The 56536-nt window shown below is 70.1% G+C and carries 51 protein-coding genes, 3 tRNA genes and 2 riboswitches (1 of these 56 cut by a window edge); of the genes, 22 read left to right on the plus strand and 32 right to left on the minus strand.

The features are described 5' to 3' along the window. Positions 1–124 precede the first annotated feature (124 nt). Positions 125–229, plus strand: a riboswitch (SAM riboswitch). Positions 230–234: 5 nt separating this feature from the next. Together ABKW26_RS14865 and metE are read left to right on the plus strand one after the other, a co-directional pair. Next, positions 235–1281: a methylenetetrahydrofolate reductase gene (locus ABKW26_RS14865; RefSeq protein WP_348594573.1), complete on the plus strand. Its 1047-nt coding sequence runs from the start codon at positions 235–237 to the stop codon at positions 1279–1281. A 9-nt stretch (positions 1282–1290) separates the two neighbouring features. Then, the gene (gene metE / locus ABKW26_RS14870) at positions 1291–3660 is read left to right on the plus strand and encodes a 5-methyltetrahydropteroyltriglutamate--homocysteine S-methyltransferase (RefSeq protein WP_348594575.1); all 2370 of its coding nucleotides are present in this window, start codon (positions 1291–1293) and stop codon (positions 3658–3660) included. A 121-nt stretch (positions 3661–3781) separates the two neighbouring features. Here the strand turns inward: metE and ABKW26_RS14875 are convergent, their stop codons facing one another. Both ABKW26_RS14875 and ABKW26_RS14880 read right to left on the minus strand, forming a co-directional pair. Beyond that, a complete protein-coding gene (locus tag ABKW26_RS14875; protein ID WP_348594577.1) occupies positions 3782–4300 on the minus strand; it encodes a hypothetical protein in 519 nt (172 codons plus the stop codon). Between the two features lie 125 nt (positions 4301–4425). Beyond that, positions 4426–5007, minus strand: a complete 582-nt coding sequence (locus ABKW26_RS14880) for an AAA family ATPase (RefSeq protein WP_348594578.1) — start codon at positions 5005–5007, stop codon at positions 4426–4428. Positions 5008–5043: 36 nt separating this feature from the next. Between ABKW26_RS14880 and ABKW26_RS14885 the strand changes: the two genes are divergently transcribed. Next, positions 5044–5931, plus strand: coding sequence for a sugar phosphate isomerase/epimerase (locus tag ABKW26_RS14885; protein ID WP_348594580.1), 888 nt, complete (start codon positions 5044–5046; stop codon positions 5929–5931). Between the two features lie 9 nt (positions 5932–5940). Here ABKW26_RS14885 and ABKW26_RS14890 read toward each other — a convergent pair whose 3' ends face one another. Continuing rightward, on the minus strand, positions 5941–7308 hold the full coding sequence (locus ABKW26_RS14890; RefSeq protein WP_348594581.1) for an ATP-binding protein: 1368 nt from the start codon (positions 7306–7308) through the stop codon (positions 5941–5943). Positions 7309–7456: 148 nt separating this feature from the next. Between ABKW26_RS14890 and ABKW26_RS14895 the strand changes: the two genes are divergently transcribed. Further along, complete coding sequence (locus tag ABKW26_RS14895; protein WP_348594582.1) at positions 7457–8905, plus strand: SDR family NAD(P)-dependent oxidoreductase; 1449 nt, start codon at positions 7457–7459, stop codon at positions 8903–8905. Positions 8906–8943: 38 nt separating this feature from the next. On the opposite strand, the gene ABKW26_RS14900 is transcribed toward ABKW26_RS14895, so the two are convergent. Further along, entirely contained in the window at positions 8944–9363 is a 420-nt protein-coding gene (locus ABKW26_RS14900) for a PGPGW domain-containing protein (RefSeq protein WP_348594584.1), read from the minus strand. 412 nt (positions 9364–9775) lie between these two features. On the opposite strand from ABKW26_RS14900, the gene ABKW26_RS14905 reads away from it, so the two are divergent. After that, a complete protein-coding gene (locus tag ABKW26_RS14905; protein WP_348594585.1) occupies positions 9776–10636 on the plus strand; it encodes a PadR family transcriptional regulator in 861 nt (286 codons plus the stop codon). On the opposite strand, the gene ABKW26_RS14910 is transcribed toward ABKW26_RS14905, so the two are convergent. The 5 genes from ABKW26_RS14910 to gcvP form a co-directional block, all read right to left on the minus strand. Continuing rightward, positions 10633–11067: a (deoxy)nucleoside triphosphate pyrophosphohydrolase gene (locus ABKW26_RS14910; protein WP_348594587.1), complete on the minus strand. Its 435-nt coding sequence runs from the start codon at positions 11065–11067 to the stop codon at positions 10633–10635. The genes ABKW26_RS14905 and ABKW26_RS14910 overlap by 4 nt on opposite strands. Positions 11068–11161: 94 nt before the next feature. Continuing rightward, a complete protein-coding gene (locus ABKW26_RS14915; RefSeq protein WP_348594588.1) occupies positions 11162–11407 on the minus strand; it encodes a LuxR C-terminal-related transcriptional regulator in 246 nt (81 codons plus the stop codon). Between the two features lie 359 nt (positions 11408–11766). Beyond that, a complete protein-coding gene (gene gcvH, locus ABKW26_RS14920) occupies positions 11767–12138 on the minus strand; it encodes a glycine cleavage system protein GcvH (protein WP_348594589.1) in 372 nt (123 codons plus the stop codon). Between the two features lie 61 nt (positions 12139–12199). After that, positions 12200–13339, minus strand: a complete 1140-nt coding sequence (gene gcvT / locus ABKW26_RS14925; protein WP_348594590.1) for a glycine cleavage system aminomethyltransferase GcvT — start codon at positions 13337–13339, stop codon at positions 12200–12202. Next, positions 13336–16257, minus strand: a complete 2922-nt coding sequence (gene gcvP, locus ABKW26_RS14930; RefSeq protein ID WP_348594648.1) for an aminomethyl-transferring glycine dehydrogenase — start codon at positions 16255–16257, stop codon at positions 13336–13338. Before gcvP ends, gcvT begins: the two co-directional genes overlap by 4 nt. A 251-nt stretch (positions 16258–16508) precedes the next feature. Beyond that, positions 16509–16623: riboswitch (glycine riboswitch) on the minus strand. Between the two features lie 181 nt (positions 16624–16804). Here gcvP and ABKW26_RS14935 point away from each other — a divergent pair. Further along, the gene (locus ABKW26_RS14935) at positions 16805–17020 is read left to right on the plus strand and encodes a hypothetical protein (RefSeq protein WP_348594592.1); all 216 of its coding nucleotides are present in this window, start codon (positions 16805–16807) and stop codon (positions 17018–17020) included. A 3-nt stretch (positions 17021–17023) separates the two neighbouring features. Here ABKW26_RS14935 and ABKW26_RS14940 read toward each other — a convergent pair whose 3' ends face one another. Together ABKW26_RS14940 and ABKW26_RS14945 are read right to left on the minus strand one after the other, a co-directional pair. Then, positions 17024–18214, minus strand: a complete 1191-nt coding sequence (locus ABKW26_RS14940; RefSeq protein ID WP_348594593.1) for an aminotransferase class I/II-fold pyridoxal phosphate-dependent enzyme — start codon at positions 18212–18214, stop codon at positions 17024–17026. Beyond that, positions 18211–19404 carry a phosphatase domain-containing protein gene (locus ABKW26_RS14945; protein WP_348594594.1) on the minus strand — a complete coding sequence of 398 codons (1194 nt, stop codon included), beginning with the start codon at positions 19402–19404 and terminating at the stop codon, positions 18211–18213. The genes ABKW26_RS14940 and ABKW26_RS14945 overlap by 4 nt, the downstream gene beginning before the upstream one ends. A gap of 67 nt (positions 19405–19471) precedes the next feature. Here ABKW26_RS14945 and ABKW26_RS14950 point away from each other — a divergent pair, with 67 nt between their 5' ends. Beyond that, the gene (locus ABKW26_RS14950) at positions 19472–20917 is read left to right on the plus strand and encodes a PQQ-binding-like beta-propeller repeat protein (protein WP_348594595.1); all 1446 of its coding nucleotides are present in this window, start codon (positions 19472–19474) and stop codon (positions 20915–20917) included. 6 nt (positions 20918–20923) lie between these two features. On the opposite strand, the gene ABKW26_RS14955 is transcribed toward ABKW26_RS14950, so the two are convergent. The 3 genes from ABKW26_RS14955 to ABKW26_RS14965 all read right to left on the minus strand — a co-directional run bounded on the left by ABKW26_RS14955 (position 20924) and on the right by ABKW26_RS14965 (position 24304). Next, entirely contained in the window at positions 20924–21472 is a 549-nt protein-coding gene (locus ABKW26_RS14955) for a low molecular weight protein-tyrosine-phosphatase (protein WP_348594596.1), read from the minus strand. 353 nt (positions 21473–21825) lie between these two features. Next, positions 21826–23352: an alanine/glycine:cation symporter family protein gene (locus tag ABKW26_RS14960; protein ID WP_348594597.1), complete on the minus strand. Its 1527-nt coding sequence runs from the start codon at positions 23350–23352 to the stop codon at positions 21826–21828. Positions 23353–23398: 46 nt separating this feature from the next. Next, positions 23399–24304: a LysR family transcriptional regulator gene (locus ABKW26_RS14965; RefSeq protein ID WP_348594598.1), complete on the minus strand. Its 906-nt coding sequence runs from the start codon at positions 24302–24304 to the stop codon at positions 23399–23401. A gap of 150 nt (positions 24305–24454) precedes the next feature. Between ABKW26_RS14965 and ABKW26_RS14970 the strand changes: the two genes are divergently transcribed. From ABKW26_RS14970 to ABKW26_RS14985, 4 genes are all read left to right on the plus strand, one after another. Beyond that, positions 24455–24721 carry a hypothetical protein gene (locus ABKW26_RS14970; protein WP_348594600.1) on the plus strand — a complete coding sequence of 89 codons (267 nt, stop codon included), beginning with the start codon at positions 24455–24457 and terminating at the stop codon, positions 24719–24721. 36 nt (positions 24722–24757) lie between these two features. Then, positions 24758–25816 carry an LLM class flavin-dependent oxidoreductase gene (locus ABKW26_RS14975; RefSeq protein ID WP_348594601.1) on the plus strand — a complete coding sequence of 353 codons (1059 nt, stop codon included), beginning with the start codon at positions 24758–24760 and terminating at the stop codon, positions 25814–25816. A gap of 242 nt (positions 25817–26058) precedes the next feature. Continuing rightward, the gene (locus ABKW26_RS14980; RefSeq protein ID WP_348594603.1) at positions 26059–27294 is read left to right on the plus strand and encodes a pectate lyase; all 1236 of its coding nucleotides are present in this window, start codon (positions 26059–26061) and stop codon (positions 27292–27294) included. 41 nt (positions 27295–27335) lie between these two features. Continuing rightward, positions 27336–27569, plus strand: coding sequence for a hypothetical protein (locus ABKW26_RS14985; RefSeq protein WP_348594604.1), 234 nt, complete (start codon positions 27336–27338; stop codon positions 27567–27569). 110 nt (positions 27570–27679) lie between these two features. On the opposite strand, the gene ABKW26_RS14990 is transcribed toward ABKW26_RS14985, so the two are convergent. After that, positions 27680–27762 (minus strand) — tRNA-Leu (locus tag ABKW26_RS14990). 192 nt (positions 27763–27954) lie between these two features. Here ABKW26_RS14990 and ABKW26_RS14995 point away from each other — a divergent pair. From ABKW26_RS14995 to pknB, 7 genes are read left to right on the plus strand one after another with little or no spacing between them, the layout of a single operon-like run. Continuing rightward, positions 27955–28671 (plus strand): DUF3662 and FHA domain-containing protein, encoded by a 717-nt coding sequence (locus tag ABKW26_RS14995; protein ID WP_348594605.1) that lies wholly within the window; start codon positions 27955–27957, stop codon positions 28669–28671. Positions 28672–28681: 10 nt separating this feature from the next. Continuing rightward, entirely contained in the window at positions 28682–29179 is a 498-nt protein-coding gene (locus tag ABKW26_RS15000; protein ID WP_348594606.1) for an FHA domain-containing protein, read from the plus strand. Positions 29180–29183: 4 nt separating this feature from the next. Beyond that, entirely contained in the window at positions 29184–30602 is a 1419-nt protein-coding gene (locus tag ABKW26_RS15005) for a Stp1/IreP family PP2C-type Ser/Thr phosphatase (protein WP_348594608.1), read from the plus strand. Next, the gene (locus tag ABKW26_RS15010) at positions 30602–32089 is read left to right on the plus strand and encodes an FtsW/RodA/SpoVE family cell cycle protein (RefSeq protein ID WP_348594610.1); all 1488 of its coding nucleotides are present in this window, start codon (positions 30602–30604) and stop codon (positions 32087–32089) included. Before ABKW26_RS15005 ends, ABKW26_RS15010 begins: the two co-directional genes overlap by 1 nt. Continuing rightward, positions 32086–33555, plus strand: coding sequence for a penicillin-binding transpeptidase domain-containing protein (locus ABKW26_RS15015; RefSeq protein WP_348594611.1), 1470 nt, complete (start codon positions 32086–32088; stop codon positions 33553–33555). The genes ABKW26_RS15010 and ABKW26_RS15015 overlap by 4 nt, the downstream gene beginning before the upstream one ends. A gap of 14 nt (positions 33556–33569) precedes the next feature. Further along, positions 33570–35405 carry a protein kinase gene (locus tag ABKW26_RS15020; protein ID WP_348594613.1) on the plus strand — a complete coding sequence of 612 codons (1836 nt, stop codon included), beginning with the start codon at positions 33570–33572 and terminating at the stop codon, positions 35403–35405. Beyond that, positions 35405–37474, plus strand: coding sequence for a Stk1 family PASTA domain-containing Ser/Thr kinase (pknB, locus tag ABKW26_RS15025; RefSeq protein WP_348594614.1), 2070 nt, complete (start codon positions 35405–35407; stop codon positions 37472–37474). The genes ABKW26_RS15020 and pknB overlap by 1 nt, the downstream gene beginning before the upstream one ends. Positions 37475–37588: 114 nt before the next feature. Here the strand turns inward: pknB and ABKW26_RS15030 are convergent, their stop codons facing one another. From ABKW26_RS15030 to ABKW26_RS15045, 4 genes are read right to left on the minus strand one after another with little or no spacing between them, the layout of a single operon-like run. Continuing rightward, on the minus strand, positions 37589–38224 hold the full coding sequence (locus ABKW26_RS15030; protein ID WP_348594616.1) for an aminodeoxychorismate/anthranilate synthase component II: 636 nt from the start codon (positions 38222–38224) through the stop codon (positions 37589–37591). Further along, entirely contained in the window at positions 38221–38388 is a 168-nt protein-coding gene (locus ABKW26_RS15035; RefSeq protein ID WP_348594654.1) for a hypothetical protein, read from the minus strand. Before ABKW26_RS15035 ends, ABKW26_RS15030 begins: the two co-directional genes overlap by 4 nt. Continuing rightward, on the minus strand, positions 38385–39140 hold the full coding sequence (locus ABKW26_RS15040) for a class E sortase (protein WP_348594618.1): 756 nt from the start codon (positions 39138–39140) through the stop codon (positions 38385–38387). The genes ABKW26_RS15035 and ABKW26_RS15040 overlap by 4 nt, the downstream gene beginning before the upstream one ends. Positions 39141–39162: 22 nt before the next feature. Beyond that, positions 39163–39915: a DUF881 domain-containing protein gene (locus ABKW26_RS15045; protein ID WP_348594620.1), complete on the minus strand. Its 753-nt coding sequence runs from the start codon at positions 39913–39915 to the stop codon at positions 39163–39165. Positions 39916–40008: 93 nt separating this feature from the next. On the opposite strand from ABKW26_RS15045, the gene ABKW26_RS15050 reads away from it, so the two are divergent. Next, on the plus strand, positions 40009–40389 hold the full coding sequence (locus ABKW26_RS15050; protein ID WP_348594621.1) for a cell division protein CrgA: 381 nt from the start codon (positions 40009–40011) through the stop codon (positions 40387–40389). 121 nt (positions 40390–40510) lie between these two features. Here the strand turns inward: ABKW26_RS15050 and ABKW26_RS15055 are convergent, their stop codons facing one another. Both ABKW26_RS15055 and ABKW26_RS15060 read right to left on the minus strand, forming a co-directional pair. Continuing rightward, positions 40511–41248: a rhomboid family intramembrane serine protease gene (locus ABKW26_RS15055; protein WP_348594622.1), complete on the minus strand. Its 738-nt coding sequence runs from the start codon at positions 41246–41248 to the stop codon at positions 40511–40513. Between the two features lie 112 nt (positions 41249–41360). After that, complete coding sequence (locus tag ABKW26_RS15060) at positions 41361–41900, minus strand: peptidylprolyl isomerase (RefSeq protein ID WP_348594624.1); 540 nt, start codon at positions 41898–41900, stop codon at positions 41361–41363. A 125-nt stretch (positions 41901–42025) separates the two neighbouring features. Between ABKW26_RS15060 and ABKW26_RS15065 the strand changes: the two genes are divergently transcribed. The 3 genes from ABKW26_RS15065 (at position 42026) to ABKW26_RS15075 (ending at position 44726) form a co-directional block, all read left to right on the plus strand. Further along, entirely contained in the window at positions 42026–43060 is a 1035-nt protein-coding gene (locus ABKW26_RS15065) for a hypothetical protein (protein ID WP_348594626.1), read from the plus strand. Positions 43061–43147: 87 nt separating this feature from the next. Then, complete coding sequence (locus ABKW26_RS15070) at positions 43148–43690, plus strand: GNAT family N-acetyltransferase (RefSeq protein WP_348594627.1); 543 nt, start codon at positions 43148–43150, stop codon at positions 43688–43690. A 49-nt stretch (positions 43691–43739) separates the two neighbouring features. Further along, positions 43740–44726, plus strand: coding sequence for a hypothetical protein (locus tag ABKW26_RS15075; protein WP_348594629.1), 987 nt, complete (start codon positions 43740–43742; stop codon positions 44724–44726). A 74-nt stretch (positions 44727–44800) separates the two neighbouring features. Here ABKW26_RS15075 and ABKW26_RS15080 read toward each other — a convergent pair. The 11 genes from ABKW26_RS15080 to dnaA form a co-directional block, all read right to left on the minus strand. Further along, positions 44801–44873 (minus strand) — tRNA-Ala (locus tag ABKW26_RS15080). Positions 44874–44925: 52 nt separating this feature from the next. Further along, entirely contained in the window at positions 44926–45045 is a 120-nt protein-coding gene (locus ABKW26_RS15085) for a DLW-39 family protein (protein ID WP_348594631.1), read from the minus strand. Between the two features lie 27 nt (positions 45046–45072). Beyond that, a tRNA-Ile gene (locus ABKW26_RS15090) sits at positions 45073–45146 on the minus strand. 123 nt (positions 45147–45269) lie between these two features. Then, on the minus strand, positions 45270–45920 hold the full coding sequence (locus tag ABKW26_RS15095) for a DUF3566 domain-containing protein (RefSeq protein ID WP_348594632.1): 651 nt from the start codon (positions 45918–45920) through the stop codon (positions 45270–45272). Continuing rightward, positions 45917–48475 carry a DNA gyrase subunit A gene (gene gyrA / locus ABKW26_RS15100; protein ID WP_348594650.1) on the minus strand — a complete coding sequence of 853 codons (2559 nt, stop codon included), beginning with the start codon at positions 48473–48475 and terminating at the stop codon, positions 45917–45919. The genes ABKW26_RS15095 and gyrA overlap by 4 nt, the downstream gene beginning before the upstream one ends. 144 nt (positions 48476–48619) lie before the next feature. After that, a complete protein-coding gene (gyrB, locus tag ABKW26_RS15105) occupies positions 48620–50617 on the minus strand; it encodes a DNA topoisomerase (ATP-hydrolyzing) subunit B (protein ID WP_348594652.1) in 1998 nt (665 codons plus the stop codon). 316 nt (positions 50618–50933) lie between these two features. Beyond that, a complete protein-coding gene (locus tag ABKW26_RS15110; protein ID WP_348594633.1) occupies positions 50934–51626 on the minus strand; it encodes a DciA family protein in 693 nt (230 codons plus the stop codon). Then, the gene (gene recF / locus ABKW26_RS15115; protein ID WP_348594635.1) at positions 51616–52869 is read right to left on the minus strand and encodes a DNA replication/repair protein RecF; all 1254 of its coding nucleotides are present in this window, start codon (positions 52867–52869) and stop codon (positions 51616–51618) included. Before recF ends, ABKW26_RS15110 begins: the two co-directional genes overlap by 11 nt. Positions 52870–52960: 91 nt before the next feature. Beyond that, positions 52961–53857, minus strand: a complete 897-nt coding sequence (gnd, locus tag ABKW26_RS15120) for a phosphogluconate dehydrogenase (NAD(+)-dependent, decarboxylating) (RefSeq protein WP_348594637.1) — start codon at positions 53855–53857, stop codon at positions 52961–52963. A 20-nt stretch (positions 53858–53877) separates the two neighbouring features. Further along, positions 53878–55008, minus strand: a complete 1131-nt coding sequence (dnaN, locus tag ABKW26_RS15125) for a DNA polymerase III subunit beta (RefSeq protein ID WP_348594639.1) — start codon at positions 55006–55008, stop codon at positions 53878–53880. Positions 55009–55562: 554 nt separating this feature from the next. Further along, positions 55563–56536 carry the 3' portion of a chromosomal replication initiator protein DnaA gene (gene dnaA, locus ABKW26_RS15130; RefSeq protein WP_348594640.1) on the minus strand. The gene runs 493 nt beyond the window's last position, so the window shows 974 of its 1467 coding nt (coding positions 494–1467); its start codon lies beyond the right edge, outside the window; it ends in the stop codon at positions 55563–55565.

Genomic DNA, 56536 nt, shown 5'->3' on the forward strand with positions numbered 1-56536 from the left:
CCCCCCCCCCCCCCCCCCCCCCCCCCCCCCCCCCCCCCCCCCCCCCCCCCCCTCTCTGCGTCCGCCCGCGTCTCACCAGGCGGTCACAGTGTTGATCAGCAGGTGGATGCGTCTTACGCTGGGTCAACCATCCAGAGCGGTCGAGAGTCCTGGCTCGTCGACGCCGCAGCAACCCCCCACAATGGAAGCCTCCTGAGGGTGCGGGTGCTAACGCCAGGTCCGATGGAGCGACCCATGAAGGCTTCCCGTACCGCACCGACCACCCCTCAGCGTCCCACCGAGCCGCAACGACCCACCGTGTCGTTCGAGCTCATGCCCCCGCGCAACCCCGACGCGGCCCCGAAGTTCTGGGCGACCGCCGAGCGCCTCGTCGCCGCGCGCCCCGACTTCATCTCGGTGACGTACGGCGCCGCCGGCACCGATCGCAACACCGCCCGAACCGTCGTCAGCCGCCTCATCCAGCACACCCCGGTGCTGCCGATCGCCCACCTGACCTGCGTCGGGGCGTCCCGGAGCAACGTCGCCGAGGTCATCGACGAGTTCCTCGCCGAGGGCGTGCGCAGCTTCCTCGCGCTGCGAGGGGACCCCCCGGCGGACCAGCCCGACTGGGCGCCGCACCCGGACGGCGTGCACTCCTCCGACGAGCTCGTCGCTCTCCTGCGCGAGGTCGAGGCGGGTCGCTGTGCGTCCAGCCCGTCGACCGCGCTGCGCTCGGCGGCCCACCCGCTGACGATCGCTGTCGCCACCTTCCTCGACGGCAACCACGCTGCCGGGACCACGCGGAGCCAGGAGGTGGCTCGCCTGCTCCAGAAGCAGGAGGCGGGCGCCGACTTCGCGATGACCCAGCTCTTCTACCAGCCCGAGTCGTACGTCGACTTCGTCGCGGAAGCACGCGACGCCGGCGTGACTCTCCCCATCCTCGCGGGCATCCTCCCGATGACCGACCCCGCCCGCCTCGCGCGGGTCGAGGCGCTCACCGGTGTCCCCGCGCCGGCGGCCCTCGTCCGAGACCTCGAAGCGGTCTCGGACCCGGCCGCACGCCACAGACTCGGCATCCGGGCGAGCGTCGAGCTCGCCGGTGCCGTCCTCGCAGCCGGAGCCCCGGGCCTGCACATCTACACGTTCAACAAGCACGAAGCCGCACTTGACCTGCTCGAGGGCGTACACCTCGGCGGCGGACAGACGACCGGGGTCCTCCCCGGCGCCGGTCCGGACCTGGCCAGCGGGCCGTGGGTCGGCGCATCCCCGCACACCACTCCGCTCATCGCGGCAACTCTCTAAGGGATGACCATGACGACACCTCACGGGCACAGCTCTGCCCAGAACGACGCGACCTTTCCGACCTTTCCGGCAGGGACGATCCTCGGCTACCCGCGGATCGGCCCGCGACGCGAGCTCAAGAGGGCGGTCGAGTCCTTCTGGGCCGGCCGTATCGACGAGACCGAGCTCGAGACGACGGCCGCGACGCTCCGCAAGGCGACGCGCGACCGCCTCGTCGCCCTGGGCCTGCGCGCCGACGACGCGTCGGTCCCCGGCTCGTTCTCCTTCTACGACCAGGTGCTCGACGCCGCGGTGACGGTCGGCGCCGTGCCGTCCCGCTTCGCGGCCCTCCGGGACGAGGACGGCGGTCTCGACCTCACCGGCTACTTCACGGTGGCCCGTGGCGCGGGCGACGACGCCCCGCTCGAGATGACGAAGTGGTTCGACACGAACTACCACTACCTCGTGCCCGAGATCGGCCCGGAGTCGGCGTTCCGCCTCGCCTCCGACCGCATCGTCCGGGAGTTCGTCGAGGCTCAGGCCGAGGGGGTGACGACGCGACCGGTGATCGTCGGGCCGGTGACGTTCCTCCTGCTGAGCAAGCCGTCGGACGACGCGCCGACCGGCTTCCAGCCGCTCTCACGCCTCGCCGACCTCCTCCCGGTCTACGCCGAGCTGCTCCGCTCGCTCGCCGCCGCCGGAGCACCGTGGGTCCAGCTCGACGAGCCCGGTCTCGTCACCGACACGATCGACGTGCCGCTCGCCGAGGTGCACGCGGCCGTCACCGAGGCCTACCGCGTGCTCGCGACGGACCTCGCCCGCGGGGACCGCCCGGCGATCCTCGTCGGCGCGCCCTTCGGCGACCTCCAGGACGCTCTCCCGGTCGTCGCGGCCACCGACGTCGAGGCCGTCGCGATCGACCTGGTCAAGGGCGCTGCCCCGGCCGGGCCCGTGGCGGGGCTCGAGACCAAGACGCTCGTGGGCGGCGTCGTCGACGGCCACAACATCTGGCGCGCCGACCTCTCCGCGAAGCTCGCGATCCTCGAGCAGCTCGAGGGTCTCGGCGCGGGGGCCGTCTCCGTCGGCACCTCGACGTCGCTCCAGCACGTGCCGCACGACGCGGACGACGAGCCCGACCTCGACCCGCTCCTGCGCTCGTGGCTCGCCTTCGCCGACCAGAAGGTCGCCGAGGTCGTCACCCTCGCCGAGGGTCTGGCCGAGGGTCGGGAGGCGATCCACGAGGCGCTGCTCGCCGCGAGCGCCGCCGTCGCGAGCCGCGCCGAGGCCGAGGGTGTCGTCGACCGGGGGGTCCGCGAGCGCACAGCCGCGCTGCAGGACGCGGACTTCCACCGCGGGTCCGTCGAGGAGCGCCGCGCGGCGCAGACCGTGCGGCTCGGCCTCCCGCTCCTGCCGACCACGACGATCGGCTCGTTCCCCCAGACGGTCGAGATCCGCAAGGCGCGCGCGGCCCACGCGAAGGGCGACCTGTCGCTCGAGGCGTACGAGGAAGAGATGCGCGCGGAGATCGGCCGGGTCGTCGACCTCCAGGAGGAGATCGGGATCGACGTCCTCGTGCACGGCGAGGCCGAGCGCAACGACATGGTCCAGTACTTCGCCGAGCTGCTCGACGGCTTCGCGGTGACGCGCAACGGCTGGGTCCAGTCCTACGGCTCCCGGTGCACCCGCCCGTCCATCCTCTGGGGCGACGTCTCGCGCCCGGCGCCCATGACGGTGCGCTGGACGCAGTACACCCAGTCCCTCACGGCGAAGCCGGTCAAGGGCATGCTCACCGGGCCGGTGACGATCATGGCCTGGTCGTTCGTCCGGGACGACATCCCTCTCGGCGAGACGGCGAACCAGATCGGCCTCGCCCTGCGTGACGAGATCGCGGACCTCGAGGCGGCGGGCATCGCGATCATCCAGGTCGACGAGCCGGCGCTGCGCGAGCTCCTCCCGCTGCGCCGCGCGGACCAGCCGGCGTACCTCGACTGGTCGGTCGGGTCGTTCACGCTCGCGACCGCGGGCGTGCGCGCGGACACGCAGATCCACACGCACCTGTGCTACTCGGAGTTCGGTGAGGTCATCGGCGCGATCGACGCCCTCGACGCCGACGTCACGTCGATCGAGGCGGCCCGCTCGCGCATGGAGATCCTGCCGGAGCTCGCGGCGTCGGGCTTCGCGCGCGGGGTCGGTCCGGGTGTCTACGACATCCACTCGCCGCGCGTCCCGTCGCAGGAGGAGGTCACGGACCTTCTCGAGCTCGCGGTGAAGTCCGTGGACCCGGCGCTCGTGTGGGTCAACCCGGACTGCGGGCTCAAGACGCGCGGCTATGCCGAGACGACCCCGTCTCTCCGGCACCTCGTCGCCGCTGCGCGCACGGTGCGCGGGCAGCTGGGCTGAGCAGCCGGTTCGACGCAGCCTGTCCGACGCAGCCGCTCCGTGACCGACCGGCGAGACCGACCGGTTCCTGAGCCGAGCACCGCTCCCCCGTGAGCGGTGCTCGGCCCGGCGCCGCGGACGGTCAGCGGCCGCGCTCGGCCCGGTACTGCGCGACGAGCTTGCGCTGGTGCTCGTCGAGCTCGGACCGCGAGTCGAGGTGCGCGGTGTCGGCACGGGCAGCCTCGACGCGGGAGACGGCGGCGGTCGGTGTGCGGACGGTGGGGACGGCGCTCGTCGCGGGGCGCGCGTGGCGCTGCCTCGCGCCGCTCGTCTCTGCCCCGCGCTTCGCGGTCTGGCGGGCGTTCTTCAGCGCCGACGCGGGGAACTCCGACCCGGCGAGGCGCGTCCACCGGCCGAACACCTGGGTCTCGTCGGCGATCCGGTCGATCGCTGCGGCCGCCCGGACGATCCCCACGCAGATGCTCGCCACGGCCACGACGAGCAGCACCACGACGCCGAAGCCGATCATGACGAGCATCCGACGGTCGACCACCTCGGGGAACGCGTCCGTGAGGTGCACGTAGGCGAGCGCCCCGCCGACCATGAGCGAGAAGAAGAGCAGGGCGAGACCGAGGCCGAGGATCCGCGCAGACCGTTTCACTGACGGCTCCCGTCGTGCCGCCATGGTCGCGGCGGCCTAGCTGTGGTTCCGTGCGGGTGAAGTTCCCGCTCAGGTGTTGTGTAACGGAAGGCTAACGCCAAGACTGAAAGATTGGAAGAGTCCGGTCAAGGTCTGTCTCGGCCGAGGTCCTCCGACACACGCCGCACCCAGCTCTCCACCTCGGCTCGCGACCGCAGCCGGACGAGCACGAGATGCGGTGCCTCGACCTCCAGCCGCCGGTCGAGCCCCGCAAGCTTGTGCCGGGTGGTCCAGGCCCAGTCGAGGATGTTCTGGTCCCCTCGGCGCACGAGCGTCCACAGCGGCGGCTCGACGTTCCCGTTCCACAGCGTCTCGCGCCGCACACCTCGACGGACGGTCCGCCCGAGCACCTGACGCATGACGGTCGCGACCGGGAGGTCGAGCCACACGAGAACGTCTGCGCGCTCGAGCAGCAGCGGCCGCGCGACCGTGTACTGCCACTCGGTCACCCATGCGTCCTGCGCGACGAGAGCCCTCACGTCCTCGGCGAACGACTCCCGCGGCTCCCAGCCCGGCCCGTGGTACAGCCCGTCGATCTCGGTGTGCGGGAGGTCGAGCACCCTGGCGATCCGCCGGGCGAGCGTCGTCTTGCCTGACCCCGGCGTACCCGCGACCGTGACACGACGGGGGCGGAGCGGCAGGGGATCGACAGGTCCGAGTGTGAGCACGGGCGATCGTACCGATCTGGGCGATAGTGTGGAAACATGCGCGATGCCATGAAGGACGCAGGACCCGCCGCCGCGAGCGCCCCCGACTCCCCCATCAAGGTGACCCTCTCGAGCGCGTCCGTGTACCCGCGCAAGGTCGCGTACGCGTTCCAGCTCGCCGCCGAGCTCGGCTACGACGGCATCGAGGTCATGGTGTGGTCGGACTCGACGACGCAGGACGACAACGCCCTCACCCACCTGTCCGCCGAGTACGGCGTCGAGATCCGCAGCATCCACGCACCGACCCTCCTCGTGAGCCAGAACGTCTGGGGTGGCAAGCCCGGACCGAAGCTCGCGAAGGCGGTCGACATGGCGCACTCGCTCGGCGCCGGCACGGTCGTCGTGCACCCGCCGTTCGCGTGGCAGCGCAAGTACTCGCGGCAGTTCGTCGACCAGGTCCAGCAGCTCACCGACGAGTCCGGGCTGACCGTCGCGGTCGAGAACATGTACCCGTGGCGGTCCAAGCGCCGCGACTACGGCGCCTACCTCCCGGGGTGGGACCCCACCGAGCACGCCTATGACGCAGTGACCCTGGACCTCTCCCACGCGGCGACCGCGCGCCAGGACAGCCTCGAGATGGTCAAGGCCTTCGGCGACCGCCTCCGGCACGTGCACCTCGCGGACGGCTCCGGGTCGAACAAGGACGAGCACCTCGTCCCTGGGCGGGGCTCACAGCCGTGCAAGGACGTGCTGCGTCACCTCCTGCGGACCGGGTGGTCGGGCGACGTGGTCGTCGAGATCGGGACGCGCAAGGCACGCACGGCGGCCGAGCGTCGCGAGGACGTCGCGACGTCGCTCGCCTTCGCGCGGACGTACCTGACCCCGGGCGAGCACGGCGAGGTCACCGTCCCGCCGGCCCACCACCGCCCCGCGGACGCCTGGTAGCCGAACGCGTCAGAGGTAGTGCCCCGTCGCCGGGGCGGGCTTCCAGCGACCCGTCTGGGTGATCTCGAGGATGTGCGCGGTCGTGAGGTCGGCGGTGCCGTGCTCGAGCACCGCGCGACGCGCCACCTCACGGAGCTCGGCACCGCTCGCGCCGTCGAGCGTCTTCGCGATCGCCCGCACGTCGAGCGACTCGCCCCGCCCGGGCAGGTAGATCCTCAGGATCTCCTCACGGGCGGTCTGCGTGGGCAGCGGGACCTCGACGATCACGTCGAAGCGCCCCGGACGCTTGACCGCCGGGTCGAGGGAACCGGGGTCGTTGGTGGTCGCGAGGGTGAGGATGTCGTTGCGGACCCGCGCGCCGTCGAGCGCGTTGATGAACTCGGAGAACCCGGGGGACTTCCGCATGCCCTTGTCGGCGACGGCGTCGATGTCCTCGAGGATGACGAGGGTGGGGCCGAGCTTCTCCACCTCCTGGTAGAGGTTCTCGGACGCCGAGCTCATGACGTCGAGGTCCGCGACGAGCACCGTGAGGGTCCCGGCCATCTCGGCGGCGACGATCCGGCCGAGCTTCGTCTTGCCGACCCCGGGCTGGCCGGCGAGGAGCAGGCCACGGCTCGTCGAGAGCCCGAGCGCGAGGAGGTCGTCGCGACGGTTCGTGCCCGCGGACAGGAACAGCTCGACCTCGTGCCAGACCTTCTCGCTGAGGACGAGGTCGGCGCGCGTCTCGGTGGTCGGTGTGATCGGTGCGAGGCGGATCTGCGACCCGTGGTCGCTCGACACCTGCAGCACGCGCCCGCGGTACGGGTTTCCCTCGCCCCGGAGCTCGGTCTGGAACTCGTCGAGCACGGACTCGGCGACGTCGCGCCGCCCGGGCTCGGTGTAGACGGTGATGTCGGCCGGGTAGCCGCCGCAGATGTGGACGACGATGCCGCTCTCGCGCAGCGTGCCCGCCGGGAAGTAGGTCGAGAGGTGGAAGGGCACGGAGCGGGTGTGCTCCTCGCCGAGGTCGAGGGGTCGCCACTGGGGCGCGGTGCTGTTGGACCCGAAGATCTGGATCGAGTCCTCGTGCGTCTGCATCCACGTGGCCAGGACGTAGCCGTGCAGGAGGAGCTGGGTGTTGGAGAGATCGCGCTCGACCTTCGACAGCGCCGACTCCTCGACGTGGAGGAGCTGTGCGGCCCACTGCGACGAACCGCTCGGCTCGGACTCGACCCGTGGGGCCCCGAGGATCTCGGCGAGGACCCGGATGGTCTCCTTGGTCTCCTCGTAGAGCCCGTGCTCGACGCGCGGCCACAGGAGCTTCTCGACGAGCTTGTCCGGCGTCGCGACCGCGGGGCGGTCCTGACCGGAGGCGTCGTCTGCTGCGTTGCTGTTCACCCGAGGGAGACTACCTGCGCGCTGACCAGCCGGTCCGCCCGGTCCGAGAGGCTCCGTGCGCCGGGACCGTGCTGCTGCACGGCGCGCACCATCGTCGTGTGACGGAGCCAGTCCCAGAACGCCGCGGATCCGGGGGATAATCGTCCACATGCCTATCGATCCTGCCGAGCTCGCTGCTGCCATCCAGGTGCTCGAGGCAGCCAACGACCTCGACCCGGAGCACCCGGACAAGATCGCGCTGCAGCGCGCCACGGCGAAGCTCTACAAGACGGTGAAGAAGCAGCGCCGCGACGCTGCGAAGGACGCTGTCCGCACAGCCGACACCGCGGTGATCCACGCGACCGCGACGGGCGCACCCACACGGATCGACGACGAGACCCAGGGCCTCGAGCTGCTCCCTGCCGCGCAGGGTGCCACCGCCGGGCGTCTCATCAAGTCCCGCCCCTGCTACGTGTGCAAGCAGCACTACAACGACGTCGACGTCTTCTACCACCAGCTGTGCCCGGAGTGCTCGGCGCTCAACCGGGCCCGCCGGGACGCCCGGACGGACCTGACCGGCAAGCGCGCCCTCCTCACAGGCGGGCGGGCGAAGATCGGCATGTACATCGCCCTGCGTCTGCTGCGCGACGGTGCGCACACGACGATCACGACGCGGTTCCCCAACGACGCCATCCGGCGTTTCACGGCGATGGACGACAGCGCCGACTGGATCCACCGCCTCCGGATCATCGGTATCGACCTGCGCGACCCGGCCCAGGTCGTCGCGCTGGCGGACGACGTCGCCGCGCAGGGTCCGCTCGACATCCTCATCAACAACGCCGCGCAGACGGTGCGGCGCTCGCCCGGGGCGTACGCGCCGCTCGCCGCCGCCGAGGACGCCCCGCTCCCGACGGGCTACCTCCCGGACGTCGTGACGTTCGGCCGGAGCCACGACACGCACCCCGCGTCCCTCGAGGGGTCGGTGCCGACCGCGCAGACCGCGACGGCCCACGCCTCCGTGACGACGGCGGACCTCCTGACCAAGCTCGCGCTCACCGCCGGATCGGCCTCGCTCGACCGCGTCGCGAGCTCGACCGCCATCGACGCAGCCGGCCTCGTGCCGGACCTCGTCGACTCGAACTCCTGGGTGCAGAACGTCGAGGACGTCGATGCCCTCGAGCTCCTCGAGGTGCAGCTGTGCAACAGCACGGCACCGTTCATCCTCATCAGCAGGCTGCGCGAGTCCATGCGCCAGACCGAGGGCTCACGCCGGTACGTCGTCAACGTCTCCGCGATGGAGGGTCAGTTCTCCCGCGGGTACAAGGGGCCCGGGCACCCGCACACGAACATGGCCAAGGCCGCGGTCAACATGCTCACGCGCACCAGCGCGCGCGAGATGTTCGAGACGGACTCGATCCTCATGACGAGCGTCGACACCGGCTGGATCACGGACGAGCGCCCGCACACGACGAAGGTGCGGCTGGCCGAGGAGGGCTTCCACGCGCCGCTCGACCTCGTCGACGGTGCGGCCCGGGTCTACGACCCGATCGTCCGCGGTGAGCTGGGCGAAGACGTCTTCGGGTGCTTCCTCAAGGACTACAAGCCCTCGGCCTGGTAGGCGCACGCCCCAGCCGCTCAGGCGGTCGGCCCGTCCGATCAGCCCGTGCGGCCCCGACGCCGGAAGCTGAGACGACGACGCAGGTCGTCTACCCTCACCAAGACCTTCTGGCCGGCGCGAGTCGCCTTGAAGGCCTCCCACGCACGGGTCGCGAGGACCTTCACGCGGTGCAGGAGGCGGCTGGCCCACGGGAACTCGGTCGAGAGGACCGCGACCCCGGCGAACATCGTGACGAGTCCCGGACCTGGCAGGACGAGCATCGCGAGGCCCGCCAGGATGAGAACGGCTCCGACGACGGTGATCGTGGCGACACGCACGGGGTGCGGCAGCCGGCTCAGACGCTCGTGGACGCGCTCGAGGAGGCGGGCCGCCGGGTGGGTCTCCGGCGGGTCCTGCTCGTGGGCCGCCGACGGCGCGGGCACGAGGGTGACCGCAGGAGCGAGAGGCGGCGCGGTCATCGCGCGTCCACCGGGCAGTTCATGGATCCGAGCACGGAGATCCTTTCGGCTGTCGGTGCCGAGCGCGCACCGCAGGACCGCCGCGCGCGCTGGGACGGTTGGTCCACGATACGCCGAGACCGCCCGTGTTCACGAGGATGAGTGTGGGGGATCCTGGGCGGTCCCTCGATCTCGTCGACACGAGATCTCCACACCGAGGAGTTGTCAAAGATATATCGTCGATATATCTTTGAGCCATCGGTCGAGCCCGACCTCCCAGAACGTGGCCCGGCTCCCGCATCCGGACTGCGATCCCCCACCCGTCGGCGTCACGTCGACGAGGCGCCAGGCGAGCAGCCCCACGGCAGCGGCCCCACAGAGGTCGCTCGACCTCCCTCTCCCGTTCCCAGCACCATCCCAAGGAGACCTCTCCATGCGACACGACTTCTCACACACCTGGCGCCCTGGGCGCCCCCTGCCCGCCGACGACGAGACCGACCCCCGAGACCACGACCGCGGTCGGCGCGGGGGACCCCGTGACGGCGGACGTCGTCGACACGACGAGCACCACGAGCACTACCAGCACCACCAGCACGGTGCCCGGACCGCTCCTCAGACCGCGACGGTCGTCCTGAGCGTCGACCCGGGAGGTCACGGTCCGGCAGACCACGGCCGCGGTCGTGGCGACGGTCTCGGTGACGGCTTCGGCCCAGGCGGGCCCGGCCGCACCGGAGGCGGCCGCGGACACGGCGGGCACGGCCGCGGGCCGGGCGGGCCGCACCGCGGGCCGGGTCGCGGGTCCCGCGCCGGCCGCGGCGACATCCGCGGCGCAGTCCTCCTCCTCCTGAGCGAGCAGCCCATGCACGGCTACCAGCTCATCCAGGAGATCGCCCAGCGCTCCGGCGGACGCTGGACACCGAGCCCCGGAGCGATCTATCCGGCGCTCAACCTCCTCGAGGACGAGGGGCTCATCTCCATCACGGCGGACTCCGGGCGCAAGCTCGCCAGCCTCACGCCAGAGGGCGCGGCCCACGTCGAGGAGCACCGCGACGAGCTCGCGATGCCCTGGGACCAGGCGACGGGACGGTCGGCGCACCCGGCGCGCGCACTGCGCGACGCCATGGAGGAGCTCGGCGGCGCGGCGCACCAGATCGCGCGGAACGGGTCCGAGGAGCAGGCCGCGCAGGCGCTGCGCACCCTCGAGCGGGCACGACGGGAGCTCTACCTCGTGCTGGCTGGAGAGACGGTGCACCCAGCAGCGACACCGGGCACCGAGGACGGAACCGGCAGCTAGGCGCTCTCGGCGCTCGGGAGGAGGCCCGGCTCGATGGTCTCGACGATGCGGACGTCGCCGTCGAGCCAGGGCACGTCCCACAGGTCGTCGCTCGACAACCAGCGGAGCTCGTCGTGCTCGATGAGGGGGACCGGATCACCGTCGACGACCTGGGCGTACCACAGGCGCATGACGTGACGGTCGGTGATGATCCACGCTCCGGCGTCGGGGCCGACGATCTCGCAGCCGAGCTGGACGCGGACGCCGAGCTCTTCGCGGATCTCGCGGTGGAGTGCTTCTTCGGGCGTCTCGCCGGCGTCGACCTTGCCGCCGGGGAACTCCCACCGCCCCACGAGGTGGGCGGGTCTTGACCTGCGAGCCGCGAGCAGCGCACCTGGGGTTGCCAGGTCGTCGACGATCGCGGCTGCGACCACTAGCACTGCGTTCTCCATACCTGAGATCCTCTCAGGCGGATGTTTCACAGGGGTATCGGTCGACCGAGCAGCCACGGTGCTCCTCGGTCCGGACGGAGGACGGGTCTCAGCGTCAGCTGTCACCCTTGTACAGACCTGCTTCGCGGGCCCACTCGACAGCCTCGGCACGGGTCGAGACACCGAGCTTGCGGTAGACGCTACGAACCTGCGACTTGACCGTGTTGCGCGTGACGAACAGCTTCGAGGCGATCTGCTCGAGCGTCACCTCTTCGGTGAGGTTCGAGAGAACGACGCGCTCCCGTCGAGTCAGCGAGCTGTTTGAGGGCTTCGCCGATCCCGACAACTCCATCGTGGTCATGTTTCCTCCAACGTTGTCCCGGCGGCCCAGCTGCTCTGGATCAGGTGACCGGTTCGTCTACTACTAGGAGAGAGGGGGTTGGTCCGCGTCTATGACGCGGATTTCACCCCGACATCTGCCGTCGTGCAGCGTCCCGGTTCCATAGACTGCTGGTCTGGACATCGTCGCAGTTCAGCGTGCTATTTCGGTTCAGCAGGAGCGGCGGGCCGGTGAGAACCGGCTCCGTTGCGGCACCTACCCGACGATCCTGACTTCAGAATAATCGGACATATGCCACTGCGCCTCCCGAACGGGACACCTGGCCTATCGTCAGACAGAGCGCCACGTATGAGGCCTCACTGTCGTCCGTTATCAAAACGTTAACTACCGACCTGCGCTTCGTACTCAGCCGCCGTCAGGACCGGTCCGGTCTCGGTCACGTCGACCTTGATGAGCCAGCCCGCACCGTACGGATCGGTGTTCACGAGGTCCGGGCTGTCCACGGCGCCGTCGTTGATCTCGACGACCGTGCCGCTCACCGGGGAGAAGAGCTCCGACACCGACTTGGTCGACTCGATCTCGCCGACGACGGACCCTGCGACGAGCGTCGTCCCGACCGCGGGCAGCTCGAGGTACACGATGTCGCCGAGCGCGTCCTGCGCGGTCCACGTGATCCCGATGGTGGCGGGGCTGTCATCGGTGAACCACTCGTGCTCGGCGGTGTACTTGAGTCCGGCTGGGAAGTTCGACATACAGGTCCTTCTCTCATGGAGTTCTCATGAAGCGTACAGAGGCAGGGTGAAAAAAGCCCGTTCAGTCTCGCCTGTAGAACGGGAGGGCGACGACCTCGACGTCTTCGGCCCGCCCACGGACGTCCACGGCGAGGCGCGTGCCCACGGCGGAGACCTCGGGCGTGACGTACGCGAGGGCGATGGGACGGCCGAGCGTCGGCGAGGGAGCACCCGAGGTCACGTGGCCGATGACGACGTCAGGCTTCGTCGCGTCCATGAGGACCGGGTAGCCCGCGCGGGCGGGCCGACGGCCCAGCACGCTCAGCCCCACGAGGACGCGCGCGGGCTGCGATCCCTTGCGCGAGGCGAGCGCCGCGCGCCCGACGAAGTCGACCGGCGCGCCGTCCGCGTCGACCTTGTCGAGGCGCACGACCCGGCCCAGGCCGGCCTCGTAGGGCGTCGTCGTGAGGTCGAGCTCGTGGCCGTACAGCGGCATCCCCGCCTCGAGGCGGAGGCTGTCGCGGGCCGAGAGGCCCGCTGGGACGAGGCCGGCCGGCGTGCCGGCCACGAGCAGCGCGGTCCACAGCTCCCGGGCGCGGTCGGCCGGGACGAACACCTCGAAGCCGTCCTCGCCCGTGTACCCGGTCCGTGCGACGAGCACCTCGATGCCCGCCACGACCGCGGGGACGATCGCGTAGTACCGCAGCCCCGCGACAGCGTCGGCGTCGGCCGGCGCGAGCGAGACGAGGATGCCCTCGGCGAGCGGCCCCTGGACGGCGACGAGCGCGGTCTCGACGGACGTGAGCCGCACCGTCGCGTCGAAGGCTGCACTGCGCTCGACGAGCGCGGCGTGCACCACGTCGGTGTTGCCCGCGTTCGCGACGACGAGGAACTCCTCGTCGGCGAGCCGGTAGACGACGAGGTCGTCGATGACGGCACCGTCCTCCTGCGCGATCATCGTGTAGCGGGCGCGCCCCACGTCGACCTTCGAGAGCCAGCCGACGAGCGCGTGGTCGAGCGCAGCAGCCGCCCCGGGGCCGGTGACCGTGATCTCGCCCATGTGGGAGAGGTCGAAGAGGCCGGCGGCGGTGCGCACGGCCGTGTGCTCGGCGATGTCGCTGCCGTAGCGCAGCGGCATCTCCCAGCCGCCGAACTCGGTCAGGCTCGCGCCCAGGGCGACGTGCTCGTCGTGCAAGGGGCTCAGGCGGGTGGCGGCGGTCATCGGTTCTCCTCCGTGGTGGTGAGGGACTCGCCGGGCTCGGCGTAGGCCTCGATGGGCGGGCACGAGCAGACGAGGTTGCGGTCGCCGCGCGCGCCGTCGATGCGGCGGACCGGCGGCCAGTACTTCGCGGTGCGCAGCTCGGCCACCGGGTAGGCGGCCGTCTCGCGCGAGTACGGCTTGTCCCACGCGTCCGACACGACGCTCGTCGCCGTGTGCGGGGCGTTGCGCAGAGGTGACTCGGCGAGCGACCAGGTGCCGGCGGCGACCTCGTCGATCTCGGCTCGGATGGCCAGCATCGCGTGGATGAAGCGGTCGATCTCGTGGAGGTCTTCCGACTCCGTGGGCTCGACCATGAGCGTCCCCGGGACAGGGAAGGACAGGGTCGGGGCGTGGAAGCCGTAGTCCATGAGCCGCTTCGCGACGTCCTCGGCCGTGACGCCTGTCTGCGCGGTGAGCGGCCGCAGGTCGAGGATGCACTCGTGGGCCACGAGACCGCCCGGTCCGGTGTAGAGCACCGGGAAGGCGTCACGCAGGCGGGACGCGAGGTAGTTCGCGGAGACGACCGCGATCTCCGTCGCCCGGCGCAGACCCTCCGGGCCCATGAGGGAGACGTACGCGTACGGGATCGGCAGGATCCCCGCCGAGCCGAAGGGTGCCGCCGCCACCGGGGTGGCCCCGTCGGCGTCGAGCGGGTCGCCCGGGAGGAAGGGGACGAGGTGCTCGGCGACACCGATCGGGCCGACGCCCGGACCGCCACCGCCGTGCGGGATGCAGAACGTCTTGTGCAGGTTGAGGTGCGAGACGTCGCCGCCGAACTGTCCGGGCTTCGCGAGGCCGACGAGCGCGTTGAGGTTCGCCCCGTCGATGTACACCTGCGCGCCCACCGCGTGGACGAGGTCGCAGACCTCGCGCACGTGCTCCTCGTAGACCCCGTGGGTCGACGGGTACGTGATCATGATCGCCGCGACCTCGTCGCCGTGCTGGTCGAGCTTGGCGCGGAGGTCGTCGAGGAGGATCTCGCCGTCCCCGGCCGTCGCCACGACCACGACGCGCATGCCCGCCATCGCCGCGGACGCCGCGTTCGTGCCGTGCGCCGACGCCGGGATGAGGCAGATGGTGCGCGCACCCTCGCCGCGGGAGCGGTGGTAGTTGCGGATCGCGAGGAGGCCGGCGAACTCGCCCTGCGACCCGGCGTTCGGCTGGACGGAGACCGCCGCGTAGCCGGTGATCTCTGCGAGCTGCGCCTGGAGGGAATCGATCATCTCCGCGTAGCCGGCCGCCTGCTCGCGCGGGGCGAACGGGTGGAGGCCCGCGAACTCGGGCCACGAGATCGGCTCCATCTGGACCGCCGCGTTGAGCTTCATCGTGCACGAGCCGAGCGGGATCATCGTCCGGTCGAGAGCGAGGTCCTTGTCCGAGAGCGCACGCAGGTAGCGCATCATCTGGGTCTCGGAGCGGTGCGCGTGGAAGACGGGGTGGGTGAGGTACTGGGTCGTCCGGGCGAGACGCGCGGGGACCGGCTCGCGGGAGCCGACGAACGCGAAGTCCTTGCCCTCCCCGTCGAGCCGGGCGAGCACGGCGAGCACCTGTTCCACGTGGAACATCGTGGTCGTCTCGTCGCAGGCGACCTGGACGTGGTCGGCGTCGGGGCCGTAGAGGTTGATGCCGGCGGCGTCGGCTGCCGCCACGAGCTGAGCCGCGCGGCCGGGAACCACGAGCCGGACCGTGTCGAAGAAGTCGTCGTGCTCCACCTCGACGCCGAGCCGGCGCGCGCCCTTCGCGACGACCGTCGCCCGCTCGTGGACGCGTTCCGCGATCGCTCGCAGGCCGTCCGGGCCGTGGTAGACCGCGTACATCGAGGCGACGATCGCGAGGAGCGCCTGTGCGGTGCAGATGTTGCTCGTCGCCTTCTCGCGGCGGATGTGCTGCTCGCGCGTCTGGAGCGCCAGGCGGTACGCGGGGTCGCCGTCCGCGTCGACGCTCACGCCCACGAGCCGGCCGGGGAGCATCCGCTCGATGCCCTTGCGCACCGCCATGAACGCGGCGTGCGGTCCGCCGTAGAAGAGCGGGACGCCGAAACGCTGGGCGGAGCCGACGGCGATGTCCGCGCCGACCTCGCCGGGCGCGGTGAAGATCGTCAGCGCGAGGAGGTCCGTGGCGACGGTGACGAGCGCTCCGGCGTCCTTCGCCGCGGCGACGATCGGCGCGAGCTCGCGCGCCTGACCGCTCGCGCCGAGCTGCTGGACGACGAGGCCCACGACGTCGGCGCCCTCGAGGTCCGCGTCGGCGAGGGCTGCGGCGACACCGTCGGCGAACCCTTCAGAGAGGTCGGCGACGACGACCGGGAGGCCGATCGCCTCGGCACGCCCCTGCGTGACCGTGAGGGACTGGGGGAAGAGGTCGGCGTCGAGGACGACGACCCCGGGTCCGGAGGCCGGCCCGCGCTTCGCCGCGCGCCACATGAGCGCGACCGCCTCGGCGACGGCGGTCGCCTCGTCGAGGAGGGACGCGTTGGCCACGTCGAGGCCGGTGAGGTCGCTGACGACGGTCTGGAAGTTGAGGAGCGCCTCGAGGCGACCCTGCGAGATCTCCGGCTGGTACGGCGTGTAGGCCGTGTACCAGGCAGGACTCTCGAGGACACCGCGGCGGATGACGGCCGGGGTGATCGTGTCGTAGTAGCCGAGCCCGATCATCTGCGTGCGCGTCTGGTTCTTCGCCGCGAGGGAGCGGAGGTCGACGAGCACCTCGGCCTCGGTGAGCGCGGCCGGGAGGTCGAGCGGGCCGTCGAGGCGGATCGACGCGGGCACGGCCGTGTCGATGAGCGCGTCCACCGACGCGAACCCGAGGTGGTCGAGCATGACCTGGACGTCGTCGCTGCCGTCCTGGCGGTCGGCGCGCGGGCCGACGTGACGGTCCACGAAGCGGTCTCCTGCGGGTCCTGCGCTGGCGAAGGTCGGGGTCACAACAGGCTCCTGGGGGGTCGGGCAGGCGCAGCACGCCGTGGGCTCGGGACCCTCCCCGCTCTGTCGTCAGACCGGGTCACCTCCCGCTCGGCGGGCATGACGGTCAACCTGAGAGTTTGGCCCGCCTCGGTGGCGCGGGCTTGCCCCTTCGGTGAGGCGGCCGGCCACGGTGCCCGCGGTCGGTCTCGCCTGCTGTTCAGAGTTGCCTCGCCGCGGCGGTACGTGGGCCTGAGAGTTTCCCGGGGAGGGTTTGCTCCTTCGGCGCCTGACACGTTGTCCGGGATGACGGGGGGCCGGTCAGGGCTCTCCCGCCGCAGCTCGAGCGGCGCAGTATGTGGTTGTGCGGCAATCCTACCGGTCGCGTGCGGGCGCCCTGCGGCGGCCGGGAGCCCAGCCGCAACCCACAGGGTCTGCACAGGCGCGGGACGTGCAGCGCGCCGTCACCGACGCCGATGAGTCCTGTGGAGCGTCACCGTGGCGCTGCGGACGGAAGGGCACGACCATGCAGGTCTCGGGCATCACCAGCACCTCCACCTCGACCACCTCGACGGATCTCACCGCGCTGCGCCGCCAGCTCGTCGTGGACCAGCGCGTCCAGGCGCAGCACGTGCGGGAGAAGGCCGACCAGGCCACGCTCGCGGCGGACGCCGCGAAGGTCGCGGCGGACCAGCTCGCGATCACGCGCGCCCAGGCAGGCGGGGTCGACGTCGTCGTGTGACGCTCAGCGGCCCTCGAGCGTCTGCTGCCAGGCGACGATCCGGTCGACGGCCTCGGCCACCACCTCGGGCGCGGCGGCGAAGGACAGCCGGACCCAGTCGTGGCCTCGGACGCCGTCGAAGTCGGTACCGGGGGTGAGGGCGACGCCGGTCTCGGCGAGGAGTCGCTCGCACCACGTCACGGAGTCGAGGCCGAAGCGCGAGACGTCGGCGTAGACGTAGAAGGCGCCGTCCGCCGGGGCGACGGGTCCCCACCCGAGGTCGTCCAGCCGGTCGAGGACGAGCCGCCGCGACTCGCGGTACTGCTCGACGTTCGCGCGGGCGGCCGCGTACCCGGCCTCGCTGAACGCCGCCGTGCCGGCGTGCTGCGCGAGCGCGGGCGGGCAGAGCGCGACGTTGCTCGCGAGGGCGTCGACCGCGCCGACGAGGTCGTCCGGGAGGACGAGCCACCCGAGGCGCCAGCCCGTCATGGCCCAGTACTTCGAGAACGAGTTGACGACGACGGCGCCGCTGCCGAGGTAGGACGCCGCCGTCGCGGCGCGGACCGCGTCGACCCCCGGCTCCTCGTACGTGATGCCGTGGTAGATCTCGTCGCTCACGAGCCGGACGTCGAACTCCTCGCACCAGCGCGCGAGTGCGGCCAGGTCGTCGGCGGGGATCATCGTGCCGGTCGGGTTGGCCGGGCTCGCGACGACGAGGCCGTCGAGCCCGCCGGCGTAGTACGCCTCCTGGAGCTGGGAGATCGTCGGCTGGTAGCGGGTCTCGGGCCCGCAGTCGAGCTCGACGACCTCGCAGCCGAGCGACGTGAGGATGTTGCGGTACGCGGGGTATCCGGGCCGCGCGAGCGCGACACGGTCGCCGACGTCGAACGCGGCGAGGAACGCGAGCATGAAGCCGCCGGAGGAGCCCGTCGTGACGGCCACCTGCTCGGGCGTGACCTCGACGTCGTACCAGCGGCCGTAGTGCTCGGCGATCGCGGCGCGCAGCGGCGGCGCGCCCATCGACTCCGTGTACCCGAGGTCACCGGCCGTGAGCAGCTCGATCGCCCGCTGGCGGACGGCCTCGGACGCCCCGGTCGACGGCTCGCCCGCGCAGAGGTTGAGCACGGACTCGCCCGCGGCGCGCCGGGCGTTGGCAGCGGCGAGCACCTCCATGACGGCGAACGGAGGGACCTGGGCGCGGCGGGAGACCTTCATGGTGCCATCGTGTCAGGCGAAGCCCCCGCCGGTCCGGTCGCGGGCAGCACTCCGGCCTTGCGCAGCTCGCGGCTGAGCCCCGCGCCGTCCGGTGCGCCGACGACCGGCACCGCGCCCGCTGCGGCGCGCGCCTGCGTCCGGGAGCCCGTGTTCGGGGTCGGGGCTCCGTGCGCGAGCACCTGCTCGGTCGCGGTGAGCTGGCGGATCGCGATCGCGCGGACCTGGTCCGGGTGGGAGTCGACGAAGTCGCCGTAGATCATCGGGTCGTGCTGACCGTCGTCCCCGAAGAGGAACCACTTCACCTGCGGGAACTCCTCGGCCAGGCGCAGCAGCGCGCGGCGCTTGTGCTCGCGACCGCTGCGGAACCAGCCGGTGTTCGTGGGGCCCCAGTCGGTGAGGAAGAGGGGACCGGCCGGGTAGCGGTGATACGCGAAGAACCGGCGGAGGGCGGGGGCGACGTTCCACGCGTTCGTCGAGAGGTAGAACACGGGGATGTCGGGGTTCGCCGCCTCGATCTCGGCGTAGAGGTCCGCCATGCCCTTGACGGGTTTCCGTGCGTCCTCGTTGAGCACGAGGATGTTCCAGATCGCGGTGAGCGGTCGCGGGAGCGCGGTGACCATGACGGTGTCGTCGACGTCGCTGACGAGTCCGGTCGTCTCGTGGGCGTCGAGGACGCGCACGGGCGTGCGGGCCGCCGGGCCGCCACCGACCGCACGCACGCGCACGTCGTGCCAGCCCGTGGTCAGCCGCGCCGGGACGACCGCGTCGATGTAGCCGCCGCGGTCGGTCGTCGCGGCGTGCGTCACCCCGTCGACGACGATCTCGACCGGTGCGTCCGGGAGCTGCGCGGTGAAGAAGCTGCGCCAGCCCCGCACGGCACGCAGCGGCTCGGGACCACGGCGGGCCGTCGTGCGGGCCTTCTTGCTCCGGGGCTCGGGGGCCGCGTCCTCCTCGAGCGCCGTCGGGTCCGTCTCCGTGCCGGGCTGCTGGTGGCTCCGTGGCGACAGCATCACGCGGCCGAGCACCCGGACCCAGCCGTCCTCGTCGCCGTCGGGCGCGATCCCGTAACCCGTGTACGGCTCGACGCGGGCCTGCCAGCCACGGCTGCGCAACGCCTTGGCGACCGCGCGGACGAAGCGGTCCTCCCATCGGCTCGCTCGGTGCGGTCTGCTCGACGTCTCGGTACTCATGCGAGGAGTCTTCCAGCGGGCGGCGGTCCGCGCCCACGGAGGAGGCGGTGCCGGGTGATACTGGATCATGCCCACCGAACCTCAGGCAGCACCGAGCTCGCCGGGCCGTGCCCGGCGGATCGCACTCGCCCTCGTCCTCGTGGTCGCTGTGGTCGCCGCTGGCACGTGGGCGGCGCTGAGCATGCGCGACGAGGGCCCCGATCCCGCTGACGTGGGCACCTCCTCGCCTGCGACGGAGCCTCCGAGCCCGGTGCCGACCACACCTGCTGCGGAGCCTGTCGACCCGGCGATCTTCGAGAGCACGCCCGTCCCCACCTGGGAGACGAGCGCAGCCGACCTCATGGGAACGTCCGAGTCCGGGGTCACCGTCGCGGCACCCGACCCTGCAGGTCGGCCGAACCAGGCTGACGTCGTCGTCCTGGCCGCCTGGGGAGGGGACTCGGCCGCCGTCATCGGACTGGACCGTGCGACCGGGGCGCAGGTCTGGCGGCAGGACCTCCCCGGGGTGCGGCCGGTGGCGTGCCACGTCCTCGGCGACGGGCGCCGGACGGCGTGCACCGTGCCGGTGTCCGAGGGCTCGGCCGACCATCGCGTGCTGACCCTCGACACGGCCGCCGGGGACATCCTCGGTGACGACACGGTGCCCCAGACGCCTCGTCACGTCGTGGCGGTGAGCGACGACATCGTCGTCGCCGGGAGCAACGTCGCCGACGGTCGCCTCATGATGTCCCGCGGCACGCCCGACGACGTCGACCGGTTCTGGGTCGAGGAGTCGCAGCCCGGGTTCGTCCCCGCGACGGAGTACTGGGGCGAGTACACGACCGACGAGGGCAAGGCCGCGTTCGAGGTCTCCGGGTCCACGATGCTCGTCGAGCTCGCGACCGGGGACGCCCGCCTGGGGCGCTCCGACGATGACGGGCGCCTCGGCCTCTGGCCCGGAGGCGCAACGACGCGGACGACCTTCACCGACGGAGACGGCACCACAGAGGGGACCTCGACGACCACCCTCACGCGGCCGGACGGGACGGAGCTGACCTTCCCCGATTCCCCGTGGGGCCGGTTCGGGACGAGCGAGAGCATGGCCGGCGTCGTCGGCGCGGGCAGCACCGCGTACGACTCCCTGACCGGTGATCCACTCTGGACCGCTCCCGAGCGCACCGACGTCCTGGACACGACCTACCTCGTGGTCGACGACACGGTCGTCCAGGCGTCCTGGTACGAGGAGTCCGCGCAGCTGCTCGCGCTCGACCTGCGCACCGGGGAGGAAGCGTGGACGGCGTCGGCGCGGTCCTACGCCACGAGCGCGCTCCACGGGCGCGTACTCGTCCTCGGCTCGTACTGGGAGCTCACGGCCGTCGACCTCGAGACCGGCGAGAGCCCCTGGCAGCTCGCGTACGAGTCGGACATGGCCGGGGACGACTTCTACTGGGACAACACCGTCGAGCACCTCGTGGTCGGGGACGCCCTCGTGACCGTCTCGTACGACACGGTGCGCGGGTACGGGTTCTCCTGACCTCTGCTACCCGCGGTCGTCGCGTCGAGCGAGCTGGGTGCGCACGTGCTCGACGATCCCGTCGACCGCAGCCTCCACCTGGTCCAGGCACTCCTCGAAGTCCTGCATGCCGCCGTACCAGGGGTCGGCCACGTCGAGCCGGTGCTCGTCGCGCTGCTCGGCCACGCGCGGTGCCTGCGGGTCGAAGGACCGGAACATCCGGATGCTGTCCGGGCCGTCTGCCTCCTGGGGCGCGTCGGCGAGCCGACGCAGCACCCGGGCGTGGTCGGCGGTCATCGCGACGACGAGCTCACGGTCTGCGAGATCGGCGGAGGCGGTGCGTCGCGCCCGGTGCGTGTCGAGCGCCGCGTCGGAGTAGCCGGCCGCGACGAGGACCGTCCGGGCCCGGCGGTCGATCGGGTTGCCGACCTCCTCAGAGCTGACGCCCGTCGAGTCGACGACCACGTGCTCGCCCAGGCCGGCGGCGTCCAGGCGTTCGCGCAGGACGATCTCGGCCATGGGGGACCGGCAGATGTTCCCGGTGCACACGGTCATGATGCGGAAGGGGGTCGTCATGACGCCCATCCTGCCCCACCGCGACCGGGCACACCTGCTCAGAGAAAAGCCCTTGAACCCGGTCGGATCTCGGGCGTAGCCTCTGTGCCACATGGGAAAGGAGGTGGTCCAAGACATGATTTCTTCTCGGACGCGTGAGGTGACTGTCCGCTAGTCGCCAGGTGCTCAGGTCAGGAGACTGACCGGCGAGCAACGGACGGCCGGACGGCATGTGCGATACCCGGGCCACCGCACCTTCAGAGGTGGGCGGCAGCGAGTACCAGACTGTCACCGGAGCCCGTGGGAGCCGCGATCTCGTCCTTCGCGGCAGGTGGGACAGCTCCCATCAGCCCACGGGCTTTCGCATGCCCGCGTCAGGCGTCGGCGTCGGAGCGCACGAGGCGGTTCGCACGGCGGTCGTCGAGGTACTCGCGCAGCTCCTTGCGGACGACCGGGAACAGCAGGTAGAGACCGAGGATGTTGATGAAGGCGCAGAGGAAGAGCATCGCGTCGGCGAGGTTGACGACGTCGCCGAGCGACAGGACGGACCCGAACGCGGTGAAGAGCACGAAGATCACCTGGAAGACACGCTCGGTCACGGGCGTGCGTCCGAAGAGCGACGTCCACGCCTTCTGGCTGTAGTACGCCCACGTGATGAGGGTCGAGAACGCGAAGAGCGCCACGGCGACGGCGAGCACCACGGGGAACCACGGCAGCACCGTCTCGAAGGCGTCGGACGTGAGCGTGACCCCGTTGCCGGGGCCCGAGCCTCCGGCGGCCACGTCGGCACGACCGTCGATCCAGGACTGCGGGCGGGCGATGACGATCGTCAGCGCGGTGAGGGTGCAGATGACGACCGTGTCGATGAACGGCTCGAGGAGGGCGACGAAGCCCTCGGTGACCGGACGGCGCGTCTTGACGGCCGAGTGTGCGATCGGTGCGGAGCCGATGCCGGCCTCGTTCGAGAACGCTGCCCGCTGGAAACCGACGATGAGGACACCGATGATCCCGCCGGCGACGCCCTCGGGGTCGAACGCGCCGCTGATGATCTCCCCGAAGCCGGGGATGATCTGGTCGACGTTGACGATGAGGACCGTGAGGCACGCGAGGACGTAGATGATGCCCATCGCCGGGACGAGCCTGCTCGTGATCCGCGCGATGGACTTGATGCCGCCGATGATGACGATGCCGACGAGCACCGCGAGGACGATGCCGAAGATCAGCGCGGCTCCGTCGCTCGCGAGCGGTCCGTCGTCGCCGCCGGTCACGTTGCGGGCCTGCGCGTAGGTCTGGTTGGCCTGGAACATGTTCCCGCCGACGATCCCGAAGAAGAAGATCGAGATCGCGAAGATGCTCGTGAGCACCCTCGCAGGGAGTCGGCCGAACCTCGCGAAGGCGATGGGCAGGTAGCGGAACGGGCCACCGGAGATGGTGCCGTCCTCGTGCTCCTCGCGGTACTTCACGCCGAGGGTGCACTCGACGAACTTCGTGCACATGCCGAGGAGGCCCGCGACGATCATCCAGAAGGTCGCGCCCGCGCCACCGATCGTCACGGCGATCGCGACACCAGCGATGTTCCCGAGGCCGACCGTCCCCGACACCGCCGAGGAGAGCGCCTGGAAGTGGCTGACCTCGCCCGGGTCCTTGGGGCTCCCGTAGCGTCCGCGGACGAGGGCGATCGCGTGGCCGAAGCCTCGCACCTGGATCCCGCGGAGGGCGATCGTGAAGAAGAGCGCGGCGCCGATGAGCCACGCGATGAGGATCGGGACGTTCGCGTCGCCGACCGGCACGCTGTAGAAGATGACGTCGGAGAACGCCTTCGCGATCGGGGCGAACGCGGAGTTGATGGACTCCTCGATGTCGCTGACGGATGCTGTCAGGATCTGCGCGGCGGGCTGCATCGGGCAATTGGACCGTACCGGGACCATGTCCGCAAGTGGTCGTGGCTCATGCCAGGTCGAGCGTGGCGGCCTGGGCGACGAGCCCGTCCACGACAGCCGTCACGGCCGACGTCGGCTCGTGGCGGTTCGCACGGTGGCGTGCGGCGATGCGCCGCGTGCCGAGGCCCGCGATCTGCACCACGTCCACGCCGTGCAGGTCGGCACCCTGGAGCGCGAGCGCCGGCAGCAGCGCGACACCCTGACCTGCGGCGACGAGCGCGATCGCGACCTCGTAGTTGTAGTAGGCGTGCCGGGAGGCCTGGGAAGACCCGGTGAGGGCGACGACGCGGGAGAGCGCGCGGGCGGCTGCGGTGTTCTTCTCTGCACCGATCCACAGGACGTCCTTGAGGTCTTGGACGTTCGCCGGAACGGCCATGTTCGTGGGCACGGCGAGGCGCCACGGCTCGTCGAGCAACGGCGTCTCCCGGAACCCTTGAGGCACCGGGCGCACCGAGGCGGAGTCGTGCTCGAGGATGACGAGGTCGTAGTCGCCGCTGCGCAGGCCGCGGGCGGCGTCGGCGCTCTCCACCTCGTGGACGGTGATCTCGATGCCCGGGGCCGCGACGGCGAGCTCGGGGAGCATCGGCGCGACGACGCTCCGGATGACGGTCTGGAACGCGCCGACGGCGACGCGGCCGCTGACCTCGGGGCCGAGGAGGGCGATCTGCTTGCGCGCCTCGACGAGCTCGGACTCGATCCGCTCGGCCGCCTCGGCGAGCATGAGCCCGACGGCCGTGAGCGTCACGCCGCGGGGGCCGCGGTCGAGGACCTGGACGCTCTCCTCGGCCTCGAGCTTCGCGATCTGCTGGGACACGGCGGAGGGTGTGAGATGGAGCAGGTCGGCGGCCGCAACCACTCCCCCAGCCCTGTGGACGGCAAGGAGAACACCAAGTCTTCGGGCATCGATAGCCATGTAGTGATGCTACATGGGTTAAACAGAAGCATTCAATTGTGCTACATGGTTTTGACGGCCACACTTGAGCCGTCACCGCAGGTGACGCACCACTCGGGACGCAGTGCGGCTGGCACCGCCACGTCCCTCATCATCCTCGAGGAGCACGTCATGTCCGCTGCCGTCCAGCTCGCACTCACCGCCGTCGGGTGGACCGGAGCGATCAGTGCCGTCGTCGCCTACGGCCTGGTCACCACGAAGCGGATCAGCCCGGACTCCCTGCAGTTCCAGGCGATGAACATCGTCGGCGCGGGCCTGCTCTCCGTGAGCGCGACGGTCTACGGCGCCTGGCCCTCGGCGGTCGTCAACGTCATCTGGGTGGCGATCGGGCTCTTCGCCCTCCGCGCGATCGTGCGCAGCCGCATCCCCACGCGCTGACGGAATACCGCACCGGGTACCCCCGTTGCAGCGAGGGTGACCTCACTCCCCCGCACCGCCCTGTCCGTCCTCGATCTCGTCCCGGTCCGCACCGACCAGACCACGGCCGACGCCCTCGCGGCGAGCACGCGGCTCGCGCAGACGGCTGACGAGCTCGGCTTCACGCGCTACTGGGTCGCCGAGCACCACAACATGCCCGCCGTGGCGTCGACGAACCCGGCCGTGATCATCTCCCTCCTCGCGGCGGCGACGCAGCGGATCCGCGTCGGCTCGGGCGGCGTCATGCTGCCGAACCACGCACCGCTCGTCATCGCCGAGCAGTTCGCGCTGCTCGAGGCCGCGTTCCCGGGCCGCATCGACCTCGGCATCGGCCGGGCACCGGGCTCCGACCCGGTGACGAGCCACATGCTCCGTTCGAGCGCCGCACAGGGCCGGGACGCCGTCGACACGTTCCCCGACGACGTCCGCGACGTCGCCGAGCTCATGTCCGGGGCTGGCATGACGCTCGACCTGCGGGGGCGCTCCTACGGCCTCAAGGCCACCCCGCGGGCGACGTCGGCCGCTGACGTCTGGCTGCTCGGCTCGTCCATGTACTCGGCGCAGCTCGCCGCGGCCCTCGGCCTCCCGTACGTCTTCGCCCACCACTTCGCCGGCCAGGGCACGGCCGAGGCGATGGCGGCGTACCGCTCGCAGTTCCGGCCGTCCGAGCACCTCGACGCACCCAGGACGTTCGCGATCATCAACGCGGTCGTCGCAGAGACCGCCGAGGAGGCCGACCGTCGAGCGCTCCCCTACGCGCTGTCGATGATCCGCCTCCGGACCGGCCAGGGGCTCGAGCCGCTCGAGCTCATCGAGGACGCCGAGGCTGGGGGCATCGCCCCCGAGCACGCACCGATGCTCGCCCAGATGCGCTCGACGTGGGCCGTCGGCACGCCCGAGACCGCGGCCGTCGCGGTCCGCGCTCTCGCCCAGGAGGTCGGCGCCGACGAGGTGATGGTCGCCCCTGTCTCCTCCGTCCACACCGGATCCGACGCCCGCCGTTCCGAGACCCGCGAGGAGACCCTGCGCCTGCTCGGGGCGGAGCTGCTGCCCTAGCTGCCTCCGGTCGGCCGCCCCTCGCCTAATCGTTTCAGAAGGAGCCCGCGGAGAATCCGGGGTTGCCACGATGGAGAGCGCTCTCCTACACTCCTGGAAACCGGTCGAAAGGTGCACATGGGTCATCCCGTGGGCACGTCAGCGACCGCAACGACGCGGTCGGGGCCGGTGCCGCGGGTGCCTCAGGTCTCGAAGGACGGGACCGGCGGGCGCCCGGAAATCGACGACGAGACGAGGCGACGATGAGACGACCACCTGCACGGAGACTCTGGGCGACGGGGGCCACCATGGCCCTGGCGGCAACGATCGGCCTGGGGGCCCTGGCCATCCCGAGCGCCCAGGCCGCGACCGGCCCGGCCACCGGGTACGCAGCCAGCAACGGCGGGACCACCGGCGGGGCCGGCGGGCAGACGGTGAGAGCCACGACGGGCACCGCCATCCACGCAGCCCTCTGCAACCGCGCGAGCAGCAGCACCCCGATCATCATCGAGGTGCAGGGCACCATCAACCACGGCAACACCACCAAGGTCTCCGGTCCCAGCTGCAACACCGCCGCGGGCGTCATCGAGCTCAAGCAGATCAGCAACGTCACGCTGGTGGGCGTCGGGAGCGGCGCCGTGTTCGACCAGCTCGGCATCCACATCCGTGAGTCGAGCAACATCATCATCCAGAACGTCACCGTGAAGAACGTCAAGAAGTCCGGCTCGCCGATCTCCAACGGCGGCGACGCCATCAGCATGGAGAGCGACGTCCGCAACGTCTGGGTCGACCACGCGACGCTCGAGGCCTCGGGCGGCGAGTCGGAGGGCTACGACGGCCTCTTCGACATGAAGGCCAACACGCAGTACGTCACGTTGTCCTACAGCATCCTGCGCAACTCCGGTCGCGGCGGGCTCATCGGGTCGAGCGAGAGCGACCGGTCGAACGGTTTCGTCACGTTCCACCACAACCTCTACGAGAACCTCGACTCCCGCACGCCGCTCCTGCGCGGCGGCATCGCGCACATGTACAACAACCACTATGTCGACCTCAACGAGTCAGGGATCAACTCGCGTGCCGGCGCCAAGGCGAAGGTGGAGAACAACTACTTCGAGGACTCGAAGGACGTCCTGGGCACCTTCTACACGTCCGAGGCCGGCACCTGGCAGGTCGCCGGGAACGTCTTCGACAACGTCACCTGGTCGAGCCGCAGCGGCGACTACAACCCGGCGGGACCCAACCCGACGTCCACCACGACGGTGAGCATCCCCTACTCCTACACGCTCGACGGGGCGAGCTGCGTGCCGTCCATCGTCCGTGCGACGGCCGGCGCCGGCACGGGCCTCAAGGTGTCGGACGGCTCGTGCTCGCCGACGACACCGAACCCGACCCCGGACCCCACGGACGAGCCCACCGGGGAGCCCTCCACGCCCCCGGCGCCGACGGCTCGGGCAAGGGCGGCGGGACGAGCTACGGAGACGCCATCGACGGCGACCTGAGCACCTACTGGTCGCCGAGCAGCTCGACCGGCCGCATCTCCGTGAAGTGGTCCTCGGCGACGACGGTCTCGACCCTCGTCGTCCGTGAGGCGACGGGAGCGACCGGGCGCATCGGTGCGTGGCGCGTCGTGAACAACGACACCGGAGCGGTTCTCAAGACAGGGACGGGCGCCGGGACCATCTCGTTCCCGTCGACGTCGCTCAAGAAGATCAACTTCGAGATCACCAGCTCCTCGGCAACCCCGAGGATCGCGGAGCTCGAGACCTACAAGTGACGAGCTCTCGTCTCGACACCTGAGGTGAAAGCACCGAAGGCCCCGACCGGGTTTCCCTGGTCGGGGCCTTCGGTCAACCCGTCTGCGGTTCGCACCGCATCCGGACCTTGTGCGTGAGGGGGGACTTGAACCCCCACGCCCTTGCGGGCACCGGCACCTGAAGCCGGCGCGTCTGCCATTCCGCCACTCACGCGTGCCGCAGAACATTACCACGGCGGGGATCAAGTCTTCACATCGCCCTCATCACATCGTTTGGTCTATACGATGAACTTGGGTCGGGAGCGCGTCGCGACCGACAATGCGACGAGTACTCGGCCATCATAGATCCGACAGAGCGGCCCCTGACGAGGGCGCCGCCCAGCGCGAGTGGACGGAAGGAGGCGGCATGGGAGTCCTCGACAGGTTCGAGAAGAGCATCGAGCGCGCCGTCAACAACACGTTCGCCCGGGTGTTCCGCAGCGAGCTCAAGCCCGTCGAGCTCGCCAGCGCCCTGCGTCGTGAGCTCGACGACCGCGCCGCCGTCGTCGACCGCGACCGGACCGTCGTGCCGAACGTCTTCACCATCAACCTCGCCACCGAGGACTACGCGCAGGTCGACGGCTGGGGCGCCGAGACCATGGCCGACGAGCTCGCCGCCAACCTCACGCACTACGCCGCGTCGCAGCACTACGCCTTCGTCGGTGCCGTGACCGTCTCCTTCCAGGAGATCGAGGAGCTCGAGGTCGGCCGCTTCGAGGTCCAGTCCTCGACCGTCCGCGGCGCGGTCGCCCCGGCGACGTCCGCGGCCCCGAGCTCGCGTCACCCGCTCGTCGACATCGACGGTCAGCGCTACCTCCTCACCGGACCGGTGACGGTCATCGGCCGCGGAGCAGAAGCCGACATCGTCGTCGACGACCCGGGCGTCTCGCGTCGTCACCTCGAGATCCGCATGACGCCCGACGGCGTCATCGCGACAGACCTCGGCTCGACGAACGGGCTGTACGTCGAGGGCCACCAGGTCCCGGCGGCGACGCTCCTCGACGGGAACTCGCTGACGATCGGCCGGACACGCATCATGTTCTGGACCGGCGTCTCCGACGACTCTGCGCGCGGGGATTGGTGAACAGGTCCGGATGAGCGAACTGACGATGACCCTGCTGCGGCTGGGCTACCTGGTCCTGCTGTGGCTCTTCGTCTACTCGATCGTCCGCGTGCTGCGCCGGGACCTCTACGGCACCCGCATCACGTCGCGCAAGGGCGGCCCCCGGGAGAACCTCGTGGCGTCGACCGGGATGCCGACCCCGTCCCCCTCCCGGCAGTCCGCCGCCGCCGCCCGGGCGCGTCCGACGAAGCTCGTCGTCACCGAAGGGCCGCTGCGCGGGACGACCCTCCCGCTCTCCACATCGGCTATCCTCATCGGCCGAGCCCCGAGCTGCACCCTCGTGCTCGACGACGACTACTCGTCGTCCCGCCATGCCCGGATCTTCCCGTCAGGCGACCAGTGGATCCTCGAGGACCTCGGCTCCACGAACGGCACCTTCATCGGCTCGAACCGCGTGAGCGAGCCGACCCCGCTCTCCCCCGGGACGCAGGTCCGCGTCGGGCAGAGCGTCGTCGAGCTGCAGAGGTAGTGCGATGACGATCGCCTTGCGGTACGCCGCACGCTCCGACGTGGGCCTCGTGCGCTCGAACAACCAGGACTCCGCGTACGCGGGCCCGCACCTCCTCCTCGTCGCCGACGGGATGGGCGGGCACGCCGGCGGCGACATCGCGTCGTCGCTCACGGTCGCGTCGCTCGCACCGCTCGACGGCGAGGCCTTCGGGTCCCACGAGATCCTCCAGCGCCTCGAGCGATCGATCGAGGCGGCGCGGCTCGAGCTCGTCCGCAGGGCGCGCGAGGACGCCGAGCTCGGCGGCATGGGCACCACGGTCACCGCGCTCCTGCGCTCAGGGAACAAGCTCGCGATGGCGCACATCGGCGACTCCCGGGCGTACGTGCTGCGTGACGGGGTGCTCAGCCAGGTCACCAAGGACCACACGTTCGTCCAGCACCTCGTCGACACCGGGAAGATCACACCCGAAGAGGCCGAGCACCACCCCCAACGGTCGGTCGTCATGCGCGTCCTCGGAGACTTCGACCTCGAGCTCAGCCCGGACCTGTCCGTCCGCGAGGCCCACCCGGGCGACCGGTGGCTGCTCTGCTCGGACGGGCTGAGCGGCTTCGTCAGCGCCGAGACCCTCGAACGGACGCTCAACGACATCGAGGACGTCGACAGCTGTGCCGAGCGGCTCATCCAGCTCGCGCTGCGCGCAGGCGGCTCCGACAACATCACGTGCATCGTCGCCGACATCCTCGACCTCGACGACGTCCCGGACGGCGACGGCCCCTACACGGGCGTGCAGGTGGTCGGCTCGGTCGCGATCAGCCGCGACGCACCCACCGTCGCAGCCGACGGACCTGCCGCGCGCGCCGCCGCACTCCTCGCCGAGGCGCGCGCCACGGTCGACGCGCTGACGGACCCGGACGCCCAACCGGTCGTCGGACAGGTCGAGGCCGCCCCCTCCTTCGAGGACGTCCTCTCCGTCGACGAGACCCTCCCTCCACCCAAGACGAGCCGCCGACGCCGCAAGAAGGCCGAGAAGGCCGCGCGCACCGCTGCCCGCGCCGAGGCACGCGAGGAGGCCCGTGCCTCGTCGTCGACCGACGACGACGGACCGCGGTACCGGTGGGTCTGGACCATCCTCTCCGTCCTCGTCATCGGCGGGATCCTCGGAGGCGGGGCCTGGTGGGGCTACCGCTGGACCCAGACGCAGTACTACGTGGGTGTCGAGAGCGGTCGCGTCGCGATCTTCCAGGGGATCGCCCAGAGCGCCGGCCCGATCAGCCTCTCGTCGGTCGTCGAGACGACAGACCTCGAGACGGCGACCCTCGACAGCTTCGTCGCGAACCAGCTCGACCGGACCATCCGCGCGACGTCCCTCGAGGACGCCCGGGCGCGTGTCGCCGACCTCATCGAAGACGCTCAGCCCGAGACCACGGACGGCACCGGCTGATGGCAACCGTTGAACCTTCGCGGGTTCGCAGCGGTCGCGCCAGCGAGCTCACGCTCCTCCTCCTCGCACTGGGGCTCGGGATCGGGGCCTACGCCCTGGTCGGCCTGTCGATGGAAGGGCGGCTCCCGGGCAACTTCTACGTCCTCACCGGCGGCATGCTCGCGCTCGGTCTCGGCCTGCACTTCGTCGTGCGGTGGAAGGCCCCGTTCGCCGACCCGGCCCTCCTCCCGATCGCCGTCGCGCTCAACGGCATCGGCCTCGCCATGATCTACCGGCTCGACCTGGCGAACCACCTCAAGGGCGGCGACTCCGCCCTCGCGAACCGACAGCTCGGCTGGACCGCGCTCGGCATGATCGCAGCGTTCGCCGTCCTGTGGTTCCTCCACGACCACCGGACGCTGCGGCGCTACACCTACACCGCGATGATCGTCGGTCTCGTCCTCGTCGTGCTGCCGCTCGTTCCCGGTCTGGGGACGCAGATCAACGGCGCCCGGATCTGGATCCGGCTCGGGCCGGCGTCCCTGCAGCCCGCCGAGTTCGCGAAGATCGCGTTCGCCGTCTTCTTCGCCGGGTACCTCGTGACCAACCGGGACACCCTCACCCTCGCCGGACGCAAGGTGCTCGGCCTCCAGCTGCCGCGGGCGCGCGACCTCGGCCCCATCATCATCGTGTGGATCGCGTCGATCGCCGTCCTCGTCCTCGAGCGCGACCTCGGCACGTCGCTGCTGTTCTTCGGCCTCTTCGTCGCGATGCTCTACGTCGCCACCGAGCGCATCAGCTGGGTGATCATCGGCCTCAGCCTGTTCGCCGGCGGCGCCATCGCGGCCGCGACGTCCTTCTCGCACGTCCAGGGCCGGTTCGACGCGTGGCTCAACGCCATGGACACGTCCGTCTTCGAGCAGGAGTTCGGCGGCTCGGGCCAGCTGGTCCGCGGCCTCTTCGGTCTCGCGAACGGTGGGCTCTTCGGTACCGGCTGGGGTGACGGGCGGCCTGACCTCGTCCCGTACGCGTCCTCCGACTTCATCGTCGCGTCGCTCGGCGAAGAGCTCGGCCTGACCGGCCTCCTCGCGATCCTCGTCATGTACCTGCTCTTCGTCGAGCGAGGCATGCGGATCGCGATCGGAACCCGTGACGGCTTCGGCAAGCTGCTCGCCGGGGGTCTGGCGTTCGTCCTGGCGTGGCAGGTCTTCGTCGTCGTCGGTGGTGTGACGCGCGTCATCCCCGTGACGGGTCTGACGATGCCGTTCCTCGCGTACGGTGGCTCGTCCCTCCTCGCGAACTGGATCATCGTCGCCCTCCTCATCCGCATCTCCGACAACGCACGCCGGCCCACGCCGCTCCCGCTGCGTGGCGGCGGCGCACCCTCCGACGACGTCCCGGGTCGCAGCCGGGACGACGACGTCGACGAGCACGACGACGACACCGAGCTCGTGCACCAGACCCCGAGCGACGACGCGACCGAGATCGTGAGGAGGGTGGACTCGTGAACATCCCCCTGCGCCGCGTCGCGGTCGTCATGCTCGCCATGTTCCTCGTGCTCATGGGCGCCGCCTCGTGGATCCAGTACTTCCGCGCACCCGATCTCAACACCGACCCGCGCAACGTCCGCACGCTCTACCGCGAGCACGGCAACAACCGCGGCCCCATCGTCGTCGGCGGGGAGGCCGTCGCGGTCTCCACCCCGGTGGACGACGCGTTCGGCTACCAGCGCTCCTACACGAACGGTCCCCTCTACGCCCCCGTGACCGGGTTCTACTCGGTGGTCAACGGTCGGACGAAGATCGAGCTCCGGGCTAACGAGTACCTCAACGGCACGTCCGACTCGCTGTGGTGGAGCCGGCTGCAGAATCTCATCTCCGGCGAGGACCCGCAGGGCTCCTCGGTCGAGCTGACGATCGACCCCGTGGTCCAGCAGGCCGCGTGGGACGCGCTGGGCGACCAGCGCGGTGCGGTCGTCGCGCTCGACCCCGCCACCGGCGCGATCCTCGCGATGGTCTCGAAGCCGAGCTTCGACCCCAACGTCCTCGCGAGCCACGTGAGCGCGGACGCCAGCGCCGCGTACCAGGCGCTCGTCGCCGACGAGGGCGACCCCCTCTTCAACCGGGCGATCGAGGGCGACACCTATCCGCCCGGGTCGACGTTCAAGCTCGTCACGACAGCGGCGGCCCTCGAGTCCGGCAGCCTCACGCCGGACAGCGAGATCCCCGCACCCGACGAGCTCGCCCTGCCGCAGTCGAGCTCCGTGCTCCGCAACTTCGGCGGCGCGAGCTGCTCCGGCACCGGGACGACCACGCTCGCCGACGCGCTGCGCATCTCCTGCAACACCGCCTACGGCCAGCTCGGCATCGACCTCGGCGCCCAGGCGATCAGCGACCAGGCCGTCGAGTTCGGCTTCGACACCGACCTGACGATCCCGCTGCGCGTCGAGCCCAGCCGCTTCCCCACCGAGTCGGAGGGAAACCCGCTCGACGGCGCGACGACAGCCCTGTCGGCGATCGGCCAGTCCAGCGTCACGGTCACCCCGCTCCAGGTCGCGATGGTCTCCGCCGCGATCGCCAACGGCGGCGAGCTCATGACCCCCTACCTCATCGAGCAGGTCCGCACACCTGACCTCTCCGTGGCGTACGAGGCCGACCCGTCCGTCTTCAGCACGCCCATCTCGGCCACGACCGCCGAGCAGATGCGGGACATGATGCTCGGCGTCGTCCAGTCCGGGACGGGGACCGCCGCCCAGATCAGCGGCGTCCAGGTCGCCGGGAAGACGGGGACCGCCGAGACGACGAGCGACGTCGCGCCGCACGCGTGGTTCACCGGCTTCGCACCGGCGGACGACCCCCAGGTCGTCGTCGCCGTGGTCATCGAGAACGGCGGGAACCTCGGGAGCGAAGCCACCGGAGGCCGGGCCGCGGCCCCCGTCGCCCGCGCAGTCATGGAAGCGGTGATCAACCAGTGAGGCCGGCAGCAGGCATGGCACTCGGCGGCCGGTACCGGCTCGTCCGACAGATCGCCGTGGGCGGGATGGGGGAGGTCTGGGTCGCGCACGACGAGTCCTTGGCCCGCGACGTCGCCGTCAAGGTCCTCCGCGAGGAGTTCGCGGGCAACTCGGACTTCCTCGACCGCCTGCGGACCGAGGCGCGCAACAGCGCTGCCCTGTCGCACTCGAACATCGCCCAGCTCTACGACTACGGCGAGCAGGAGCAGTCCGGCTACCTCGTCATGGAGCTCGTCGTCGGCGAGCCCATGTCCGACCTCCTCGAGCGCGAGCCCGTGCTCCCCGTGCTGCGCCTGCTCTCGATCCTGTCGCAGACCGCGCGCGCCCTGCACGCGGCGCACGTGGCCGGCGTGGTGCACCGCGACGTCAAGCCCGGCAACATCCTCCTCGAGCGCACCGGCGAGGTGAAGATCACCGACTTCGGGGTGTCCCTCGCCGCGAACCAGGTGCCGATGACGGCTGCCGGGATGGTCATGGGCACCGCCCAGTACCTGTCGCCCGAGCAGGCCATCGGCAAGGCGGCGACCGGGGCGTCGGACATCTACGCCCTGGGGATCGTCGCGTACGAGTCGATCGTCGGGAACCGTCCCTTCACCGGTGCGACCCCTGTGGACATCGCCGTCGCGCACGTCAACGAGGCCGTCCCGCCGCTGACGAAGAACATCCACCCGGGCTTCGCCGACCTCATCATGCGGATGCTCAGCAAGGACCCTCTCGACCGTCCGCGCAGCGGCGCGATCCTCGCCCGGAACTTCGACCTCCTCGCGGAGGAGATCGCCGCCGACCCGTGGGGCAGCGGCCTGCGCCGTCGCGGCAACTCCTCGCCGCCCGGGCGCCGGGAGACGTTCGCCCCGGCACCCGAGCAGCCTGTCGACGCCGAGGTCTCGCCCCGACGCTCCCGGACGGGTCAGCCGTCGCACCTGGCGGGCGGCGCGCGTGGACCGATCCAGGAGCCGCCCGCGACGACCCGCGCCAGCCAGCGCATCGCCGCCGGTCACGCCGCTGAGCGCCGGGACGGCGGACCTGGCGCGTCCGCAGCCGCGGCCTCCGCCACGTCGCCGCCCGCAGCCCCCCGCCGGTCGGGTACGACGTCAGCCTCCGCTGCGCCCGCAACTCTCCCGCCGGTCCCTCAGCCGCCGACACCACCGTCGACCCAGCTGCCGACGCCGCCGCAGGTCCCTGCCGTCTCGCGCGAGAAGTCCGTCCCGCCGCCCCAGCGTCCCGCGTCGACCCGTCCGGCCGACGGGGCCTCGCCCACGCGGGCGTCGCTCGCCGCGTCGAGCCGTCCGTCAGGCCGGCGCACGCCCCTCCCTCGTGGTGCCGCCGCCCGCGGGACCGCGTCCGGCCGGGACCACTCGCGCTTCGAGCACCCCGACCTCCGGGGTGCCGGTGGCTCGACGCCCGGCCGTCCCGCCTCCCGCCGCTTCACGGAGAGCGAGTCGGCGCCCCGGTCGTCGTCCTCGCACCGCTCGGGGTCGTCCGGCCAGCGCACGGGCTCGTCCGGCCAGCGGCCGGGGTCGTCGAGCCTGCGCCGCACGTCCACGACCACCGGTCAGCGCATCGGAAATCTCGGTTGGCCAACGATCGCACTGGGACTCTTGGTGCTGGTCATCCTTCTTGCGACCATCATCAAGGCGATCGTCAGCGGTGGTGACTCGACGACGGACGGACTCCCTGGACAGGGCGCGTCGTCCGTTTCGGTACAATCCACCAGCGGGATCCTGATGGATGGGATGATGGACGACGACGCAGCGCGCGGAACCTCTGCGCCTGACGGAACAACGACACCTAGAACACCTAAGGACGCGTAGTGGTTGACGACGCACCCCGTATTCTCGCGGGCCGTTACGAGGTCGGTGAGCTCATCGGCCGCGGCGGCATGGCCGAGGTCCACATCGGCCACGACAACCGTCTCGGCCGCACCGTCGCGATCAAGATCCTGCGGTCCGACCTCGCACGCGACCCCTCCTTCCAGGCGCGGTTCCGCCGCGAGGCGCAGTCCGCGGCCGCGCTCAACCACCCCGCGATCGTCGCTGTCTACGACACGGGCGAAGACATGATGCAGGAGCACGGCGGCGCCATGGCGCACGTGCCCTTCATCGTCATGGAGTACGTCGAGGGGCACACGGTCCGGGAGATCCTCCGGGACGGCAACGCCGTACCGATCGAGGAGGCCGTCGAGATCACCTCCGGCGTCCTCTCGGCACTCGAGTACTCGCACCACGCCGGCATCGTCCACCGCGACATCAAGCCGGCGAACGTCATGCTCACGCCCACCGGTGCGATCAAGGTCATGGACTTCGGCATCGCCCGCGCGCTGGCCGACTCCGCTGCGACGATGACGCAGACCCACTCGGTCATCGGCACGGCCCAGTACCTCTCCCCGGAGCAGGCGCGGGGCGAGAGCGTCGACGCCCGCAGCGACCTCTACTCCACCGGGTGCCTGCTCTTCGAGCTCCTCACCGGTCGCCCGCCCTTCATGGGCGACTCCCCGGTCTCCGTCGCCTACCAGCACGTCCGCGAGATGCCGGTCAGCCCGAGCAGCATCGCTCCCGACGTCCCTGAGACCCTCGACCGCATCACGCTCAAGGCCCTTGCGAAGGAGCGGACCTCGCGCTACGGCAGCGCAGCAGAGTTCCGCTCCGACCTCGAGGCTGCCGTCCGCGGGGGAGCCGTCCAGGCTCCGGCGCTCGGCATGGTGGCTGCGGCTGCCGCCGGGGCCGGTGCAGCAGGTCTCTCCGGCGCGACGGAGGTCTTCGCGGCCACCGCGGCAGACCCCTCCCAGACGCAGGTCGCCCCGTCGTGGTCCCCGGTCCCCGGTGACCGCTCTCCCGTGCCTCTGCACGAGGAGGACGGGGACGAGGACGAGAAGCCGCGCAACCGTGGTCTCCTGTGGACTCTCATCGCCATCGCGGTCGTCGCGGTCGCGGCGATCGCGGCGATGCTGCTCCTCGACGGGAACGACGACGGCGACGACGTCCCGATGCTCGCCGTCCCGAGCTTCGTGGGGCTGACCCAGGAGGAGGCGGTCACGAAGATCGAGGCCGCCGGCTTCACCGAGGAACCGGTCATCGGTTTCGAGAAGAGCGACACGGTCGAAGAGGGCCTGTTCGTCCGCAGCGACCCAGCCGAGGGGACGGACCTCGCGGCAGACCAGCCAATCTCGTTGTGGTTCTCCCAGGGTGCCGACTCACGGGCTGTCCCGGACGTCACGGGCCAGACGCAGGAGAACGCGATCGCCACGCTCGAAGGTGCCGGTTTCACCGTCGCCAACGGTGTGGAGACGGAGAACCACCCGAGCATCGCGAACAACTCGGTCACACGGACGGTGCCCGCGGCGGGAGAGATCGTGCCCGCGTCCACCCCCGTCGCTCTGTTCATCTCCGACGGCAAGGTCAGCCTGCCTGACCTCACGGGCATGACCGAGGACCAGGCGAAGGCTGCACTCGCAGAGCTCGAGCTCGTGACAGTCATCCAGTCCGAGCAGAGCGACGCTGCGCCCGGGACGGTCGTCCGGCACCTGCCTGGGGTAGGAGTCGTCAACCAGGGCTCCTCCGTCACGGTCTTCATCGCGATCCCGATCCCGATCGAGCAGGTCCAGGTCCCGAACAACATCGTCGGCATGACGCAGGCGGACGCCGAGGCGGCGCTCCGGAACATCGGTCTCGTGCCGGCGATCGAGGCATCACCGGACAACACCCGGCCCGCCGGCACGGTCGCGGCGACCGCCCCGACGGCCGGCCAGCCGGTGGACGTCGGCACCATCGTGATCCTCTATCTCTCGGACGGCAGCTCGTTCAACGCCGGCGAGGACGACGAGGACAACCCGGACGACGAGGATCCTGCCAACGGTCTGGGCATCACGTTCCCCAGAGGCTGACGGAGCCCGCCTCGCACCAGCGAGCCCGGTACGACGAGAGCCCCACCGGGTGTCCGGTGGGGCTCTCGTCGTCTCACGCCAGGTCAGGTGGTCCCGCAACCGACCGGGGACGCGTCAGCGTCGGATGAGCGGGGCCAGTCCCTCGGACCGCACGACGGCGTCGGCGGCGCCGCACACCTCGAGCCAGTTGGCGAGGAGCCGGTGCCCGCCCTGGGTGAGGACCGACTCGGGGTGGAACTGCACCCCGTAGAGCGGCAGCTCACGGTGCTGGAGGCCCATGACGATGCGCCCGTGCGTCGTCGCGACCTCGGCCGTGACCTCGAGCTCGGTCGGGACCGTACCGGTCACCACGGCGAGCGAGTGGTAGCGGGTCGCAGTGAACGGGTGGGGGAGCCCGGCGAGGACGCCGCGGTCCTCGTGCTCCACCTCGCTCGTCTTGCCGTGCATGAGCTCGGGCGCGTGCGTGACAGTGGCACCGAACGCCTCCCCGAGCGCCTGGTGTCCCAGGCACACGCCGAGCATCGGCACCGCGTCCGCACCGCAGTCGCGGATGACCTGGAGGCTCGCACCGGCCTCGGCCGGGGTGCCTGGACCGGGGGAGACGAGCACACCGTCGTATCCTGCCCGCTCGGCGGCGCTCGGGACGGCGTCGTTGCGGACCACCTCGGTCTCGGCCCCGAGCTGGTTGAGATATCCGACGATCGTGTAGACGAAGGAGTCGTAGTTGTCGACGACGAGGATCCGGGTCATCGGGCTTCACCCACAGTCTGTTCGTTGAAAGGCATGTAGTCGGCGATGGCGGGGAACACCCACTCGAAGCACACGAGCACCACGGCCACGGCGAGCACCAGCAGGATCATGACCCGCAGCCAGGCGGGCCCGGGGAGCAGGCGCCAGAGGAGTCCGTACATCATTGTCCACCTTCGGCTGCGGGAGCGAGAGCGCTCGGTGTGCCCTGGGACACCGGCATCCAGGAGGTCAGCGTGCCGTGGACGATGTACCTCTCGCGGGCGGAGAACATGGGGTGGCAGCTGGTCAGGGTGATGAACCGCTCGGTCAGCTCGGGTAGGGCCGCTCCGTCCTCGAGCCCGGGAACGGGGGCGATGACCTCGATCTGACTCGGCATGACGATGAGCGACTCGGTGACCTCGTAGACGTACCAGGTGTCCTGGGTGCGGACGACGATCGGGTCGCCGACCTGCAGGTCGGCGATCTGGTTGAGCGGCTTGCCGTAGGTGGTCCGGTGACCGGCGAGCGAGAAGTTCCCGAGCGCGCCCGGCATGGCGGTCTCGGGGTAGTGCCCGATCGCCCCGGTGTCCAGGACGTCCTTTTTCCCGACCCCCTCGGCGACCGTCACCTCGTAGTCGCTGCCGAAGCGCGGGACGAGGATGCTCGCGAAGGTCTCGCCGGGCGCAGGGGCGACCACGGCCGGCGGGGGCTCGTCCGGGGTGTCCTCGACGCTCACGAGCGTGGGGGCGGGCTCAGCCCAGTCGAGTCCTTCGAGCGCCTGCTCCTGGACGCGACCGGCCTGGACGTCGGTCCACCACAGCTGCCACGTGACGAACAGCCCGACGAGGATCCCGAGCGTGATCATGAGCTCGCCCACGACACCGGTGAGCCGCAGGGCGATGTGGGGCTTGGCCTTCGTCCTGCGAGCGCGACTCATCGAGGACCCTCCGTGCGAAGGTTCACCGGTAGATCTCCGTGCCTTCGGGGACCGACGCGAACTGGAGGTTGAGCGCTCCGTCGTAGGCGGGCAGGTCCGCTGCGTCGAACGTCTGGACCTCCCACCCGAGGCCGACGTACTCGACGTACTGGCGGTACAGACCGACCTTGTCGGAGGCGTCGAGAGCGTCCATGAGCGCGTCAGGGTCCCCGATGGCCTTGACCTCGTAGGGCGGCGAGTACACGCGGCCGTGGAGAGACAGGACGTTCCCGACGCACCGGAAGGCGGAGAGGGTCGTCACGCGTTGGCCCACGAGGGTCATCGCTTCGGCTCCGCCTGCCCAGAGGGCGTTGATGACGCCCTCGAGGTCCTCCTGGTGCACGACGAGGTCGTCCGGGGTGATGCCCTCGGGCTGGATCCGGCTCGAGGGGGCGTCCTGGAGCGTGACGCTCAGTCCCGGCCCAGAGACGGGCGCCAGGCCGGTGACGACGCCTGAGCGTGCGGCGATCTCCGGCGCCACGCGGGGGACCTGCTCGTCGGCAAGGGTGGTGAGGTCCTCGACCTGCGCCCTGAGCTGCTCGACCTCGGCGAAGAGCTCGTCGCCACGATCGCTCTCCTGCTCGACGAGCTCGCCGAAGTTCTCCGGGTGCCGGGCTTCCTCACCGCTCGTGAGACGTGCGTTCGCGACGAACATGAGGCCGGCGAGGAAGAGCACGAGCGCAGCAGAGAGACTTGCCCGGACCGGGCCTCTCCTGCCGTGCGTCTGTCGCGCCATGGTCCCAACCGTCTGAGGTGTCTGACGTCCGTCGACGCTGCCACTAGGCTAGTCGAGAATACGTCGCCGTCCCATCGACAGGAGCCCGTTGCCGTGCCCGAATCGAAGCCGTCCAAGAAGGCTGAAGAGTCTCAGACGTCGAGCGCGTCCGGCAAGCCGCTGACGCCCGAGCCCGTGGCTCCTAAGAAGTCGAGCACGCCGACCACCCCGCCGAAGCCCGGGAAGACCGCCAAGGGCTCTCAGCCGGCGAAACCGGTCAAGGTGAAGGTGAAGAAGCCGCAGACCGTCGGGAACCCGCGCTGGCTCGTCCCGACGATGCTCGCGCTCTTCATCGTCGGCATCCTCTGGGTCGTGACGTTCTACCTCACGTCCGGTGGCGCGCGCCTGCCGATCCCGCCGCTCGGCCAGTGGAACATCGCCGTGGGCTTCGCCCTCATCCTCGTCGGGTTCGGCCTCTCCACCCGGTGGAAGTAGCGTCGCCGAGCTCGGCACACGCCTGGATGAGGGCCGGTATCCGCAGGATTCCGCCGTTGCATCGGTACGACGCGTGCACAAGGTTATCCCCATCTGTGGATAACTACACGGATGTCATTCCCTAGATCGATGCGTACCGCAGCATCGCCGCTGCCACGAGGATCACGGCGACGACGCTCGTCCCGACGATGCTCACAGCTCGTCGGTGCGCCCGTGGCGCGAAGGCGTAGAGCGCTCCGAGCAGCGTCCCGGTCACGAGACCACCGAGGTGGCCCTGCCACGAGATGTTCGGCACGAAGAAGCCGATCGCGAAGTTGAGCCCGATGATCACGAGGATCGCCCGGGCATCGCGGCCGAGGCGCCGCAGCACGATGAGGATGGCACCGAACAGGCCGAACACCGCGCCCGACGCCCCCACGGTCCCCGTGAACCAGGACACCGTCGTCGGGTCGGAGAAGAGCAGCACCGCGACGCTGCCACCGATGGCCGAGAGCACGTAGAGCCCGACGAACCGGGCCCGCCCGAGCATCCGCTCGAGCTCTGGGCCCACGATCCACAGGGCGTACATGTTCAGGAGGATGTGGAGCGGCTGCTGGGAGTGCATGAAGGCCGAGGTGAGGAACCGCCACGGCTCCACGTCGCCGAGCACGGGCGCGAACGCCCACCTGCTCGTCCAGTCCTCCCACTCGAGCGTCAGCTGGAGCAGGTAGCTCACGGCACACAGGGTGATGATGCTCAGGGTGACGACGGGCTGTCCGGCACGGACCGGAGCGCCGAGCACGGTGCGAGCGGGCCGCACCGTGCTCTGTGCCTCGCGCACGCAGTCGACGCACTGGACCCCGACCGGGGCCTGGACCACGCACTCGGTGCACGCTGGTCGCCCGCACCGCTGGCACCGGACATAGCTGATCCGGTCAGGGTGGCGCGGGCAGACCGGCGGCTGGCTCGCGGCGTCGGTCATCGGTGGGAGTTCAGTCCTCGATCGTGACGGACGTGATCTTGGTGTCCTCGACAGGGCGGTCGCCGGGGCGGGTCGCTGCGGCAGCGACGGCGTCGACCACGGCACGGCCGGCGTCGTCCGCGACCTCACCGAAGATGGTGTGCTTGCCGTTGAGCCACGGCGTCGCCGCGACGGAGATGAAGAACTGCGAGCCGTTGGTGCCCTCGGCCTCGCCGGTGATCGCGTTCCGGCGCGTTCCCGCGTTGGCCATCGCGAGCAGGTACGGCTTGGAGAACGTCAGCTCGGGGTGGATCTCGTCGTTGAACTTGTAGCCCGGGTCACCGGTGCCGGTGCCGAGCGGGCAGCCGCCCTGGATCATGAAGCCCGGGATCACACGGTGGAAGATGAGGTCGTCGTAGAACGGGTCGGTGCGCTCGGCGCCGGTCTTCGGGTCCGTCCAGGGCTTCGTGCCCGACGCGAGACCGGTGAAGTTCTCGACCGTCTTCGGAGCCTGGAAGGGGAAGAGCTCGATACGGATGTCACCAGCAGTGGTGTGGAGGGTTGCGAACATGGGTCCATTGTTTCACGGGATGCACCCGAGACCACTGCTGTCCCCACGTGGTGTTCTGCTGCGTTCGGTGCTCACAAGTGGCAGAGTGGGTGCAGGTGCATCCCCTCTACCCCACGGGAGAACGTATGTCTGACGGAATCAAGAAGCTCGCCCGCAACGCGAGCGGGAAGATCGACAAGATCGACTCCGAGAAGATCAAGGGACAGGCGTCCGACGTGGTCGCAGCGCTCTCGGACGGTGCACACCAGGCGGGCGACGTCGCGACGGTCTTCGCAGGCCAGGCGCGTGAGGCTGCGGTCCAGGCGAAGGACTGGAGCACCCCGAAGGTCGAGGCTTTCGTCGAGTGGGTCACCCCCCGGTTCGAGCAGGCGTGGAACGAGACGCTCAAGGCCACCGCGCCTCGCGTCGAGAAGGCCGCAGAGAAGGCCGCACCCGTCATCGACTCCGCGCACGACAAGATCGTCGACGACCTCCTGCCCAAGTTCGTCGCAGCGCTCAACGCCGCGGCAGAGTCGGCTGCCGACGCAGCCGTGCACGGCGTGGCCGTCGCGGGGAGCAAGACCTCCGCCGGTGCGACGCACCTGGCCGACTCCATCGCGGCCGCCTCGGAGCGTGGCCCCCTCAAGCTCGCCGAGGCGGCGAAGGCCGCGGAGAAGCACAGCAAGAAGTCCGGCAAGGGCTGGTGGATCGTCGGCGGGGTGGCCGCAGCCGGTGGGGCGTACGTGCTCTGGAAGCGGTCGCAGCCGACCACCGACCCGTGGGCCGAGCCCTGGGAGAAGGTCGACGCGCACTCGTTCGACGAGGTCGTGGATGACGCGAAGGTCGCCGTCGGCGATGCCGCCGAGGCCGTAGGCGAGGCAGCTGGTGCGGCCGTCGCGAAGAGCCGTGAGGTGTCCGGCAAGGTCGCCGGCTCCGTCGAGGAGCTCTCGGAGAAGGTGACCGACAAGCTCTCGGAGGCCAAGGCCACCGCGAAGAAGGCGACGACCCGGACCCGCGCGGCGGCGAAGGACAAGGTCGACGAGACCGCACCCGTGGTCGAGGACGCCCTCGCTTCGGCCGCCGACGCGGTGCCCGGCGCTGCCGAGACCGCGAAGCACAAGGTCGACGACGCCGGTGACGCCACCGACTCCGCGATCGGTGACACCGACACCACGAAGTAGCGCTCAGCGACGCACGCACCCGAAGGCCCGGTCCGTCTGGACCGGGCCTTCGTGCGTCCACGGACGTCCGGGTGGGAGGATCGGCCGGTGACGCACCCGCACGACGGCACCGTGGAGTCCCGGCAGCCGCCGACCATCACTCTCGTTCGTCTCGGGATCGACACGATCACGGCTCTCGCGGCGGGGGACCGGGCAGGTGCTGGACGGTCCTCGCGCCTCCCGATCTCGAGCTACCTCGCCGACGATCGCGCGCTGTGGGCGTGGCAGCTCGCCGTCGCAGCCGACCTCGACCCGGTCGAGCAGTCGCGCTGGCTCGCGTGCGCGGTGCTCGACGAGACCGACTGGCGTGTGGTCGGCCACGCGGGCTTCCACGGTCCGCCTCGAGAAGGCATGGTCGAGATCGGCTACTCCATCGACCTCGTCCACCGGCGGCGCGGCTACGGGCGCGCCGTCGTGTCCGCACTCCTCGACGAAGCACGGGCCTGCCCGGACGTGACCCGGGTCCGTGCGTCGATCAACCGGTCCAACACCGCATCCTTCGCGACGATCTCCGGCTTCCGCTTCGTCGCCGTCGGATCGCGCGCGGTGGACGGAGGGGAGGAGGTCATCCTCGAGCGCCGGTCGGTCTAGGCCGACCCGAGACCTGGTGCGGCCGCAGGCTCTTCTCTAGGCTGCTCGTATGGGCGCCCCAGGAGACCCTCTCGTCGATGACGTGGTCGCGTGGCTCCTCGACGGTGACGTGGCCGTCCAGTACCAGACCCGTCGCGACCTGCTGGACGACGACCGACCGGACCTCCGATCGCGCGTCGCGGACCAGGGTGACGCGGCCACGATCCTGGCCGCACACACGAGCGGAGGATGGGGAGACGGCTTCTACGCACCGAAGTGGACGTGCACGCACTATGCGCTGCTCGAGCTCCGCGACCTGGGCGTACCGGCGGATCATCCTGCCTGCACCCGGGCTGTCGCCTCAGCCCTCGAGGAGCACCTCTGCACCGACGGCGGCATCAACCCTGCCGACTCCGTCAAGGTGTCCGACGTCTGCATGAACGGGATGTTCCTCGCGTACGCCTGCTTCTTCGGTGCGGACGCACCGTCGGTGGACAGCGTGGTGGACTTCGTCCTCCAGGAGGAGATGCCTGGAGGAGGCTTCAACTGCCGGTCGAACCGGTCCGGCGCGCGCGTCGCCTCCGTCCACTCGACGACGAGCGTCATCGACGGGCTCGCCGAGTACCTGCGCAGCGGCCGTCGGTACCGGGCGGAGGAAGCACGCCGCGCGATCGACTCAGCGACCGAGGTACTCCTCGACCGGCGGCTCTACCAGCGCCGGTCCGACGGCGCCCCGATCCGTGCCGAGCTCACGAGACTGCACCACCCTCCCCGGTGGCACTTCGACGTGCTCCGCGGGCTCGACGTGCTCCGGAGCGCCGGCACTGCCTACGATCCGCGGCTCGAGGACGCGCTGGACATCGTCCGTAGCAGGCGTCGAGCTGACGGACGCTGGACAGGCTCTGCCCAGTATCCCGGCCGGACGCACGTCGCCTACCCTCGTGCAGGACAGCCCGACCGATGGGTCACGCTGCGTGCGCTGCGTACGCTCCGGTCCTTCGGCACCGTGTCCGCGACAGCGGGTCAGGACACCGCGGGCGACCCTGACGCGGGCTGAGGACGGTCGCCACACGCAGACGGCGAGCGGCCCGTCGTCGGACGGGACACTCGCCGTGTCATGCTTCAGATCTGTGGAGCCAAGGGGACTCGAACCCCTAACCCCCTGCTTGCAAAGCAGGTGCGCTACCAATTGCGCCATGGCCCCCCGTTGGCCGCGTGCACTGCACGCCGCCGACGTCTGTTCCGGACCGGACCGATCACTCGAAAGAGTCGGTCACTTCTGCCCAGAGGTCACGCTCGATGTCATCTTCCGTGAACCTGCGCCAGACGGCATAGCCGACGAGCGAAGCGAACAGCACGAACAACAACTTCTTCATACGTTCCCCCTCGATGGGTTCCGGCAGTGGGCCTTGGAGGACTTGAACCTCCGACCTCTTCGTTATCAGCGAAGCGCTCTAACCGCCTGAGCTAAAGGCCCCTGCACATCAACGGGTCCGAGGACCTGTGCTGATGCAGCGCTTGACCTTACCTCACGGACTGTCCACCGCCCAAACCGAGCGGTGGAGCCTGTGCAAGACCAGATCGTGCGCAGTGGCCGATGTTACTCGTCCGTGAGCGTGAGGTGAACTCCGCCCACGAGCGCTGCGACCACGTTGTACAGGAATGCACCGATCGTCGACAAGGCTGTGAGGAGCACCACGTCCACCACAGCGATGATCGTCGACAACGACACGAATCGTTGGAGCTCGACGTACTGGAGGATGTCCGTCTGCGTCGTGTCCTCGCCGAGGATGGTGACGACCATGTCGTTGACGTCCGTGAAGACGTGGAGACCGTCGAGGACGAGCCAGAAGACCACCGACGCGACGACGATCATGATGCCGATCGCGATCGACAGCAGGAACGACAGCTTCATGACCGACCACGGATCGACACGGGAGACCGCGAGCCGGACCCGCCGTGGACCGACGGGAGGCTTCTTCTCCGCGGGACGGGCACCGGACGTGGCCTTGCGCGCCGGCGTGGGGCTGACCGTCGGGGGCGCACCCGCACCCTTGCTCGTCCCTGTACCGGCGCCGGCTGCCGGCGCGACGGCCGGTGTGCCGTCAGGGGGCGTCGACACGTCGTGCGCGCCCCCCGACGTCGGACGCGGGACGGGGGAGACGCTCGGCGGCCCAGCAGGCTTCTTCGCCGGGCTCTTCGCGCCGGATCCCGGCCGGACGGCGGGCTGCTCCGTGGTGTCGCGGGTCATGCGTTCTCCTCGGACTGTGCGGTGTCAGTGTCGATCTCGGTCTCGGTCTGTACGCCGGGGTCGGCCTCCGTCCCGAGCTCGGACATCTCAAGATCGTCACCGAGATTACGCTCAACGTTACGCGCCACGGCGATGATCCGGTCATTCTTGTCCGGCTTGGCGAAGGTCACGCCCTGGGTGTTGCGTCCGGTCTGGTTGACGCCGCTCACCGCAGAGCGCACGATCTTCCCGCGCTCCATGATGACGAGCACCTCGTCGTCCTCGTCCGTGACGAGGGCCCCGACGAGGTCTCCGCGGGCCTCGACGAGGTTCGCGACCTTGATCCCGAGCCCTCCTCGGCCCTGGACGCGGTACTCGCTGATGAGCGTGCGCTTCGCGAAACCACCCTCCGTCACGACGAAGAGGTCGGCGTCGTCGCGCACGACGTCCATGGCGAGCAGCTCGTCCTCGGGGCGGAACTTCATTCCCGTGACGCCCGAGGTCGCGCGGCCGAGCGGACGCATCGCCTCGTCGCTCGCGGTGAAGCGGATCGACTGGCCCTTGCGCGAGACGAGGATGAGGTCGTCCGTCGCGTCGACGAGGCACGCGGAGACGAGCTCGTCGGACACACCTTCGTCGTCCTCGCGCAGGTTGATGGCGATGACGCCGCCGCTGCGGTTGGAGTCGTACTCCGAGAGGCGCGTCTTCTTCACGAGGCCGCGCCGCGTCGCGAGGACGAGGTACTCCGCGGCGTCGTACGTCCGGAGGTCGAGCACCTGCGCGATCTTCTCGCCGGGCTGGAACGCGAGGAGGTTCGCGACGTGCTGCCCCTTGGCGTCCCGACCGCCTTCTGGCAGCTCATAGGCCTTGGCACGATAGACGCGGCCGAGGTTCGTGAAGAACAGGAGCCACTGGTGCGTCGTCGTGACGAAGAAGTGGTCGACGATGTCGTCCTCGCGCAGCTGCGCTCCGCGGACGCCCTTGCCGCCGCGCTTCTGCGCCCGGTAGCTGTCGCTGCGCGTGCGCTTGACGTAGCCGCCGCGCGTGATCGTCACGACGACCTCCTCCTCGGCGATGAGGTCCTCCATGGAGACCTCGCCGTCGAACGGGACGATCGTCGTGCGTCGCTCGTCACCGTACTTCGCGACGATCTCGTCGAGCTCGTCACGCACGATCCCGCGCTGGCGGTCGGGCTTCGCGAGGATGTCCTGGTACTCGAGGATCTCGCGCTCGAGCTTGTCGTGCTCCTCGATGATCTCCTGGCGCTGCAGTGCCGCGAGGCGGCGCAGCTGCATGTTGAGGATCGCGGTGGCCTGGAGCTCGTCGATCTCGAGCAGCTCCATGAGGCCGCTGCGGGCGCGGTCGGCGTCGGGGGAGCGGCGGATGAGCGCGATGACCTCGTCGAGGGCGTCGAGAGCCTTGAGGTACCCGCGGAAGATGTGGATCTTCGACTCGGCCTCGCGCAGGAGGTACGCCGTGCGGCGCACGATGACCTCGAGCTGGTGGACCGTCCAGTGCCGGACGAACGCGTCGATGCTCAGTGTCCGCGGCACGCCGTCGACGAGAGCGAGCATGTTCGCGCTGAAGTTGTCCTGCAGCTGCGTGTGCTTGTAGAGGTTGTTGAGGACGACCTTCGCGACGGCGTCGCGCTTGAGCACGACGACGAGACGCTGGCCGGTCCGTCCGGAGGTCTCGTCGCGGATGTCCGCGATCCCTTGCATGCGGCCCTCCTTGACGAGGTCCGCGATCTTCAGCGCGAGGCTGTCCGGGTTGACCTGGTAGGGAAGCTCGGTGATGACGAGGCAGATCCGGTTCTGGATCTCCTCGACGTTGACCACGGCACGCTGGGCGATCGAGCCGCGACCGGTCCGGTAGGCGTCCTCGATGCCTCGGCGGCCGAGGATCGTCGCACCGGTGGGGAAGTCTGGACCCTTGATCCGCTGGATGAGAGCCTCGAGCAGTTCCTCACGGGTCGCGTCGGGGTTGTCGAGGTACCAGCGCACCCCGTCGGCGACCTCGCGCAGGTTGTGCGGCGGGATGTTCGTCGCCATGCCGACCGCGATGCCGGACGAGCCGTTGACCAGCAGGTTCGGGAACCGCGACGGCAGGACGGACGGCTCCTGCGTGCGACCGTCGTAGTTGTCCTGGAAGTCGACGGTGTCCTTGTCGATGTCCCGGACCATCTCCATGGCGATGGGAGCCATGCGCGTCTCGGTATATCGCGGCGCAGCAGCCGGGTCGTTCCCGGGCGAGCCGAAGTTCCCCTGTCCTGCCGCGAGCGGGTAGCGCATCGACCAGTCCTGGACGAGGCGCACGAGCGCGTCGTAGATCGCGGTGTCACCGTGCGGGTGGTACTTGCCCATGACGTCGCCGACCACGCGGCTGCACTTGGAGAACGCACGGTCCGGGCGGTACCCGCCGTCGTACATCGCGTAGAGAACGCGACGGTGCACGGGCTTGAGCCCGTCACGCACGTCCGGCAGCGCTCGGCCCACGATGACGCTCATCGCGTAGTCGAGGTAGGAACGCTGCATCTCGAGCTGGAGGTCGACACGCTCGATGTTGCCGTGCGCGATCGCCGTGCCGGTCCAGACCGGCTGCTCGGGGGCGTTCTCTTCGGGGGTCAGGTCGTCAGTCAAGGTCTTCCTCGTTCGTTTCCGGCGCGTTCGCCATGGTGGTCCCGGGTCGTGGGCGGGGGAGCGGTCTCGCTCCGCCGGCCGTCAGATGTCCAGGAACCTCACGTCCTTGGCGTTGCGTTGGATGAAGTTGCGTCGTGACTCCACGTCCTCGCCCATGAGGATGGAGAAGGTCTCGTCGGCCGCTGCGGCGTCGTCGAGCGTGACCTGGAGGAGGGTGCGGTTCTCGGGGTCCATGGTGGTGTCCCACAGCTCCGAGTAGTCCATCTCTCCGAGACCCTTGTAGCGCTGGATCCCGTTGTCCTTGGGGATCCGCTTCCCGGCGGCCTGGCCTGCGACGACCAGCTCGTCGCGCTGGCGGTCGGAGAACACATACTCGTGGTCGGCGTTGGACCATTTGATGCGGTACAGCGGCGGCTGCGCGAGATAGACCATGCCGTGCTCGATGAGCGGGCGCATGTAGCGGAACAGGAGAGTGAGGAGCAGGGTGGAGATGTGCTGACCGTCGACGTCGGCATCGGCCATGAGCACGATCTTGTGATAGCGGAGCTTCGCGATGTCGAAGTCTTCACCGATGCCCGTGCCGAACGCCGTGATGAGCGCCTGGACCTCCTGGTTGCCCAGCGCCCGGTCGAGACGTGCGCGCTCGACGTTGAGGATCTTCCCGCGGATCGGCAGGATCGCCTGCGTGCGTGGGTTGCGGCCACGCACGGCCGAGCCGCCGGCTGAGTCGCCCTCGACGACGTAGACCTCGCACTCCTGCGGCTTGTTCGACTGGCAGTCGCGGAGCTTGCCCGGCATGCCACCGGACTCGAGGAGACCCTTGCGCCGGGTGGCTTCGCGCGCCTTGCGAGCGGCGAGGCGAGCCTGTGATGCCTGGATCGCCTTGCGGATGATGTCCTTGGCCTCGATCGGGTGGGAGTCGAGCCAGTCGCCCAGTCGCTCGTTGACGACCGACTGGACGAACGTCTTGGCCTCGGTGTTGCCGAGCTTCGTCTTCGTCTGACCCTCGAACTGCGGTTCGCCGAGCTTGATGGAGATGACGGCCGTGAGGCCCTCGCGGATGTCGTCGCCCGTGAGGTTCTCGTCCTTCTCCTTGATGATGCCCTTCGTGCGGGCGTACCGGTTGATGAGTCCGGTCATCGCGGCGCGGAAGCCTTCCTCGTGCGTCCCGCCCTCGGTGGTGGAGATCGTGTTGGCGTACGTGTGGACCGACTCCGAGTAGGCGTTCGTCCACTGCATCGCGACCTCGAGGGAGATCCGGCGCACCGTGTCCTCGGACTCGAACGCGATGATCTCCGGGTGGACCACCTCGACCTTCTTCGCCGAGTTGAGGTGCGCGACGTAGTCGAGCAGGCCCTGGTCGTACTTGTACGTCACGGCACGGAACTCGGCCGGCGTGGCACCGTCGCCGGTGACCTCGTCGTCGGTCCCGCCGTGCTCGGGGCGCTCGTCGGTGAGCGTGATCTGCAGACCCTTGTTGAGGAACGCCATCTGCTGGAACCGTGCGCGGAGGGTCTCGAAGTCGTAGACCGTCGTCTCGAAGATCGCCGGGTCGGCCCAGAAGGTCTGGGTGGTGCCCGTCTCGTCCGTCGCCTCGCCCTTGCGGAGGGGGCCGAACGGCTTGCCGCCGTCGTGGAAGGACTGGTTCCACGTGAAACCGTCGCGCCGCACCTCGGTCTCGACCTTGTACGAGAGGGCGTTGACGACGGAGATGCCGACGCCGTGGAGACCACCGGAGACCGCGTAGCCCGAGCCGCCGAACTTCCCGCCCGCGTGGAGGATCGTCATGACGACCTCGACCGTCGGGCGGCCCTCGGTCGGGTGGATCGCGACAGGGATGCCGCGACCGTTGTCGACGACCTTGACGCCGCCGTCGGCCTGGAGCGTCACCTCGATGTGGTCGCAGTGGCCGGCGAGAGCCTCGTCCACAGAGTTATCCACAACCTCGTACACCAGGTGGTGGAGGCCGCGCTCACCGGTCGACCCGATGTACATGCCGGGGCGCTTGCGAACCGCTTCGAGACCTTCGAGGACTGTGATGTCGCTGGCGTCGTAACTTCCGTCATTCGTGTCGCCGATGTGTGCGATCGACTCAGGAATGGCGTCGTTGTTCAGTTCTGCCACGGCGGGTGGTGCTCCTAGTCCTCCTGCAGCGCACCGGGGCCAGCACAGGGGACGATGAATCGGGGCCTGGGCGGCAGCTGGTGGGCTGCTCATTTCCCGACCGCGAAGAGCGCCCGGAATGACTGCTCAAGTCTACCGGAAAGTAGCGGAAACTCGGGGATTCACACGAGATTTCCACAGGTTCACGCACAGGTGAGCAGGACGTTCTCCCGCCTTCCCGTCAGATCGGTCCGTCCGGACCCCGACGAGGTCCGGACGACGCACCGCGGTGTCACCCGTAGGTGTCTCTCGCACCGCGTCCCCGCACCGAGCGTGGCCCCCGCCCGAAGCCCGGACCCACCGGGCCGAGGACGGTGATCGTCCGCACGACGTCCTGCCCGACCTCCTTCGCCATGAGCTCGAGCAGCCGGGGCACGAGGAGCCGGATCTGCGTCGCCCAGGCCGTCGAGTCCGCACGCACGACGAGGACGTCGTCCTCGAACGTCTCCGGCGTGCAGTGGTCGGCCACGTCGTTCCCGACGACCTCGCGCCACCGACCGATGACCCCGCCGACGGAGACCTCCTGGACCCAGCCACGCTGCTGGAGGAGCGCTGCGAGAGTCTCGGCGAAGAGCTTCGGGTCGCGCCCGTCCTTGCCCGGACCGCTGCGGCGTGGTTCGGCGAGGATGCGTCGGCTCTGGGCGCCCGGGTAGAGCCCCTTCGCCCGGGCTGCGGCGCGAGCCCGGTTGAGCGCCTGCCGTGCGACGTCTCCCGGGGGAGTGAGGCTGACGAGCTCGCCCACAGGGACGCCCTCGGTCGGACGCGAGCTCGAGTCGGTGGAGGGTGCCTCCGCGCGGTCGCCGGTGGCTGTGCCTTCGCCGTCACCGGACCCGTGCGACTGCTCGGCAGCGCCGGCACGGGACGCCGCGGCGTCGTCCCCACGGGCTTCGTCGGGTCCGGACCGTCGAGACGGGTCAGTCGACACGGGTGACCTCGCCGCCCATGACGTCGAGGCGCGAACCCACGAGCTGTTCGGGGATGTCCTCGAGGACGGCGGCGGTGATGAGCACCTGTCCTGCGCCGGCGACGAGGTCGGCGAGGCGTGCGCGCCGTCGGTTGTCGAGCTCGGCGAACACGTCGTCGAGGATGAGCACCGGCTCGGTGTCGGGGCCCGACTCGGCGAACCAGAAGGCGTCGTCCTGGCTCGCGCCCACCGGCACGTCCGGACCGTCGGTGAGGAGCCGGTAGGACGCGAGCCGCAGGGCGAGCGCGAAGGACCACGACTCTCCGTGGCTCGCGTAGCCCTTCGCAGGCAGCCCGCCGAGCGTGAGGACGAGGTCGTCGCGGTGCGGACCGACGAGGCACACCCCGCGCTCGATCTCCTTCGCCCTGAGCCTGCCCATGGCCTCGATCATGCGCGCCTCGACGAGCTCGTGCGACCGCGAGAGCAGGGTCCCTCCAGCGATCGGTGCGACACTCTCGTCCGCCGGGGCAGGGATCCCGTCGCCCTGCGCTTCTGCTGCCTCGAGCGACGACTTGTAGGAGACCTCCGCGTGCCCCTGACCTGAGCTCACCTGCTCGTACGCCGTCGCGACATGGGGTCGCAGTGCAGCGACGAGGCTCTCTCGCAGGACGATGATCTGAGCACCGACCTGTGCCAGCTTGGCGTCCCACACGTCGAGCGTCCGCAGGTCGGGCGCAGACGCCGCACGCCGTGCCGCTCCTGCGGACTTGAGGAGAGCGCTGCGCTGTCGCAGGACGCGGTCGTAGTCGGCCAGGGTCCCGGCCATGCGCGGCACCAGGAGCACGGTGAGCTCGTCGAGATACCGGCGCCGGGCGTCCGGGTCGCCCTTGACGAGGACGAGGTCCTCGGGTGCGAAGAGCACCGTCCGTGCGATGCCGAGCACGTCGCGCGGCCGCTGGACCGGTGATCGGTTGAGACGTGCCCGGTTCGCCTTGCCCGGGGTGATCTCGATCTCCACGACGCTGGCACGGTCCCCGCGCACGATCCGTGACCTCACCATCGCCCGCGACGCACCTGCCCGGACGAGGGCCGCGTCGGAGGCGACACGGTGGCTGCCGAGGGTCGCGACGTAGCCGATCGCCTCGACGAGGTTCGTCTTGCCCTGACCGTTCGGCCCCACGAGAGCGTTGATACCCGGCGTGAACTCGACGTCCACCTGGGCGTACGAGCGGAAGTCGAGCAACGAGAGGTGGGAGACGAACATCAGACCTACAGATCTACCCGGGTGGGTCGTGTTTCACGTGGAACATCGCTCACCCACCACCCGACGGTGGAGAGGTGCGCGATCGAGGGCCTCAGGCTCCCGGGGACGCGGGACGGACGTCGTGCCCGCCGAACTGGTGGCGGAGCGCAGCCACCGCCTTCATCGCCGGGGATGCTCCTTGACGAGAAGAGAACCGTGCGAAGAGCGCGGCAGAGATGACAGGGAGCGGGACAGCCGAGTCGATCGCCTCGTCCACGGTCCACCGCCCCTCGCCCGAGTCCTCGACCCAGTCACTGATCTCCGCGAGTGCGGGGTCCTCCTCGAGCGCCTTGACGAGCAGGTCGAGGAGCCAGGACCGGACGACGGTCCCGCGGGACCAGGCCTTGAGCGTCCCGGGAACGTCGGTGACGATGTCCTTGGCCTCGAGGAGCTCGTAGCCCTCCGCATAGGCCTGCATGAGGCCGTACTCGATACCGTTGTGGACCATCTTGGCGTAGTGCCCGGCACCCACTGCCCCGGCGTGGACGAAGCCCTCCTCGCGCGGACCCTCGGGACGCAGCGCGTCGAACACGGGAAGCGCCCTCTCCACCGTCGCGGCATCGCCACCGACCATGAGCCCATAGCCGTTCTCGAGACCCCACACCCCACCGGAGACGCCGACGTCGAGATATCCGATGCTGTGCTCGGCAAGGACGGCTGCGCGATCGGCGTCCTCGACGTAGTGCGTGTTGCCACCTTCGATGACGACGTCACCGGGTGCGAGGAGCGTGGCAAGGCGAGCCAGGACCTCCCGGGTGGGATCACCCGCGGGGACCATGACCCAGACGAAGCGCTCGCCAGCCGGCAGCGCCGCCACGAGCTCGTCGAGCGACGCGACGTCGGAGACGTCGGGGTTCCTGTCGAAGCCCACGACCTCCACGTCGTGCGCGCGGAGCCGGGTGCGCATGTTCGCACCCATCTTGCCGAGACCCACCAGACCGATGCGCACGGTGCTTCCCCTCGTCGGTGTCAGTTGGCGAAACGGATCGGCACCAGGAGGTACCGGTAGTGCGAGCTGTCTTCGCCCTCGAGCGTGCTCTGGCCCGTGAACTCCACAGGCTTGTTGGGGTGCGTGAAGCTCAGACGCGTGAAGTCCGTACCGAGGGCGCCGAGCCCGTCGAGCAGGAACTGCGGGTTGAACGCCACCGAGATGTCTTCACCGACGAGGACGGCCTCGAGAGCCTCGGACGCCTGGGCGTCGTCGCCCTGGCCCGCGTCGAGGACGACCTGTCCCTCGCTGAAGCTCAGGCGGATGGGGGTGTTGCGCTCCGCGACGAGAGCGACGCGCTTCGACGCGTCGATGAGCGACTGCGTCGAGACGACGGCGTGGATGGGCGTCTCGTCGGGAAAGAGGCGACGGACGTGGGGGTAGTCACCGTCGACGAGGAGCGAGGTCGTGTGCCGACCGCCGGCCTCGAAGCCGATGAGGTCGACACCGGCTCCCGTCGAGAGCGCGACGTTGACGCTCCCGGAACCGCCGAGCGACTTTGCCACGTCGGACAGCGTGCGGGCACGGACGAGGGCGACCGTCGAGATGTCGGGCGACGCGGGCTTCCAGGTCATCTCGCGGAGCGCGAGGCGGTAGCGGTCGGTCGCGAGGAGCGTGATCCGCTCGCCCTCGATCTCGACGCGCACGCCGGTGAGCAGAGGCAGCGTGTCGTCGCGGCTCGCAGCGACGGTGACCTGTGCGACGGCGTGCGTGAGCTCGTCCCCGGCGACCGACCCCGCGATGTCCGGCATGGTCGGCAGCGCCGGGTAGTCCTCGACGGGCATGGTCAGGAGCGTGAAGCGGCTCGCACCGCAGACGACGGTGACCTTGCTGCCCTCGACGGTGAAGTCCACGGGCTTGCCCGGGAGGGATCGTGAGATCTCAGCGAGGAGGCGGCCGGAGACGAGGACGGTACCGGGCTCGGAGACCTCGGCAGGGATCTCGGACCGGGCCGAGACCTCGTAGTCGAAGCTCGACAGGCCGATGACACCGTCGCTGGTCGCCTCGATCTTCACGCCGGCGAGCACGGGAGCCGGTGGACGGGTCGGGAGGGTTCGAGCGGTCCAGGTCACAGCTTCCGCAAGAACGTCACGCTCAACCCGGAACTTCATCCCACATCCCCTCTCGGTCTGCCGGCGGCAGAGCTCCACGTCGATCTGCTCTTCTGCTCGACATCACCGTAGGTGGTCCGAGCCGTTCTGGCGCTGCACGAGCCGTGTCGGTCGATGACCCCCAGGCGGCGGGCGCCTGTCAGGCGTCACCACGGTGCAGCGTGGTTGAACACTACGCGAGTGCCGGAGCAGCGGCGACCCTGCGGTGACACCGGCCTGGTCGAGATTCCCGGAGCCCTGATGAAGGCGTGTGGATTTCTCCTGGATAGATCTGTAGTCGTAGTAGTAGCACTTGTGGATACTGTGGATAACCACTGTTTGTGCAGGTGGAAGACCCTTTTGGCCTGTGTGCGGCCGGTGGGCTCACCTGTGGATGAACTAGGCGCTGTGTGGACGACGAGATCTGTGCACGACTACGTCCACAGATCTTGCCCCTGTGTGCACAGGTATCGGGGGCTTCGTCCACCGCTGTCCACAGGACTGTCCACACGTGTGAATATTCGTCCTATGGCTGCCTCGTGGCTACCGGCCGGTCACCTGCACGCCACCCGCCGTCACCCTCTGTGCTGCTGCTTGATGCGGCTCGTGAGCTCGGTGACCTGGTTGAAGGTCGATCGTCGCTCCGCCATCTGCTCGGTGATCTTCCTGTTCGCGTGCATGACCGTCGTGTGGTCGCGGCCACCGAACTGCTGGCCGATCTTCGGCAACGAGAGGTCGGTCAGCTCGCGGCACAGGTACATCGCGATCTGACGCGCGGTCACGAGGACACGGGAGCGAGAGCTGCCGCACAGGTCGTCGATCGTCAGGCCGAAGTACGCGGACGTCTGGGCGATGACGCTGCCGGCGGTGATCTGCGATGCGTCGTCGTCGGTGATGAGGTCCTTGAGGACGATCTCCGCGAGGGCCAGGTCGACCTGCTGGCGGTTGAGGTTGGCGAAGGCCGTCACGCGGATGAGGGCACCCTCGAGCTCGCGGATGTTCGACGAGATCTTCGACGCGATGTACGACAGCACGTCGTCGGGCGCCGCGAGCCGCTCGCCACCCGCCTTCTTGCGGAGGATCGCGATGCGCGTCTCGAGGTCGGGCGGCTGGACGTCCGTGATGAGGCCCCACTCGAAGCGCGAGCGCAGGCGGTCCTCGAACCCGTTGAGCTGCTTGGGCGGAAGGTCGGACGTGATGACGACCTGCTTGTTCGCATTGTGCAGAGTGTTGAAGGTGTGGAAGAACTCCTCCATCGTCTGCTCCTTGCCCTGCAGGAACTGGATGTCGTCGATGAGGAGGAAGTCGACTTCGCGGTACCGGCGCTGGAAGCCGCCTGCCTTGTCGTCACGGATCGAGTTGATGAAGTCGTTCGTGAACTCCTCGGAGTTCACGTACTTCACACGGACCCCGGGGTAGAGGTTGTACGCGTAGTGACCGATGGCGTGCAGGAGGTGCGTCTTGCCGAGCCCGGAGTCCCCGTAGATGAAGAGCGGGTTGTAGGCCTTGGCAGGTGCTTCTGCGACGGCGACCGCGGCCGCGTGCGCGA

Origin of the sequence: Sanguibacter sp. 25GB23B1 (assembly GCF_040012415.1) — a bacterium.
Lineage (GTDB): Bacteria > Actinomycetota > Actinomycetes > Actinomycetales > Cellulomonadaceae > Sanguibacter.

Coding starts and splice junctions, on each gene's coding strand:
- ABKW26_RS14865 (WP_348594573.1), top strand. CDS start 235: ATGAAGGCTTCCCGTACCGCACCGACCACCCCTCAGCGTCCCACCGAG.
- metE (WP_348594575.1), top strand. CDS start 1,291: ATGACGACACCTCACGGGCACAGCTCTGCCCAGAACGACGCGACCTTT.
- ABKW26_RS14885 (WP_348594580.1), top strand. CDS start 5,044: ATGCGCGATGCCATGAAGGACGCAGGACCCGCCGCCGCGAGCGCCCCC.
- ABKW26_RS14895 (WP_348594582.1), top strand. CDS start 7,457: ATGCCTATCGATCCTGCCGAGCTCGCTGCTGCCATCCAGGTGCTCGAG.
- ABKW26_RS14900 (WP_348594584.1), bottom strand. CDS start 9,363: ATGACCGCGCCGCCTCTCGCTCCTGCGGTCACCCTCGTGCCCGCGCCG.
- ABKW26_RS14905 (WP_348594585.1), top strand. CDS start 9,776: ATGCGACACGACTTCTCACACACCTGGCGCCCTGGGCGCCCCCTGCCC.
- ABKW26_RS14910 (WP_348594587.1), bottom strand. CDS start 11,067: ATGGAGAACGCAGTGCTAGTGGTCGCAGCCGCGATCGTCGACGACCTG.
- ABKW26_RS14915 (WP_348594588.1), bottom strand. CDS start 11,407: ATGACCACGATGGAGTTGTCGGGATCGGCGAAGCCCTCAAACAGCTCG.
- gcvH (WP_348594589.1), bottom strand. CDS start 12,138: ATGTCGAACTTCCCAGCCGGACTCAAGTACACCGCCGAGCACGAGTGG.
- gcvT (WP_348594590.1), bottom strand. CDS start 13,339: ATGACCGCCGCCACCCGCCTGAGCCCCTTGCACGACGAGCACGTCGCC.
- ABKW26_RS14935 (WP_348594592.1), top strand. CDS start 16,805: ATGCAGGTCTCGGGCATCACCAGCACCTCCACCTCGACCACCTCGACG.
- ABKW26_RS14940 (WP_348594593.1), bottom strand. CDS start 18,214: ATGAAGGTCTCCCGCCGCGCCCAGGTCCCTCCGTTCGCCGTCATGGAG.
- ABKW26_RS14945 (WP_348594594.1), bottom strand. CDS start 19,404: ATGAGTACCGAGACGTCGAGCAGACCGCACCGAGCGAGCCGATGGGAG.
- ABKW26_RS14950 (WP_348594595.1), top strand. CDS start 19,472: ATGCCCACCGAACCTCAGGCAGCACCGAGCTCGCCGGGCCGTGCCCGG.
- ABKW26_RS14955 (WP_348594596.1), bottom strand. CDS start 21,472: ATGACGACCCCCTTCCGCATCATGACCGTGTGCACCGGGAACATCTGC.
- ABKW26_RS14960 (WP_348594597.1), bottom strand. CDS start 23,352: ATGCAGCCCGCCGCGCAGATCCTGACAGCATCCGTCAGCGACATCGAG.
- ABKW26_RS14965 (WP_348594598.1), bottom strand. CDS start 24,304: ATGGCTATCGATGCCCGAAGACTTGGTGTTCTCCTTGCCGTCCACAGG.
- ABKW26_RS14970 (WP_348594600.1), top strand. CDS start 24,455: ATGTCCGCTGCCGTCCAGCTCGCACTCACCGCCGTCGGGTGGACCGGA.
- ABKW26_RS14980 (WP_348594603.1), top strand. CDS start 26,059: ATGAGACGACCACCTGCACGGAGACTCTGGGCGACGGGGGCCACCATG.
- ABKW26_RS14995 (WP_348594605.1), top strand. CDS start 27,955: ATGGGAGTCCTCGACAGGTTCGAGAAGAGCATCGAGCGCGCCGTCAAC.
- ABKW26_RS15000 (WP_348594606.1), top strand. CDS start 28,682: ATGAGCGAACTGACGATGACCCTGCTGCGGCTGGGCTACCTGGTCCTG.
- ABKW26_RS15005 (WP_348594608.1), top strand. CDS start 29,184: ATGACGATCGCCTTGCGGTACGCCGCACGCTCCGACGTGGGCCTCGTG.
- ABKW26_RS15010 (WP_348594610.1), top strand. CDS start 30,602: ATGGCAACCGTTGAACCTTCGCGGGTTCGCAGCGGTCGCGCCAGCGAG.
- ABKW26_RS15020 (WP_348594613.1), top strand. CDS start 33,570: ATGGCACTCGGCGGCCGGTACCGGCTCGTCCGACAGATCGCCGTGGGC.
- ABKW26_RS15030 (WP_348594616.1), bottom strand. CDS start 38,224: ATGACCCGGATCCTCGTCGTCGACAACTACGACTCCTTCGTCTACACG.
- ABKW26_RS15035 (WP_348594654.1), bottom strand. CDS start 38,388: ATGATGTACGGACTCCTCTGGCGCCTGCTCCCCGGGCCCGCCTGGCTG.
- ABKW26_RS15040 (WP_348594618.1), bottom strand. CDS start 39,140: ATGAGTCGCGCTCGCAGGACGAAGGCCAAGCCCCACATCGCCCTGCGG.
- ABKW26_RS15045 (WP_348594620.1), bottom strand. CDS start 39,915: ATGGCGCGACAGACGCACGGCAGGAGAGGCCCGGTCCGGGCAAGTCTC.
- ABKW26_RS15060 (WP_348594624.1), bottom strand. CDS start 41,900: ATGTTCGCAACCCTCCACACCACTGCTGGTGACATCCGTATCGAGCTC.
- ABKW26_RS15065 (WP_348594626.1), top strand. CDS start 42,026: ATGTCTGACGGAATCAAGAAGCTCGCCCGCAACGCGAGCGGGAAGATC.
- ABKW26_RS15075 (WP_348594629.1), top strand. CDS start 43,740: ATGGGCGCCCCAGGAGACCCTCTCGTCGATGACGTGGTCGCGTGGCTC.
- ABKW26_RS15085 (WP_348594631.1), bottom strand. CDS start 45,045: ATGAAGAAGTTGTTGTTCGTGCTGTTCGCTTCGCTCGTCGGCTATGCC.
- ABKW26_RS15095 (WP_348594632.1), bottom strand. CDS start 45,920: ATGACCCGCGACACCACGGAGCAGCCCGCCGTCCGGCCGGGATCCGGC.
- recF (WP_348594635.1), bottom strand. CDS start 52,869: ATGTTCGTCTCCCACCTCTCGTTGCTCGACTTCCGCTCGTACGCCCAG.
- dnaN (WP_348594639.1), bottom strand. CDS start 55,008: ATGAAGTTCCGGGTTGAGCGTGACGTTCTTGCGGAAGCTGTGACCTGG.